The organism is Tabrizicola sp. TH137, from assembly GCF_002855575.1.
Classification (GTDB): domain Bacteria; phylum Pseudomonadota; class Alphaproteobacteria; order Rhodobacterales; family Rhodobacteraceae; genus Paragemmobacter.
Genome location: NZ_PKRQ01000004.1, coordinates 161,008 through 215,774, shown reverse-complemented (window position 1 = coordinate 215,774; position 54,767 = coordinate 161,008). Strand labels below are relative to the sequence as shown.

At 66.9% G+C, this 54,767-nt stretch carries 54 protein-coding genes and 1 pseudogene (1 of these 55 running past the window's edge); 30 read left to right on the top strand and 25 right to left on the bottom strand.

Translation table 11 applies throughout. The features are described 5' to 3' along the window. The 3 genes from C0V75_RS13755 to C0V75_RS13745 form a co-directional block, all read left to right on the top strand. On the top strand, positions 1-397 hold the 3' portion of the coding sequence (locus tag C0V75_RS13755; protein WP_101921771.1) for a VOC family protein. The gene continues 23 nt to the left of window position 1, outside the view; 397 of the gene's 420 nt are visible here — the last part of the coding sequence; the start codon falls outside the window, past its left edge; the stop codon is at positions 395-397. A 75-nt stretch (positions 398-472) separates the two neighbouring features. Beyond that, entirely contained in the window at positions 473-1,120 is a 648-nt protein-coding gene (locus C0V75_RS13750) for a DUF2268 domain-containing putative Zn-dependent protease (RefSeq protein WP_101921529.1), read from the top strand. A 38-nt stretch (positions 1,121-1,158) separates the two neighbouring features. Continuing rightward, positions 1,159-1,617 carry a DUF2267 domain-containing protein gene (locus tag C0V75_RS13745; RefSeq protein ID WP_101921528.1) on the top strand — a complete coding sequence of 153 codons (459 nt, stop codon included), beginning with the start codon at positions 1,159-1,161 and terminating at the stop codon, positions 1,615-1,617. A gap of 47 nt (positions 1,618-1,664) precedes the next feature. Here the strand turns inward: C0V75_RS13745 and C0V75_RS13740 are convergent, their stop codons facing one another. Both C0V75_RS13740 and C0V75_RS13735 read right to left on the bottom strand, forming a co-directional pair. Further along, entirely contained in the window at positions 1,665-2,807 is a 1,143-nt protein-coding gene (locus tag C0V75_RS13740) for a lytic murein transglycosylase (protein ID WP_101921527.1), read from the bottom strand. A 273-nt stretch (positions 2,808-3,080) separates the two neighbouring features. Next, positions 3,081-3,569 (bottom strand): peroxiredoxin, encoded by a 489-nt coding sequence (locus C0V75_RS13735; RefSeq protein WP_101921526.1) that lies wholly within the window; start codon positions 3,567-3,569, stop codon positions 3,081-3,083. Between the two features lie 88 nt (positions 3,570-3,657). Here C0V75_RS13735 and C0V75_RS13730 point away from each other — a divergent pair, with 88 nt between their 5' ends. From C0V75_RS13730 to C0V75_RS13720, 3 genes and pseudogenes are all read left to right on the top strand, one after another. Then, positions 3,658-4,866 (top strand): NAD(P)/FAD-dependent oxidoreductase, encoded by a 1,209-nt coding sequence (locus C0V75_RS13730; protein WP_101921525.1) that lies wholly within the window; start codon positions 3,658-3,660, stop codon positions 4,864-4,866. Between the two features lie 10 nt (positions 4,867-4,876). Then, positions 4,877-5,443 (top strand): annotated as a pseudogene (gene rsmD, locus C0V75_RS13725) (16S rRNA (guanine(966)-N(2))-methyltransferase RsmD); the annotation flags it as partial. Continuing rightward, positions 5,440-6,084: an HAD family phosphatase gene (locus C0V75_RS13720; RefSeq protein WP_101921523.1), complete on the top strand. Its 645-nt coding sequence runs from the start codon at positions 5,440-5,442 to the stop codon at positions 6,082-6,084. The pseudogene rsmD and the gene C0V75_RS13720, both read left to right, overlap by 4 nt. 255 nt (positions 6,085-6,339) lie before the next feature. Here C0V75_RS13720 and C0V75_RS13715 read toward each other — a convergent pair whose 3' ends face one another. Continuing rightward, on the bottom strand, positions 6,340-7,044 hold the full coding sequence (locus tag C0V75_RS13715) for a nitroreductase family protein (protein ID WP_101921522.1): 705 nt from the start codon (positions 7,042-7,044) through the stop codon (positions 6,340-6,342). A gap of 1 nt (position 7,045) precedes the next feature. After that, positions 7,046-8,023, bottom strand: a complete 978-nt coding sequence (gene mbfA, locus C0V75_RS13710; protein WP_101921521.1) for an iron exporter MbfA — start codon at positions 8,021-8,023, stop codon at positions 7,046-7,048. 160 nt (positions 8,024-8,183) lie between these two features. Between mbfA and C0V75_RS13705 the strand changes: the two genes are divergently transcribed. Then, positions 8,184-8,369 carry a hypothetical protein gene (locus C0V75_RS13705; RefSeq protein ID WP_101921520.1) on the top strand — a complete coding sequence of 62 codons (186 nt, stop codon included), beginning with the start codon at positions 8,184-8,186 and terminating at the stop codon, positions 8,367-8,369. Between the two features lie 18 nt (positions 8,370-8,387). On the opposite strand, the gene C0V75_RS13700 is transcribed toward C0V75_RS13705, so the two are convergent. Both C0V75_RS13700 and C0V75_RS13695 read right to left on the bottom strand, forming a co-directional pair. Next, positions 8,388-8,735: a DUF2794 domain-containing protein gene (locus tag C0V75_RS13700; protein WP_101921519.1), complete on the bottom strand. Its 348-nt coding sequence runs from the start codon at positions 8,733-8,735 to the stop codon at positions 8,388-8,390. Positions 8,736-9,008: 273 nt separating this feature from the next. Then, on the bottom strand, positions 9,009-10,031 hold the full coding sequence (locus C0V75_RS13695; RefSeq protein ID WP_371410688.1) for an asparaginase: 1,023 nt from the start codon (positions 10,029-10,031) through the stop codon (positions 9,009-9,011). A 181-nt stretch (positions 10,032-10,212) separates the two neighbouring features. Here C0V75_RS13695 and C0V75_RS13690 point away from each other — a divergent pair, with 181 nt between their 5' ends. After that, positions 10,213-10,746 carry an invasion associated locus B family protein gene (locus tag C0V75_RS13690; RefSeq protein WP_101921518.1) on the top strand — a complete coding sequence of 178 codons (534 nt, stop codon included), beginning with the start codon at positions 10,213-10,215 and terminating at the stop codon, positions 10,744-10,746. 52 nt (positions 10,747-10,798) lie between these two features. Here the strand turns inward: C0V75_RS13690 and C0V75_RS13685 are convergent, their stop codons facing one another. After that, on the bottom strand, positions 10,799-11,035 hold the full coding sequence (locus C0V75_RS13685; protein WP_216821459.1) for a hypothetical protein: 237 nt from the start codon (positions 11,033-11,035) through the stop codon (positions 10,799-10,801). Between the two features lie 97 nt (positions 11,036-11,132). Beyond that, positions 11,133-11,396 carry a type II toxin-antitoxin system ParD family antitoxin gene (locus tag C0V75_RS13680; RefSeq protein ID WP_101921517.1) on the bottom strand — a complete coding sequence of 88 codons (264 nt, stop codon included), beginning with the start codon at positions 11,394-11,396 and terminating at the stop codon, positions 11,133-11,135. A gap of 140 nt (positions 11,397-11,536) precedes the next feature. Between C0V75_RS13680 and rlmN the strand changes: the two genes are divergently transcribed. The 4 genes from rlmN (at position 11,537) to iolG (ending at position 15,501) form a co-directional block, all read left to right on the top strand. Next, positions 11,537-12,721 carry a 23S rRNA (adenine(2503)-C(2))-methyltransferase RlmN gene (gene rlmN / locus C0V75_RS13675; RefSeq protein ID WP_101921516.1) on the top strand — a complete coding sequence of 395 codons (1,185 nt, stop codon included), beginning with the start codon at positions 11,537-11,539 and terminating at the stop codon, positions 12,719-12,721. 57 nt (positions 12,722-12,778) lie between these two features. After that, positions 12,779-13,573 carry a glutathione S-transferase family protein gene (locus C0V75_RS13670; protein ID WP_101921515.1) on the top strand — a complete coding sequence of 265 codons (795 nt, stop codon included), beginning with the start codon at positions 12,779-12,781 and terminating at the stop codon, positions 13,571-13,573. 106 nt (positions 13,574-13,679) lie between these two features. Next, entirely contained in the window at positions 13,680-14,462 is a 783-nt protein-coding gene (locus C0V75_RS13665) for an SDR family oxidoreductase (RefSeq protein WP_101921514.1), read from the top strand. Between the two features lie 37 nt (positions 14,463-14,499). Then, a complete protein-coding gene (iolG, locus tag C0V75_RS13660; RefSeq protein ID WP_101921513.1) occupies positions 14,500-15,501 on the top strand; it encodes an inositol 2-dehydrogenase in 1,002 nt (333 codons plus the stop codon). A 233-nt stretch (positions 15,502-15,734) separates the two neighbouring features. Here the strand turns inward: iolG and dapD are convergent, their stop codons facing one another. After that, positions 15,735-16,562, bottom strand: coding sequence for a 2,3,4,5-tetrahydropyridine-2,6-dicarboxylate N-succinyltransferase (gene dapD, locus C0V75_RS13655; RefSeq protein ID WP_101921512.1), 828 nt, complete (start codon positions 16,560-16,562; stop codon positions 15,735-15,737). An 82-nt stretch (positions 16,563-16,644) separates the two neighbouring features. Between dapD and C0V75_RS13650 the strand changes: the two genes are divergently transcribed. From C0V75_RS13650 to C0V75_RS13635, 4 genes are all read left to right on the top strand, one after another. Continuing rightward, on the top strand, positions 16,645-17,448 hold the full coding sequence (locus tag C0V75_RS13650; protein ID WP_101921511.1) for a TIGR00730 family Rossman fold protein: 804 nt from the start codon (positions 16,645-16,647) through the stop codon (positions 17,446-17,448). 290 nt (positions 17,449-17,738) lie between these two features. Then, entirely contained in the window at positions 17,739-20,561 is a 2,823-nt protein-coding gene (locus tag C0V75_RS13645) for an error-prone DNA polymerase (protein ID WP_101921510.1), read from the top strand. Positions 20,562-20,612: 51 nt separating this feature from the next. Beyond that, positions 20,613-21,095, top strand: a complete 483-nt coding sequence (locus C0V75_RS13640) for a RidA family protein (RefSeq protein ID WP_101921509.1) — start codon at positions 20,613-20,615, stop codon at positions 21,093-21,095. Positions 21,096-21,099: 4 nt separating this feature from the next. Further along, positions 21,100-21,588: a hypothetical protein gene (locus tag C0V75_RS13635; RefSeq protein ID WP_101921508.1), complete on the top strand. Its 489-nt coding sequence runs from the start codon at positions 21,100-21,102 to the stop codon at positions 21,586-21,588. Here C0V75_RS13635 and C0V75_RS13630 read toward each other — a convergent pair. From C0V75_RS13630 to C0V75_RS13605, 6 genes are all read right to left on the bottom strand, one after another. After that, positions 21,579-21,881, bottom strand: coding sequence for a 4a-hydroxytetrahydrobiopterin dehydratase (locus tag C0V75_RS13630; RefSeq protein WP_101921507.1), 303 nt, complete (start codon positions 21,879-21,881; stop codon positions 21,579-21,581). The two genes, C0V75_RS13635 and C0V75_RS13630, sit on opposite strands and share 10 nt — an antisense overlap. Positions 21,882-21,941: 60 nt before the next feature. Then, positions 21,942-23,117 (bottom strand): GNAT family N-acetyltransferase, encoded by a 1,176-nt coding sequence (locus C0V75_RS13625; protein ID WP_101921506.1) that lies wholly within the window; start codon positions 23,115-23,117, stop codon positions 21,942-21,944. Positions 23,118-23,218: 101 nt separating this feature from the next. Further along, positions 23,219-23,989: a glycerophosphodiester phosphodiesterase family protein gene (locus C0V75_RS13620; RefSeq protein ID WP_101921505.1), complete on the bottom strand. Its 771-nt coding sequence runs from the start codon at positions 23,987-23,989 to the stop codon at positions 23,219-23,221. 6 nt (positions 23,990-23,995) lie between these two features. Then, entirely contained in the window at positions 23,996-24,454 is a 459-nt protein-coding gene (locus C0V75_RS13615; RefSeq protein ID WP_101921504.1) for a RidA family protein, read from the bottom strand. Positions 24,455-24,520: 66 nt separating this feature from the next. Continuing rightward, positions 24,521-25,810: an HlyD family type I secretion periplasmic adaptor subunit gene (locus tag C0V75_RS13610; RefSeq protein WP_101921503.1), complete on the bottom strand. Its 1,290-nt coding sequence runs from the start codon at positions 25,808-25,810 to the stop codon at positions 24,521-24,523. Continuing rightward, entirely contained in the window at positions 25,807-27,570 is a 1,764-nt protein-coding gene (locus tag C0V75_RS13605; RefSeq protein WP_101921502.1) for a type I secretion system permease/ATPase, read from the bottom strand. The genes C0V75_RS13610 and C0V75_RS13605 overlap by 4 nt, the downstream gene beginning before the upstream one ends. A gap of 295 nt (positions 27,571-27,865) precedes the next feature. On the opposite strand from C0V75_RS13605, the gene C0V75_RS13600 reads away from it, so the two are divergent. Both C0V75_RS13600 and C0V75_RS13595 read left to right on the top strand, forming a co-directional pair. Then, the gene (locus C0V75_RS13600) at positions 27,866-28,642 is read left to right on the top strand and encodes a VacJ family lipoprotein (protein ID WP_101921768.1); all 777 of its coding nucleotides are present in this window, start codon (positions 27,866-27,868) and stop codon (positions 28,640-28,642) included. Then, positions 28,632-29,261, top strand: a complete 630-nt coding sequence (locus C0V75_RS13595) for a phospholipid-binding protein MlaC (RefSeq protein ID WP_101921501.1) — start codon at positions 28,632-28,634, stop codon at positions 29,259-29,261. Before C0V75_RS13600 ends, C0V75_RS13595 begins: the two co-directional genes overlap by 11 nt. Positions 29,262-29,321: 60 nt before the next feature. Here the strand turns inward: C0V75_RS13595 and C0V75_RS13590 are convergent, their stop codons facing one another. After that, positions 29,322-31,535 (bottom strand): transglycosylase domain-containing protein, encoded by a 2,214-nt coding sequence (locus C0V75_RS13590; protein ID WP_101921500.1) that lies wholly within the window; start codon positions 31,533-31,535, stop codon positions 29,322-29,324. A gap of 276 nt (positions 31,536-31,811) precedes the next feature. On the opposite strand from C0V75_RS13590, the gene C0V75_RS13585 reads away from it, so the two are divergent. After that, a complete protein-coding gene (locus C0V75_RS13585) occupies positions 31,812-32,150 on the top strand; it encodes a P-II family nitrogen regulator (RefSeq protein ID WP_101921499.1) in 339 nt (112 codons plus the stop codon). A gap of 28 nt (positions 32,151-32,178) precedes the next feature. Then, complete coding sequence (locus tag C0V75_RS13580) at positions 32,179-33,657, top strand: ammonium transporter (protein ID WP_216821458.1); 1,479 nt, start codon at positions 32,179-32,181, stop codon at positions 33,655-33,657. 122 nt (positions 33,658-33,779) lie between these two features. Here C0V75_RS13580 and C0V75_RS24115 read toward each other — a convergent pair whose 3' ends face one another. The 6 genes from C0V75_RS24115 to dapA form a co-directional block, all read right to left on the bottom strand. Then, a complete protein-coding gene (locus C0V75_RS24115) occupies positions 33,780-35,126 on the bottom strand; it encodes a calcium-binding protein (protein WP_101921497.1) in 1,347 nt (448 codons plus the stop codon). Positions 35,127-35,225: 99 nt separating this feature from the next. Then, the gene (locus C0V75_RS13570; RefSeq protein ID WP_101921496.1) at positions 35,226-36,407 is read right to left on the bottom strand and encodes an amino acid aminotransferase; all 1,182 of its coding nucleotides are present in this window, start codon (positions 36,405-36,407) and stop codon (positions 35,226-35,228) included. A 3-nt stretch (positions 36,408-36,410) separates the two neighbouring features. After that, complete coding sequence (gene sseA, locus C0V75_RS13565) at positions 36,411-37,274, bottom strand: 3-mercaptopyruvate sulfurtransferase (RefSeq protein WP_101921495.1); 864 nt, start codon at positions 37,272-37,274, stop codon at positions 36,411-36,413. Positions 37,275-37,470: 196 nt separating this feature from the next. Continuing rightward, positions 37,471-37,950: an SsrA-binding protein SmpB gene (gene smpB, locus C0V75_RS13560; protein ID WP_101921494.1), complete on the bottom strand. Its 480-nt coding sequence runs from the start codon at positions 37,948-37,950 to the stop codon at positions 37,471-37,473. A 39-nt stretch (positions 37,951-37,989) separates the two neighbouring features. Further along, positions 37,990-38,805, bottom strand: a complete 816-nt coding sequence (locus C0V75_RS13555) for an EamA family transporter (protein ID WP_254216489.1) — start codon at positions 38,803-38,805, stop codon at positions 37,990-37,992. A 56-nt stretch (positions 38,806-38,861) separates the two neighbouring features. After that, entirely contained in the window at positions 38,862-39,734 is an 873-nt protein-coding gene (gene dapA, locus C0V75_RS13550; protein WP_101921493.1) for a 4-hydroxy-tetrahydrodipicolinate synthase, read from the bottom strand. A gap of 230 nt (positions 39,735-39,964) precedes the next feature. Between dapA and C0V75_RS24110 the strand changes: the two genes are divergently transcribed. Together C0V75_RS24110 and C0V75_RS13540 are read left to right on the top strand one after the other, a co-directional pair. Further along, a complete protein-coding gene (locus tag C0V75_RS24110; protein ID WP_305791147.1) occupies positions 39,965-41,860 on the top strand; it encodes a lytic transglycosylase domain-containing protein in 1,896 nt (631 codons plus the stop codon). An 86-nt stretch (positions 41,861-41,946) separates the two neighbouring features. Further along, on the top strand, positions 41,947-43,182 hold the full coding sequence (locus C0V75_RS13540) for an MFS transporter (RefSeq protein ID WP_101921491.1): 1,236 nt from the start codon (positions 41,947-41,949) through the stop codon (positions 43,180-43,182). Between the two features lie 228 nt (positions 43,183-43,410). On the opposite strand, the gene C0V75_RS13535 is transcribed toward C0V75_RS13540, so the two are convergent. After that, entirely contained in the window at positions 43,411-45,078 is a 1,668-nt protein-coding gene (locus tag C0V75_RS13535; RefSeq protein WP_101921490.1) for an acyl-CoA dehydrogenase family protein, read from the bottom strand. A 411-nt stretch (positions 45,079-45,489) separates the two neighbouring features. On the opposite strand from C0V75_RS13535, the gene C0V75_RS13530 reads away from it, so the two are divergent. Continuing rightward, on the top strand, positions 45,490-46,257 hold the full coding sequence (locus C0V75_RS13530; protein ID WP_254216472.1) for a sulfite exporter TauE/SafE family protein: 768 nt from the start codon (positions 45,490-45,492) through the stop codon (positions 46,255-46,257). 207 nt (positions 46,258-46,464) lie between these two features. Here C0V75_RS13530 and C0V75_RS13525 read toward each other — a convergent pair whose 3' ends face one another. After that, positions 46,465-48,063 carry a phosphoenolpyruvate carboxykinase gene (locus C0V75_RS13525; protein ID WP_101921489.1) on the bottom strand — a complete coding sequence of 533 codons (1,599 nt, stop codon included), beginning with the start codon at positions 48,061-48,063 and terminating at the stop codon, positions 46,465-46,467. A gap of 370 nt (positions 48,064-48,433) precedes the next feature. On the opposite strand from C0V75_RS13525, the gene C0V75_RS13520 reads away from it, so the two are divergent. From C0V75_RS13520 to C0V75_RS13490, 7 genes are read left to right on the top strand one after another with little or no spacing between them, the layout of a single operon-like run. After that, the gene (locus tag C0V75_RS13520; protein ID WP_101921488.1) at positions 48,434-49,135 is read left to right on the top strand and encodes a response regulator transcription factor; all 702 of its coding nucleotides are present in this window, start codon (positions 48,434-48,436) and stop codon (positions 49,133-49,135) included. Next, positions 49,136-50,833: an ATP-binding protein gene (locus C0V75_RS13515; protein ID WP_101921487.1), complete on the top strand. Its 1,698-nt coding sequence runs from the start codon at positions 49,136-49,138 to the stop codon at positions 50,831-50,833. Between the two features lie 35 nt (positions 50,834-50,868). Continuing rightward, complete coding sequence (locus tag C0V75_RS13510; protein ID WP_254216487.1) at positions 50,869-51,252, top strand: HPr kinase/phosphorylase; 384 nt, start codon at positions 50,869-50,871, stop codon at positions 51,250-51,252. 14 nt (positions 51,253-51,266) lie between these two features. After that, positions 51,267-52,184: an RNase adapter RapZ gene (gene rapZ, locus C0V75_RS13505; protein ID WP_101921765.1), complete on the top strand. Its 918-nt coding sequence runs from the start codon at positions 51,267-51,269 to the stop codon at positions 52,182-52,184. Beyond that, on the top strand, positions 52,181-52,576 hold the full coding sequence (locus C0V75_RS13500; protein ID WP_101921485.1) for a PTS sugar transporter subunit IIA: 396 nt from the start codon (positions 52,181-52,183) through the stop codon (positions 52,574-52,576). The genes rapZ and C0V75_RS13500 overlap by 4 nt, the downstream gene beginning before the upstream one ends. Before the next feature lie 10 nt (positions 52,577-52,586). Further along, on the top strand, positions 52,587-52,856 hold the full coding sequence (locus C0V75_RS13495) for an HPr family phosphocarrier protein (RefSeq protein WP_101921484.1): 270 nt from the start codon (positions 52,587-52,589) through the stop codon (positions 52,854-52,856). A 30-nt stretch (positions 52,857-52,886) separates the two neighbouring features. After that, positions 52,887-53,792 carry a lysophospholipid acyltransferase family protein gene (locus tag C0V75_RS13490; RefSeq protein ID WP_254216471.1) on the top strand — a complete coding sequence of 302 codons (906 nt, stop codon included), beginning with the start codon at positions 52,887-52,889 and terminating at the stop codon, positions 53,790-53,792. Between the two features lie 240 nt (positions 53,793-54,032). On the opposite strand, the gene C0V75_RS13485 is transcribed toward C0V75_RS13490, so the two are convergent. Next, positions 54,033-54,767: a pseudouridine synthase gene (locus tag C0V75_RS13485; RefSeq protein ID WP_101921483.1), complete on the bottom strand. Its 735-nt coding sequence runs from the start codon at positions 54,765-54,767 to the stop codon at positions 54,033-54,035.

Genomic DNA, 54,767 nt, shown 5'->3' with positions numbered 1-54,767 from the left:
CATAAATCATGTCACGCTTGCCGTGGCTGACCTTGATCGGTCGGTCTCTTTCTATCGGGATGTTCTGGGGCTGGAACTGCGCGCCATCTGGAGCGAGGGGGCGTATCTGGAGGCGGGTGCCTTGTGGCTCTGCCTGTCGGTCGATCCGAAGGCGGAACATGCGAGACGGGACGACTACACGCATCTGGCCTTGGACGTGCCGGTGGATGATTTCCAAAGGCTGTCCGCCGAGGTCAAGGCGCGGGCCGAAGTTTGGAAGGAAAACCGTTCGGAGGGCGCATCGCTTTATTTCCTTGATCCGGATGGGCACAAGCTTGAACTGCATGTCGGTTCGTTGGCGTCCCGCTTGCAGCATTACCGGACCCATCCTTCGCCCGATCGACGCTTGTTCGACTGAGCGCGAAAGGCGGTGGCTTGACGGGCGCAGACACCTTGCCGACATGAGGGTCGGGATGACGTGAGGGAGGCGCGCATGGGTTGGACCTTGCATCTGTTGAACGCGCGGGGGCGTCTGTCGGGCATCGAGGCGGAGTTGCGCGCCGCTTTGGCCGAGGCGGAGGCGCGGTTGGACGCGGTGGCGCCTGCCGTGGCGCTGGATGTCGTCATCCGGGCGATGGATCATCCGATGCCGCCTGCGCTGCGCGTGACGGGGGCCTCTTACGGGCCGGGGCGGATGGAGTTGGGGATCGACCTGACGCAGGGGGGCGCGGAGGGGCTGCGGCACGAGCTGCTGAAGGCGGTCTATCATGAGTTTCATCATGTCCTGCGCTGGGATGGGCCGGGATATGGCGACAGGCTGGGCGAGGCGCTGGTGTCGGAAGGGCTGGCGCAGGTTTTCGTGCATGAGATGATGGACTGCCCGCCGGAGCCATGGGAGGTGATGCCGCCGGGGGTTGACTTTGCGGCGCTGTGCCAGCGGGCGCATGCGGAGTTTGACGCGACCGGCTATGACCATGAGGCGTGGTTCTTCGGCGCGGGCGATCTGCCGGATGGGACGGGTTACGCGCTGGGCCGGATGCTGGTGGCGCGGGTTCTGGCGGAGCGGCCGGGGCAGACCGCGCTGGGCATGGCGTGGGAAGCTGCGGCGGGGTTTCGTGAGGCGTTGCTGCGGCTGCGCTGATGCGGGCCTGCGGAGCGACAAAGGAAAGGGGGCAGAGAATGCCGATGCCGTGGACCTATCGCCATGCGTCGAAGGAATGGCGGGCCATTCTGGATGATCTGAAGGATCGCATGGCGCTGGACTCCGACAACATGGCCTATACGGCGATGGATGGGGTGTTGCAGGTGTTCCGGCGGCGGTTGACGGCGCAGCAAGGGCTGGATTTCGCATCGGTCCTGCCCGCGATCCCGCGCGCCGTCTTTGTTGCGGGATGGGTGGTGCAGGACCCGCCCCTGCCCTTTGCCGAACGGGCCGCGCTGACGCGGGAGGTGAAGCAGGTCCGTCCGCATCACAACCTGACGCCCGACACTGCGATCGAGGCCACGGCATGGACTCTGCGGCGCTATTGCGACCGCGACGATCTGGAGCGGGTCCTGGCCCGTCTGCCTGAGGGCGCGGTGGCGTTCTGGCATGTCGAGGTGGCCGATCCGCTGGAGTTGGCGCCGCGGATCTTGTGAAGGCTGGACCTTCTGCGGGGGGCGGGGAGACCCCCGCCCTACGGGACCTAGCGCAGCGCTTGCAGCAGGGCCTGTGACGGCTGGCCGGTGACGGGCAGGCCCTGGGCGGCCTGGAAGGCGCGGATGGCGGTTTCGGTGTTCTTGCCGATCACGCCATCGGTTCCCTGCGTGTCGTAGCCGCGCGCCGTGAGGCGCTGTTGCAGGGTGATGCGGTCGGCCTTGGTCAGGCCGTTGGCATCGGGCGGGAAGCTGCCGCGCAGGGGGCCTGCGCCTGCGATCCGGTCTGACAGATGGCCCACGCCGATGGCATAGGCATCGGAGTTGTTGTAGCGCTTGATGACGCGGAAATTGGCGGTGGTGGCGAATTGCGGGCCGCCCGCCTGCGGCTGGATGATCGCGCCTGCGGGCGCGTTGCCGCCCACCTCGCCGCCCCAGCGCAGGCCGGGGGTCCAGCCGTTGCGTTGCAGATAGGCTGCGGCGGAGGCGAGCGCATCGGAGGGATCGTCGGACCAGATGTCGCGCCTGCCATCGCCGGTGTAATCCACCGCGAAGTCCAGATAGGAGGTGGGAATGAACTGGGTATGGCCCATGGCCCCCGCCCAGCTTCCTGTCATGCGGTCGGCGGGGATGTCGCCGTTCTGGAGGATGCGCAGCGCGGCGGTCAGTTGCTGTTCGAAGAAGGCGCCGCGGCGGCCATCGAAGGCGAGGGTGGAGGTGGCCGAGATCACCGAAACCTCGCCGCGCCTTTCGCCATAGAAGCTTTCGAGGCCCCAGATGGCGGTGATGACCTCTGCCTCGACCCCATAGCGGGATTGCAGGTCGGCCAGCAGGCCGCGATGGCGGGCAAAGGCGGCGCGGCCTTTGCTGACGCGCTCCTCCGAGACGGCGATGGAGAGGTAGTCTTCGAGGCTGCGGGAGGTTTCGGTCTGGTTTCGGTCGCGGGTGATGACGCCGGGCAGGAAGCCCGCGTTGCGGAAGGCCAGCGAGAGCGTGGGCTGCGCAATGCCACGGTCGGCGGCGCGGTCGCGGAAGGCGGCGACCCAGGCGTCATAGGCGGGGTTCGGGACCGGGCGCAGGTCGGCGGGAAGGGGCGAGGGGACGCTGACACCGCCGCGCGGCAGGCTGGGTGTGCAGGCGGAGAGGCCGAGGCCGATGAGGCCCAGTCCGAAGGCGCGACGGTCGATCTGCATGGGTTGCTCGTTCCAGTCCGGTTTTCGGGGAAGTGTGACGCCGGAGCGGGCGGCAGACAAGGAGGCCAGAGGGCGGGCCCGGTGCGGTGGCGGAAGCGCGCCGGGCGGCATTGGGGGATGGGCCGGATGGCCCATCCTACGGCTATGTGCCCGGTTTCCTGCCCGCCGCTATGGGAATGGCCGGGAAGATGAGTATTTGGGCCAAGGTGAAAGGGCAGGGTTCATCCCGCCATGCGGCCCGGGGAAGGGTGGGGGTCGACCCCACCCGATCCGTCAGATTGCCTTCAGCAAGGCCTCGCCGCCCGAGATTTCGCAGGTGCCGGGGCTTTCCTCGAGATGCAGCGCCTTGACCACGCCGTCTTCGGCATAGAGCGCGTAACGCTTGGACCGGGCCAGCAGGCCGACCGGGGGCGCGTCGAAGGCGAGGCCCATCGCCTTGGTGAAGCTGCTATCGGCATCGGCCAGCAGGGTGAGGCCGGCGGCGGTGGCGCCGGTGGCTTCGCCCCAGGCCTTCATCACGAAGGGATCGTTGACCGAGACGCAGATGATTTCATCCACGCCCTTGGCGGCGAAGCCATCCTTGGTGCGGATGAAGCTGGGGACATGGGCGGAATGGCAGGTGGGAGTGAAGGCGCCGGGGACGGCGAAGATCACGACCTTGCGGCCCTTGGTGCGGTCGGCCACGGAAATGGCTTCGGCCCCGCCTTCGCCCATGCGGATGAGCGTGGCTTCGGGCAGCGGCTGGCCTACGGAAATCGTCATTCTTCGTCCCTCGCGTCGTTGCGTTTCACTGAGGCAGGGATATAGGGTCCGGCCCGGGCTTCGGCCAGATGGAAACGGGGGACGGGCGATGGCGCATGTGGTGATCGTGGGGGCAGGGCAGGCGGGGGCCGCCTGTGCGGCGAAGCTGCGGGCGCTGGGTTTTGCGGGTGACGTCACGATCATCGGCGAGGAGCCCGCGCCGCCCTATCAGCGGCCGCCTTTGTCCAAGGCCTATCTTCTGGGCGAGATGGAGGAGGAGCGGCTCTGGCTGCGGTCGGCGGAATTCTATGCAGAACAAGGGATTGCGCTGCGGCTGGGGGCGAAGGTCGAGCGGATCGACACGGGCGCGCGGACGGTGACGGTGGGCGGCGAGGTTCTGGGATATGACGAGCTGGTGCTGACCACGGGGTCGGTGCCGCGGCGGTTGCCTGCGGCGGTGGGGGGCGATCTGGGCGGGGTCTATACCGTGCGGACACTGGCCGATGTGGATGCGATGCGGGGGGAGTTCGCGCCGGGGCGGCGGCTGGTGATCGTGGGGGGCGGTTATATCGGGCTGGAAGCGGCGGCAGTGGGGGCCAAGCTGGGCCTTGACGTGACGGTGCTGGAGATGGCGCCGCGCATCCTGCAACGTGTGGCGGCGCCGGAGACATCGGATTACTTCCGCGCGCTGCACGGGGCGCGGGGGGTGAAAATCCTTGAATCCACGGGGCTTGAGCGCCTTTTGGGCGAGGGCCGGGTGACGGGGGTGCGCCTGTCGGATGGGCGGGAGCTGCCGGCCGATTTCGTGATCGCGGGGGTGGGGATCGTGCCGGCGACGGCTTTGGCCGAGGCGGCGGGGATCGCGGTGGAGAACGGGATTGCCTGCGATGACCAGGGGCGGACCTCGGCCCCGCATGTCTGGGCGGCGGGGGATTGCGCGTCCTTTCCGTGGAAGGGCGGGCGGCTGCGGCTGGAATCGGTGGGGAATGCCATCGACATGGCCGAGGCGGTGGCGGAAAATATCTGCGGTGCGGCAAGGCCTTACGAGGCGCGTCCGTGGTTCTGGTCGGATCAGTACGATTGCAAGTTGCAGATCGCGGGGCTGAATACGGGCTATGACCGGATCGTCACGCGGCCCGGCGAGGGGGGCGCTGTGTCCTTCTGGTATTACCGCGGGGAGGCGCTGCTGGCGGTGGATGCGATGAATGACAGCCGCGCCTATATGGTGGGCAAGCGGTTGATCGAGATGGGGAAATCGCCGAAGCCCGAGGTGGTGGCGGACCCGGCGACGGACATGAAGGCGCTGCTGAAGGCATGACGAAGGCGGGCGCATGAGGATCATCGGCGGCCAGTTCCGGGGGCTGCATCTGGCGCCGGTGGGCGAAGGGGATGCCAAGGCGCATCTGCGGCCCACCTCCGACCGGGTGCGGGAGGCGATCTTCAACCTGTTGATAAATGGCGGTTATGGCGATCCTGTCACGGGCGCGCGGGTGCTGGACCTGTTTGCCGGGACGGGGGCGCTGGGGTTGGAGGCGATCTCGCGCGGGGCGGCGCGGGCGGCCTTTGTCGATGACGGGGCGGCGGCGCGGGCGCTGCTCAGGCGGAACATCGAACTGATGCGGGCGATGGGCGTGACGGATGTCTGGCGGCGGGATGCGACGCGGATGGGGCCGAACCGGGGGGAGGGTTATGCGCTGGTTTTCCTGGACCCGCCCTATGGCAAGGGGCTGGGGGAGAAGGCGCTGGCCTCCTGTGCCGAGGGGGGGTGGATCGGGCCCGGCGGGCTGGTCGTCTGGGAAGATGGGGCGGCGCCGGTGATCCCGCAAGGCTTTGAAATGCTGGACCAAAGACGGTATGGCGATACGCTGGTGACGCTGCTGAGGGCGGGGGAATGAAACCGGGTGCGGTGATCTTCGATTGTGACGGTGTGGTGGTGGACAGCGAGCATCCGACGCTTGTGATGATCCGCGACGATCTGGAGCGATATGGCCTGCCGATGACGCTGGAGGCTTTGGAGGCGGGCTATATCGGCGGCACGGTGGAGACGGTGGCCGAGAAGGCCCGGGCCAATGGGGCGCGGCTGCCGGAGGACTGGGTCGCGGAGTTCTACGAGCGGATGTATGCGATGCTGCGGGCGTCGGTGCCGTTGATTTCGGGCATCGTGGATGTGCTGGATGCCCTTGATTCCGCAGGGATTCCCTTTGCGATGGGGTCGAACGGGACGCCCGAGAAGATGCAGATCACGCTGGGCCAGCATGGGCTGATCGGGCGGTTCCGGGGGCATCTGTATTCCGGGCAGGCGCTGGGGCGGCCGAAGCCCGCGCCCGATCTGTTCCTGCATGCGGCGGAGCGGTTGGGGGTTCCGGCGGCGGACTGCGTGGTGGTGGAGGACAGCCCGGCAGGGGCGCGGGCGGCGCGGGCGGCGGGGATGCGCTGTTTCGGCTATGCGCCGAGAGGGGCGCATCCGGCGCTGGCGGCGGAGGGGGCCGTGTTGTTTAACGACATGGCGGAATTGCCGGGGATTCTGGGGGTTTAGCCGTCAGAGGCTGTGCCGGATCCTGTGCCGCATTCTGTGCAGCAAAGTGTACATACAAATCCGGGCAGGGTGGCGGGCGGATTCGTGGTTAAGGGTGCGCAGCCGCACAGGTTGGATGGGCGGGTGCGCGGTGGGGGCGAAATCTGACGCGGATTTCGCGGCGATTTCTGGCGCAGAAATCGCTGGGAAGCGGCAGGCTGGGAAGCGGCAGGCCGGGGGGCGGAATTTGCGTCAAATTCCGCTTCGGTTTGTGCGTCACAAACCGCCTTCCGGGAAAACCGTCAGGATCGCGGCGAGGGGCTTTTTCCGCTTGGCCACGGCGGGGACTGTCGCATCCGCGGCGGGCCAGCCGACGGGCAGGATCATCACCGGTTTCTCGTGATCGGGACGGCCGAGCAGGGGGCCGAGGAATTTCATCGGATTGGGCGTGTGTTCGAGGCAGACGAGCCCGGCGTGATGCAGCGCAGCGATGAGGAAGCCGGTGGCGAGCCCCACGCTTTCGGGGACGTAGTAGTTCTTGTAGCGGGTGCCGTCTTCGGTGAGGCCATAGCGCTGGGCGAAGACCACGATCAGCCAGGGCGCATCGGTGAGATGGGGTTTCGAGACGCCGGTGCCGATCGGTTCCAGCGCGGCGAGCCATTCATCGCCCGCCGCGCCGGAATAGAAGGCGCGTTCCTCTTCCTCGGCCCCGTCCCGGATGCGGGCCTTCAGCGCGGGGTCGGAGACGGCCACGAAGTGCCAGGGCTGGTGGTTCGCGCCCGAGGGCGCGGTGCCGGCGGTGGCGATGCAGGTTTCGATCACGGCCTGCGGGACGGGGCGGGTGGAGAACTGGCGGACGGAATGGCGTTTCTTCATGTAGTCGAGGAAGGACTGCGCATCGGCCAGCGCCCGGTCATCGGGTTTCTGCACGCGGTCGGGCAGGGGGAGCGGTTCATATCTCACCTCGCCCTTGCGATACATGTCAGCCCCCCCCGATCAATGCCCCTGCGGCGAAGACCAGAGCACCGCCGAGGACAACCTGCAAGGCCGCGCGGAGGAAGGGGGTTTCCATGAAGCGGTTCTGGATCCAGGCGATGGCCCAGAGTTCGACGAAGACGACGAGGATGGCGATGGTGGTCGCCGTCCAGAAATCGGGGATGAGATAGGGCAGGGCATGGCCCATGCCGCCCAGCGTCGTCATCACGCCCGAGGCGAGGCCGCGTTTCCAGGGGCTGCCGCGCCCGGAAAGGACGCCGTCATCATGTGCGGCCTCGGTGAAGCCCATGGAGATGCCCGCGCCGACGGAGGCGGCGGTGCCGACGAGGAAGGTCGTCCAGGTGTCCTGGGTGGCGAAGGCGGTGGCGAAGATCGGGGCGAGGGTGGAGACGGAGCCATCCATCAGCCCGGCAAGGCCCGGCTGCACCCAGGTCAGGATGAACTGGCGGCGGGCGGTGAAATCCTCTTCGGATTTCGCCTCGTCCGTCAGGTGTTTGTCGGCCAGTTCGCCCGCCTTGCGTTCATGGCCCGCCTCGGCGGCGGCGAGGTCGCCCAGAAGCTTGCGCGTGGCGGCATCGGTCGTGGATTGGGCGGCGCGGGTGTAGAAGCGCTGCGCCTCTTGCTCCATCGCTGCCGCTTCGCCCCGGATCGTGTCGAGGGGCAGGTTATGGGTGAGCCAGACGGGTTTGCGCGCGTAATGGCCTGCCACATGTTCGCGGCGGATCAGGGGGATGACCTCGCCGAAGCGGCTGCGGTGGAGGTCGATCAGGCGCTGGCGGTGCTGGTCTTCCTCGGCCGCCATGCCATCGAAGATGGCGGCGGAGGCGGGGAATTCGCCGCGCAGCCTTTCGGCATAGGAGCGGTAGATGCGGCTGTCATCTTCCTCGGAGGAGATGGCGAGGGCGAGGATTTCCTGTTCGGAGAGATCGGAAAAGCGGCGACGGGTGGAGAGGCCGGGGATCATGGGGGCACCGTTTAGAATTAGAATGATTCTAGATTAGCGTGAGCCGCCGGGGGCGCAAGGCGAAAAAGTGAACAGAACGGTTCAGAATGGGGTTGAAATCGGAGGGCAGATGGCCATATTGGAGAAGTGAACGAAACAGTTCATTTCAGGAGTGAGCCAAATGAAACCGATGCTTCCCCTTGCCCTGATCGCGTCGCTTGCGGCGCTGCCGATGCTGTCCGGTCCGGCGCTGGCCGGGGGCGGGATCGTCTTTGATCTGCCGAACCTGACCTGGCCCGATGCCGGGACCCCGCCGCAACCCGGCCCGGCGACGGTGATGGGCACGAAATCGGTGGCGAAGCCCTGATTGCGGGGCTGATGCGGGTCAGTCGATCGGGCGGATCAGGCGCTTTTCCAGCACCTTGAGCACGGCGGACAGGTCATGGCCGCGCCTCAGGATCTGCCCGTCCATCCCGACCACGGCATACATGCCCTGACGGGCGCGGAGCTTGGGGCGTTTCTCGATCCGGTAGAGCGGATGTTCCGCCGTGCGGCGGAAGACCGAGAAGACGGCGAGATCGCGCAGCGAGGCGATGCCGTAGTCGCGCCATTCACCCAGGGCGACCATGCGGCCATAGAGGGTGAGGATGGTCGAAAGCTCATGCCGGTCGAAGCTGACCTGTTCGGACAGCCGGTCGGATATGGGGAAAGGGGTTGGCGGGGTCACCGACATGGGGGGCCAGATTACCCCCTTGGCGCGGCAAATCAAGACGCTGGGCAGGGGTGTGTGATGCGAGGCTGTGGGTAGCCTTGGACCTGCCGCGAAGACACCGCGAAGATTCCTTGATCCGATCCGATTTCCGCCCGTTTGTTTGGCGAGAACAGGGTCAGACGACGCGACGGGGTCGGTATCACAGCCCCCACCAAGCACCGGGTCCGGAGCGTCTGTCACAATCGGAGGCCCCCGTCGAAGCGCGGCGGGGGCCTTTCGGCTTTTGTGCCGTGGTCAGCCGGGAAACCCCGCTGCGGCGCGGAGGATGCCGGTTTCGCGGCCGCGCCAGTTCTTTTGCACCGCATCCAGCCTTTTCTTCGCGGCGGGGTGGTTGGGGTCGAGGACGCCCAGACGGGCAAGGAGGGCGGTGATGGCGCCTTCGGCGCCGCGGGTGCCGCCATCGGTGATTTTCAGGGCGATGCCCATCTTCCGTTCGGGGATGATGGCGATGAAGACGGCCTCGGCGCCGGTCTTGATGGCCACGCGCCCCTCCATCGCGCGCATGAGTTCGGTGCAGGCGCGGCCTTCGCCGGCGACCATTTCCGGGTATTGCCCCATGGCGCGGGTCAGGCGGTGCATGGCGCGGTCGCGGGCGTCGCCCGTGCCGGTGGCGGCGGCGAAGCGGGCCATGGCGCGGGCAAGGCCGTGGACGGAGGTGGCGAAATTGGGGGCGGAGCAGCCGTCGATGCCATGGCCGGGGGAGGTTTCGCCCGTCACCTCTTCATGCGCCTGTTTCGAGGCGCGCTGGACGGGGTGGTCCAGCTCGACATATTCGGGGTCGGCCTTGAGGTGGCGGTTCAAGGTGAGGAAGCCCGCATGTTTGCCGGAGCAGTTGTTGTGGCACTGGCAGGGCTTTTCATCCGCCTTGATGAGGCGGTTCCTCTCGGCCGTGTCATAGGGTTCATGCGCGCCGCAGCGCAGATCGGCGTCGGAGAGGCCGAGATCGGCAAGCCAGCGGGTGACGGCCTCGGTATGGATGGCCGCCCCTTGATGGCTTGCGCAGGCCAGCGCGACCTGGCGGTCGGTGAGGCCATGCGCCTCGGCCGCGCCGGATTCGAGCAGGGGCAGGGCCTGGATCATCTTGCAGGAGGAGCGGGGAAAGATGACGGCGGCGGGATCGCCCCAGCTTTCGACGATGGCACCGCTTTCATCGCAGATGACGGCATGGCCGGAATGGGTGCTTTCGAGAAGGCCGCCGCGCCAAAGCTCGATCATCGGATGGGGCATCGGATGGGGCATCGGATGGGGGGCGGCCATGATGGGGACTCCTCGCTCACAGATGCGCGAATTGTCGCCCATGGGGCTTTCGCGCAATGGTCTTCATCGGTTACAAGGGGATATCGAGTTGGCAAGGTCCGCGCCACAGGAAAAGGCCCGTCTATCCGCAGGGTAGCGAGGGCGGTGGGCGGATGAGAGGCATAAGCGGAGGCCCGACCCCATGACCACCCTGTTCGGCCGCGTCGCTGGCGCTGCTTTGATTGCGTCAACGTTTGCTTTTGTGGCCCCTTTTGCGGCTGTGGCGCAGGAATCCGACAACCGCGTGGCGGTGACGTCGGACTGGAACGTCTTCACCGAAGAGGAACCGAAGGAATGCTGGGGGGTGACCGTCCCGAAGGAAACGGTCAACACCCGCGACGGGCAGCCGGTTTCGGTGCGGCGGGGGGATATCCTGCTGTTCGTGACCTTCCGCCCCGGTCGGCCGGGCGAGATTTCCTTCACCGGCGGCTATCCCTTTGCCAATGGTTCGACGGTGCAGATCGACGTGGACGGCAATTCCTATGACCTGTTCACCGATGGCGAATGGGCCTGGCCTGCCACGCCCGAGGCCGATGCGCAGCTTCTGGCGGCGATGAAGGCGGGGACGACGGCGGTGCTGTCGGCGCGGTCGGATCGCGGGACGCAGACGCGCGACACGTTCAGCCTGCGGGGCTTTACCGCCGCGATGACGGAAGCCGAGACGCGCTGCCAGTAAGGCCTTGCAAGAATTGAATGGATTTGGCCCCCGGTTCGGGGGCCTTTTCGTTTCAGTCGGGGGTGAGCAGTCGGGCGAGGATGCGGGCATCATGGTCCTGCCCGCCGAAGAAGATGGCGAGGAGGCGGATCACCTGCCGGTCTTCGTTCAGGTCGAAGTAGAAGACGGCGCGGTCCTTGGTGACGCGGCGGGTATTCTGGCCGAGTTCGGGGCAGCGGGTGCCCTGGTAGGGGGCGCGGGTCAGGGTGCCGAGGTCGATAAGGATCGTCCGGATGCGGCGATCTGCCATTTCGGATGCCCGTGCCTTCGGTTCACCAAGCGAAGTGGCGCTGTGAAAGACGAAGTCCTCGATACTGCTGAGGTCACTGGCAATGACGTCAGAAAGTTCAATCTGCCAGACCACGGTCTCGCCTTTTGTCGGAAAGCATCTTGTCAACCTTCGCCACCATTTCCTGCTGGCTGATGAAGGTGCCTTGACGACGTTGGTCCAGAAGCGCGCGGAGGGCGTCCGAGCCTTCCGACTCGCGTTGGACCAGTTCCAGCCCGTGCTGGATCACCGCGCTGAGGCTGCTGAAGCGGCCTTCGGCGACGAGGCGGCGGGCGAAGGCATCCTGCTGGTCGGTCAGGGAGATGGAGGATTTGACGGTCATCTTGAGGCCCTCGGTCGGTGCTACTGGGTAGTATGTGGGGCGTGCGGGGGGTGGTCAAGGCGCGGGCGTGGGGGGTGGCTTTCGTTTTTCGGGCGAATCCCCTATATGAACGCCTTCCCGGCCTTTCTGGACACGCAGCCATGACCGCAAATGCGCCCATCACGCAGGACGTTCTGACCCTTCCGCGCAAGCTGCCGGAGGGGGGGAAGACCAATATCGTCGGCCTGACGCGCGAGCAGTTGAGGGAGGCGCTGGTTGCGGCGGGGACGCCCGAGAAACAGGCCAAGATGCGGCTGGGGCAGATCTGGCAATGGGTCTATCACTTCGGCATCCGCGATTTCGCGGCGATGACCAATCTGGCGAAGGATTACCGCGCCCTGCTGGCGGAGCATTTCGTGATCGAGGTGCCGGAGGTGGTGAGCCGCCAGATCTCTGCCGATGGGACGCGGAAATATCTGGTGCGGATCGCGGGCGGGCATGAGGTGGAGACGGTCTATATTCCGGAGGAGAACCGGGGGACATTGTGCATCTCTTCCCAGGTCGGTTGCACGCTGACCTGTTCCTTCTGCCATACGGGGACGCAGAAGCTGGTGCGGAACCTGACGGCGGGGGAGATTGTCGGGCAGGTGATGCTGGCGCGCGACGATCTGGGGGAATGGCCGAAGCCGGGAGAGCCGAAGGATGAGACGCGGCTTGTGTCCAACGTCGTCCTGATGGGGATGGGCGAGCCGCTGTACAATTTCGAGAATGTCCGGGATGCCATGAAGGTGGTGATGGACAATGAGGGGCTGACGCTGTCGCGGCGGCGGATCACCTTGTCCACCTCGGGCATCGTGCCGGAGATCGCGCGGACGGCGGAGGAGATCGGCTGCCTGCTGGCGGTGTCCTTCCATGCGACGACGGACGAGGTGCGGGATCGGCTGGTGCCGGTGAACAAGAAGTGGAACATCGCCACGCTGCTGGAGGCGCTGCGGGACTATCCGCGCCTGTCGAACAGCGAGCGGATCACGTTTGAATACGTGATGCTGAAGGGCGTGAATGACAGCGATGCGGATGCGCGGCGGCTGGTGAAGCTGATTGCGGGGATTCCGGCGAAGATCAACCTGATCCCCTTCAACGAATGGCCCGGCGCGCCCTATGAGCGGTCGGATTGGGAGCGGATCGAGGCTTTTGCCGACATCATCTACAAGGCGGGCTATGCGAGCCCCATCCGCACCCCGCGCGGCGAGGATATCATGGCGGCTTGCGGGCAGTTGAAATCGGCCACGGAGCGGGCGCGGAAATCGGCGCGGGAGATCGCGGCGGAGGCCGGGCTTTCGGGTTGATCTGCGTCGGGCGCGCGGGGCAGGATGCGGGCCAGCATCCGGCCAGAGGAGGCGTCCATGGGCAAGCCGATCATCCATCACATCCCCGTCTGCCCGTTTTCGCAACGGGTGGAGATCCTGCTGGCGCTGAAGGGGTTGCGCGAGGCGGTGGAGTTCCGCGTGGTGGACATCACGCGGCCGCGTGACCCCGACTTGCTGGCCAAGACGCGGGGGACGACGGCGCTGCCGGTGCTGGAACTGGAGGATGGGCGCATCCTGAAGGAAAGCCTTGTGTTGATGCGCTATTTCGAGGAGCGGTTTCCGGAGGTTCCGGTGGCGCGGGCCGATCCCTATGAGCGGGCGGTGGAGCGGTTGTTTGTCACGCGCGAGGGGCCGTTCGGCAACGCGGGCTATCTCTACGTGATGAACCGGGATCGGGCGCAGGCGGGGGCAAAGCGGCAGGCGCTTTTGGACCAATACGCCTGGCTGGATGACATGCTGCGGCATCACAACCCTGACGGCGTGTTCCTCTTCGACCGGTTCGGTTGGGCGGAGGCTGTCTATACGCCCTTGATGATGCGGTTCTGGTTTCTGGACTATTATGAGGGGTTCGCCCTGCCCGACGATCCGGCCTTTGCCCGCGTGGCGCGGTGGCGGGAGGCCTGTCTGGCCCATCCGGCGGCGCAGCAGGTGACGGCAGAAGAGATCGTGAAGCTTTATTACGACTATGCTGTCGGCAAGGGGAACGGGGCGCTGCCCGAGGGGCGGGCGCGGTCTTCCTTCGTGTTCGAGCCGGATTGGCGGGGGCGGCCGATGCCGCCGAAGGACAAGTATGACCGGATCGCGTCTGATGCCGAGCTGGGGCTGGTCTGACGATCTTCGTCAGGATGGCCGGGGATCGTGGAACATTCGGGTTGAATCGACGTAAAAATGGAATAGAAGTTCCGTTAATCGGATTTCGGGTTCCTGAGGGGGGATCATGCCGGATCATGCGGGGACGGTTGCCGTCATCACCGGGGGGGCGCAGGGACTTGGTCTGGCCATTGCCGAGAGGTTGGTGGCCGAGGGCTGCCGCAAGCTGGTGATTTCGGGGCGGAATGTGCTGAAGGGCGAGGCGGCGGCGGAAGGACTGCGCGCGGGCGGGGCGGATGTACGCTTCCTGCCGGCGGATATGGCCGATGCGGGACAGGCGGCGGAACTGGTGGAGCGGGCGCTGATGCGGTTCGGGCCGGTCAATGCGCTGGTGAATGCGGCGGCCTCGACGGCGCGGGGGTCCATTCTGGACACGACGCCCGAGGGGTGGGACGAGTTGATGGACACCAATGCCAAGGGGCCGTTCTTCGCCTTGCAGCGCTTTGCGCAGGCGGCGGTGGCGGCGGGGCATCCGGCCTCGGCGGTGAATATCGTGACGATGAGCAGCCATTGCGGGCAGCCCTTCCTGGCGGGCTATTCGGCCAGCAAGGCGGCGCTGGCCAATATCACGAAGAATGCGGCCCATGCGCTGCGGTCGCATCGCATCCGGGTGAACGGGGTGAATGTGGGCTGGATGGACACGCCGGGGGAGGATGCGATCCAGCGGGCCTTCCACGGGGCGGGTGATGGCTGGCTGGCCGAGGCGGAGGCGAAGCAGCCCTTCGGGATGCTGGTGAAGCCGGGCCATGTGGCGGGGCTGGTGTCCTATCTGCTGTCCGCGGAGTCGGGCGTGATGACCGGGGCCGTGGTGGATTTCGACCAGAATGTGAACGGGGCCTACGGGGCCTGATGGAAACGCCCCCGAGACGGGGCAGAGGAGACGTGAAATGGCGATCAGGTTCGGGCTTCTGGGCGCGGGGCGCATCGGCAAGGTGCATGCGAAGGCGGTGACGGGGGATGCGCAGGCGAAGCTTGTGGCGGTGGCGGATGCCATGCCTGCCGCCGCGCAGGCGATTGCCGATCAATATGGCTGCGAGGTGCGGACGATCGAGGCGATCGAGGCGGCGGGGGATATCGACGCGGTGGTGATCTGCACGCCGACCGATACCCATGCCGATCTGATCGAGCGTTTCGTGAAGGCGGGGAAAGCGGTCTTCTGCGAAAAGCCCATCGACCTGTCGCTGGCCCGCGTGAAGGCCTGTCTGGAGGTGGTGCGGGCCCATAAGGGGACGTTGATGGTGGGCTTCAACCGCCGCTTCGACCCGCATTTCCGCGCGGTGCGGGCGGAGATCGACAAGGGGACGGTGGGCGAAGTGGAGATGGTGGTGATCACCAGCCGCGACCCCGGCGCGCCGCCGGTGGACTATATCAAGCGGTCGGGCGGCATCTTCCGCGACATGACGATCCATGATTTCGACATGGCGCGGTTCCTCTTGGGCGAGGAGATTTCCGAGGTCGTCGCCACGGCGGCGGTGCTGGTCGATCCGGCCATCGGCGTGGCGGGGGATTTCGATTCTGTTCAGGTGCTGCTGAAGACGGCCTCGGGCAAGCAGGCGATGATTTCGAACTCGCGCCGCGCGACCTATGGCTATGACCAGCGGATCGAGGTGCATGGGTCGAAGGGGGCCGTGTCGGCGGAAAACCAGCGCCCGGTTTCCATCGAGGTGGCGACGGGGGCGGGCTATACCCGGCCGCCGCTGCATGACTTCTTCATGACCCGCTATACCGAGGCCTATGCGGCGGAGATTGCCACCTTCATCGCGGCGATGGCCGGGACGGGCAAGGCGGAGCCGACGGGCGAGGACGGGCTGGTCGCGCTGGCCCTGGCCGATGCGGCGGTGAAGTCGGTGGCCGAAGGGCGCGTGGTGAAGCTTTCGGAAGTGATGTGAGGTTAGGGGTGATGGCGGGGTGAACCCCGCCCTACGGGCGCCGCGCGGTTTGCGCGGCGTTTTCCTTGGGCAGGATGGGCCGATGGCCCATCCTACGGGGGCGGGTTCTGAACTGGCAGCGTTGCGTGGGGGGCAGGCGTTGCGGTTGAGTATTTGGGCCAAGATGAAGGGGCGGAGGATGCGCCCTGCCCCTGCCCCCTCTGCCCCTGCCTTTTCTGCCGTCGGGGCGCCGGTCAGTCGCGCAGAAGCTCGTTGATCGAGGTCTTGGAGCGGGTCTGGGCGTCCACCTTTTTCACGATCACGGCGCAGTAGAGGTTGATGCCGTTCTTCGAGGGAAGGGAGCCCGCGACGACGACGGACCCTGCGGGCACCTCGCCATAGGTGACGTTGCCGGTTTCGCGATCGACGATCTTGGTCGATTTGCCGATGAAGACGCCCATGCCGAGGACGGAGCCTTCGCGGACGATGCAGCCTTCGACGACTTCGGACCGTGCGCCGATGAAGCAGTTGTCTTCGATGATGGTGGGGCCGGCCTGCATCGGTTCCAGCACGCCGCCGATGCCGACGCCGCCCGAGAGATGGACGTTCTTGCCGATCTGGGCGCAGGAGCCGACGGTGGCCCAGGTATCGACCATGGTGCCTTCATCGACGAAGGCGCCGAGATTGACAAAGGAGGGCATGAGGACCACGCCCTTGGCGATATAGGCCGAGCGGCGGACGACGCAGTTCGGGACGGCGCGGAAGCCGGCGGCCTTCCACTGGTCGGGACCCCAGCCGTGGAACTTGCTGTCCACCTTGTCCCACCAGCCGCCGCCCTGGGGGCCGCCGGCGTGATGTTCCATATCCTTGATGCGGAAGCCGAGGAGGACGGCCTTCTTGGCCCATTGGTTGACATGCCAATGCCCATCGGCCTGCCGTTCGGCGACGCGGAGTTTGCCGCTGTCGAGCGCGGTCAGCGTGGACTCAATGGCATCGCGCGCCTCGCCCCTGGTGGCGGGGGTGATGCTGTCGCGGGCGTCCCACGCGGATTCGATGGCGGCTTCGAGCGCGGCGTAGGACATCGGCAATTCCCCCGTTTTGATTGGTCTGGTCCGGTGCGACCCTATAGAGAGGGCGGAAAGCCCATGCAACAAGAGGAACGGCATGACCCCCAAGGAGGATGGACGCGCGCACCCTTTCCGCGACAGCACCGAGGATGCGGCGGCGGCGGAGCGGTTGCCGGATACGGCGCAGACGCGGGCGCCGGCCTATCGGCTGGCCTTCACCGATACGGATTTCCTGATGCGCGAGGAGTTGCGGCCGGTGCGGTTGCAACTGGAGCTGCTGAAGCCGCAGATGGTGCTGGATGAGCGGGGGATACGGTCCACGGTCGTGGTGATGGGATCGGCGCGGGTCAGGGCGGATGGCACAGGGCCTGCGGGGGGATTGGCGCGGTGGTATGAGGAGGCGCGGAAGCTGTCTTTCCGGATCACGGAGGAGAGCCTTAAAAGCTATGGGCGCGAGCTGGTGGTGGTGACCGGGGGCGGACCCGGCATCATGGAGGCGGGCAACCTTGGGGCGGCGGAGGCGGGGGGGCAGTCGATCGGGCTGAACATCGTGCTGCCGCATGAGCAGGCGCCGAATGCCCATGTGACGCCGGACCTCTGTTTCAACTTCCACTACTTTGCGATCCGGAAGATGCATTTCCTGATGCGGGCGCGGGCGATCTGCATTTTCCCCGGCGGGTTCGGCACGCTGGACGAGATGTTCGAGGCGCTGACCCTGATCCAGACGGGGCGGATGAAGCGGGTGCCCTTCCTGCTGTTTGGGCGGGCGTTCTGGGAAGGGGTGGTGAACTGGCAGGCGCTGGCGGAGCAGGGGCTGATCAACGCGGCCGATCTGGGGTTGTTCCGCTTCGTGGAGACGGCGGAAGAGGCGGTGGAGGCGATCTTGGGGGACGTAGGGTGATGGAGCGGTGCGGTCATGCGTGAGGCGGAGCATGGGATGGCACGGGTTGAGGTGACGGGGCCTTTGGATGCGAAGGCTGCGAAGGCGGACCGCAATCGTCTTTGGCGCGAGGGGTTGCCGCAGGCGGCGTTCCGCAGGTTCTGAGGCTTGGGTCGCAGAGGCCGGAGTGAGCGGTGGATATCCTGTCTGACGGTGTCTGATCCGGCTTGGGGGGCTGGTTTGGGGACTCGTCCTTTATGCGAATGTTCCTATAATGTTCCTGTCGGAACATCTGCGAATCCCTGCTGCCCATGGCTTTTGTCGAATTGTCGGCCCTGTCGAATTTCACCTTCCTTCACGGGGCGTCGCATCCCGAGGAGGTGATGGCGCGTGCCGCCGCGATGGGGATGGCGGGGGTGGCGGTGGCGGATGTGAATTCCGTGGCGGGGATCGTGCGCGCCCATGCCCATGCGCGGGAACTGGCGCGGCTGGCGGCGGAGGAGGGGCGGGACTGGCCGGGGACGCGGCTGATCCCGGCGGCGCGGATCGTGTTGCGGGACGGGTTCACGGTGACCTGCCTGCCGGAGGATCGGGCGGGGTGGGGGCGGCTGTGCCGGCTGATCTCAACGGGTCGGTTGCGGGCGGTGAAGGGGGAGTGTGACCTTTCGCTGGAGGATCTGCTGGACTGGGGGGCGGGGATGGGAATGCTGATCCATCCGCCTGCGCGGGGGCAGATGGAGGCGTGGCGGGGTGCGGTGGCGCGGCTGGTTTCGCGCTTTGCCGGGGCCTGCTTCCTGCTGATGGCGCCGCGCTATGACGGGCAGGATCGGGCGCGGTTCGCGCGGTTGGTGCGGTTGGCGGAGGGGGTTGGGGTGCTGCCCGTGGCGAGCGCGCTGCCCCTGATGCATCACGGATCGCGGCGGCGGATGGCGGATGTGCTGACGGCGATCCGGCTGGGGGTGCGGGTGGATGCGCTGGGCCGCCGTGCGCTGCCCCATGCCGAGCAGCGGTTGCGGTCGGAGGCCGAGATGCTGCGGCTGTTTGCCGGCCATGAGGAGGCGGTGCATCGGGCGGGGGAGGTGGCGGCAGGCTTACGGTTTTCGCTGGACGAGTTGCGGTATGAATATCCGTCGGAGGTGACGGGGGGCGAGACGGCGGCGGAGCGGCTGGCGCGGCTGGCCTGGGCGGGGCTGGACTGGCGATACCCCGATGGCGCGCCGGAGCGGGTGCGGGCGCAGATGGCGCATGAACTCAGCCTCATCGGGAAGCTGAAGTATGAGCCCTATTTCCTGACGGTGCATGACATCGTGGATTTCGCGCGGGGGCGGGGGATCCTGTGCCAGGGGCGGGGGTCGGCGGCGAATTCGGTGGTGTGCTATGCGCTTGGGGTGACGAGCGTTTCCCCGGAGATCGGGACGATGGTCTTTGAGCGCTTCGTTTCCGAGGCGCGGAACGAGCCGCCGGATATCGACGTGGATTTCGAGCATGAGCGGCGCGAGGAGGTGATCCAGCATATCTATGCGCGCTATGGGCGGCATCGGGCTGGCCTGTGCGCGACGGTGATCCATTACCGGGGCAAGCGGGCGGTGCGTGAGGTGGGGCGCGCGATGGGCCTGACCGAGGATACGCTGGCGGCGATGTCGAGCCAGATCTGGGGCTGGGGCGGACCCGGCCAGATCACCGAGACGCGGTTGAGGGAGATCGGGCTGGACCCGACCGACCGGCGGCTGGCGCTGACCATGCAGCTTATTGACGAGATACAGGGGTTTCCCCGGCATCTGAGCCAGCATGTCGGTGGGTTCATCATCACCGAGGGGCGGCTGGATGAATTGGTGCCCATCGAGAATGCGACGATGGAGGATCGGACCGTCATCTGCTGGGACAAGGATGATATCGACACGCTGGGGATATTGAAGGTGGATGTGCTGGCGCTGGGGATGCTGACCTGCATCCGCAAGGCGTTCGACCTGATGGAGCGGCATCACCAGTTGCGGCATTCGCTGGCGAGCCTGCCGGCCGAGGACCCGGCGACCTATGAGATGCTGTGCCGGGCGGACAGTCTGGGCGTGTTTCAGGTGGAAAGCCGGGCGCAGATGAATTTCCTGCCGCGGATGCGGCCGCGGACCTTTTATGACCTTGTGATTCAGGTGGCGATCATCCGGCCCGGGCCGATTCAGGGGGATATGGTGCATCCCTTCCTGCGGCGGCGGAACGGGCAGGAGGTGGTGAGTTTTCCGTCCGATGAGTTGGGGCGCGTGCTGGGCAAGACGCTGGGCGTGCCGCTGTTTCAGGAACAGGCGATGCAGATCGCCATCATCGGGGCGGGGTTCACGCCGACGGAGGCCGACCGTCTGCGGCGGTCGCTGGCGACGTTCAAGAAACATGGGAATGTGAGCGAGTTCCGCGACCGGTTCATGGCGGGGATGGCCGCGAATGGGTATGAGGAGGCGTTCGCCGCGCGCTGTTTCGCGCAGATCGAGGGGTTCGGGAGTTACGGCTTTCCCGAAAGCCATGCGGCGTCTTTCGCGCTGCTTGTTTATGCCAGTGCGTGGTTGAAGCGGCATCATCCGGGGATCTTTGCCTGCGCTTTGCTGAACAGCCAGCCGATGGGGTTCTATGCGCCGGCGCAGATCGTGCGGGATGCGCGGGAACATGGGGTGGTGGTGCGCCCGCCCTGCATCAATGCCAGCCATTGGGACAATGTGATGGAGCCTGACGGGCGGGGGGGATTGGCGCTGCGGCTGGGGTTCCGGCAGATCAAGGGGATGGTGGAGGAAGAGGCGCAGTGGATCGTGGCGGCGCGGGGCAATGGCTATGCGGTGGTGGAGGATGTCTGGCGCCGCGCGGGGGTGAGCGCGCGGATGCTGGCGCGGCTGGCCGAGGCGGATGCCTTTGCCGCGCTGGGCGTGACGCGGCGCGAGGCGCTCTGGGCGGCGAAGGCGCTGGTCGAGGGGGCGCCCCTGCCGCTGTTTGCCGGGGATATCGACGGCGAGGGGATCGTGGAGCCCGGCGTCATGTTGCGCGAGATGACGATGGGCGAGCAGGTGGTGGAGGATTACGTGTCGCTGCGCCTGACGCTGCGGGCGCATCCGATGGCGCTGTTGCGGCCCTGGCTGACGCCGGAAGCGGCTTGATCCGGATGGGGGCTGCGGGGCAGGCTGGTGCTGTCTGGATGGGGGTATGCGATGACACCGGAGCGGCTGGCGATCGAGATGGGGCTGGATATCCCCGACTTTGACCGGATCGGATACTATGGGGCGGATTACGGGACGATGAAGCCCTATCACCGGGTGGGGAACCTTCTGTTCCTGTCCGGCCATGTGGCGCAGGTGGGGACCGAGATCACGCATAAGGGGCGGCTGGGCGCGGACCTGACGACGGAGCAGGGCTATGACGCGGCGCGGCGGACGGGGTTGAACGTGCTGGGCGGCATAAGGCAGGCGGTCGGGTCGCTGGACCGCGTGCGCGGCATCGTGCGGACGTTGAATTTCGTGGTCTGCGCGCCGGACTATGAGGAGGTTCACAAGGTGTCTTCCGGCCTGTCGGACCTGTTCGTCGAGGTGTTCGGGCGCGAGCGGGGGCTTGGGGGACGGGCGACCATCGGGGTGATGGCGCTGGCGGGCGGGGTCTGTTTCGAGACCTGGGCCACGGTGGAGGTGGAGGATTGAGGGCATGGACCTGCTGCGGTCGCTGCTGATGCCCTGTGCGCTGGTCCTGCTGGGGTTGGCGGTCGCGGCGGGGTGGTATGGGCGCAGCCTTGGCGCGGAGGTGCGGCTGTTGCAGCGCGAGGGGGTGGAGGTGCAGGCCACGATCACCCGCAAATGGGAGCAGGTGCCAAGCCGCAGCGATGGCGACGGGACGGAGCGGGCGGGGATACCGACCTATTGGCTTTATCTCCGGTTCACCGATCCCGGAGACGGCGCCGAGGTGGAGGTGCGCAGCGCCGTGGCGCGGGACGCATGGGAGGCGGCGGCGGTGGGCGAGCGGCGGGGGCTGCTGGTGGTGCCGGGGCGGCCCGAGGTGCATTCCCTGTTCGGGGTGGCCGGGCTTGGCCGGGCGGCGGGGCAGCTTGACCGGCTGGCGACATGGATGGGGTTTGCGGCGCTGGTCTGTCTGGCGCTGGACTTTGCGTTGCGGCGGCGGGCGCGGCGTCAGTCGTAGGCGAGCGCGTCCATCTTGGTGGCGAGGCGGAGGTCGAGGTCGGTCAGTCCGCCGGTGTCATGGGTGGTCAGGGTCACCGTGACGGTCTTGTAGACATTGGACCAGTCGGGGTGGTGGTTCCACTTTTCCGCCCAGAGGGCGGCACGGGTCATGAAGCCGAACGCCTCGATGAAGTTCGTGAAGGTGAAGACCTTGGCGATGGCGCGGCCGCCTTCGATTACCATCCAGCCTGACGCGGTGAGGGGTGCGAGGTCCGTGTCGGCGATGGGCTGGTAGGGGGGGCGGTCTGTCATGGGAACCTCTGCTTGGGCCTTGCAGAATGCACCCGGGGGGCGCGGCGTCAACGGCTGTGATCACGCCTCGGCGTCGATGCGCCGGAAGGGGCCGTAGGCGGTGAGGACCTCGATCTCTTCGTCCACGGCGCGGCGTTCGGCGCGGAGATATTGGGCGACCGCCTCGCGGAAGCCGGGATCGGCGATCCAGTGCAGGGAATGGACAGGGGTGGGCAGATAGCCGCGGGCGAGTTTGTGTTCGCCCTGCGCGCCCGCCTCGACCCGCGACAGGCGGTGGGCGATGGCCCAGTCGATGGCCTGATAGTAGCAGAGTTCGAAATGCAGGCAGGGGTGATCTTCGAGGCAGCCCCAGTAGCGGCCGAAGAGCGTGTCGCGCCCGATGAAGTTGAGCGCGCCGGCAACGGGGGTGCCGTCGGGGCGTTCGGCAAGGACGAGGAGCATGTCGTCGCGCATCGTGTCATGCGCCAGGGTGAAGAAGGGGCGGGTGAGGTAGGGGGTGCCCCATTTGCGGGCGCCGGTGTCCTGGTAGAAGGCCCAGAAGGCATCCCAGTGATGGGGTTCGATCTGGTCCCCGGTCAGCGCGCGGATGGTGAGGCCCGAGGCGCGGGCGGTATCGCGTTCCTTGCGGATCATCTTGCGCTTGCGCGAGGAGAGGTCGTTCAGGAAATCGTCGAAGGTGGAATAGCCCCGGTTTTCCCAGTGGAATTGCTGGGTGACACGGTGAAGGAGGCCGTGGCGGGGGGCGAGGGTTTCCGCCTCTTCCCCGGTGCAGAAGGTGATGTGGAGCGAGGAGAGGCGGTTGGAACGGGCAAGGTGGATCGCCGCCTCGACCAGATCGTCGCGGGCATGGGGGGCGTCGGGCGCGGCGAGGAAGCGGCGGCCGGTGGCGGGGGTGAAGGGAACGGCGATCTGGAGTTTGGGGTAGTAGCGCCCGCCCGCGCGTTCGAGTGCCTGCGCCCAGCCGTGATCGAAGATGTATTCGCCCTGGGAATGGGATTTCACGTAGAGCGGCGTTCCGGCGAGGAGGCGGGTGTCATCGCGCAGGACGAGGGGGCGGGGCGACCAGCCGGTGCCGGTGCCGGTGGAGCCGGAGGCATCGAGGGCCGCGAGGAAGCGGTGGGTGGTGAAGGGGTCGATGGGGCGGGTGCCGGTTCTGGTTTCCGGGCAGGCGAGGGCGTCCCAGTCGGCGGCGGGGAGATCGGCGAAGCGGTCGAGGAGGTCGGTTTTCAGGGTCACTTGGCCTTGCCGGTCGCTTGGGGACGGGCGGGGGGCTGTCTGCCCCCCGAGCCCCCCGAGAGTATTTCCGCCAAGAGGAAGTGGCTTGGCAGGACGGGCCGTCAAGCGGGCAGGGCTGCGGCGTAGCCTTCGAAGGTGATGTTCTGCGCGATGCGGCGGGCGGCGGTTTCCTGTTCGGGCGACTTGATCGTCCAGCAGAGGATGGCGGCGCCCTGGGCGGCAAGCTCGGCCACGCGGGGGCGGGCGAGATCGGTATGTTCGTGGGAGATGAAGGAGGACAGGGTGCGGTCGTAATCCGGAATGGGGCGGAGGCGGTCGCAGATTTCGGGGGCGAGGGGGTGCCAGTCTTCCGGATCGTAGGCCGAGGTGGTGAGGCCGCGGGGCAGGGTGGGGGCGAGGGTGGCCATGCGGGCGATGCAATGCGGGTTGAAGGACATGACGGCGACGGGGCCATCATAGGCGGCCAGAAGGGCGGCGGTGGCCTCTTCAAGCCGGCCGTTGGTTTCGGCCATGCGGAGGGTCTGATCCTTGAGTTCGATCAGCAGGGGGGTGCGGCCGGCGACGAGGGCGAGGATTTCGGCGAGCCGGGGGATGGTTTCATCGCCGCCTTTCAGCGGGATTTCCGCCAGTTGCGCGGCGGTGAGGTCTGAGAGCCAGCCGTCGCGGGGGGTGAGGCGTTCGAGGGTTTCGTCATGGAAGACCATCGGGACGCCGTCGCGGGACAGTTGCAGGTCGATCTCGATCGCGTAGCCGGCGGCGATGGCCGCGCGGATGGCCGCGCGGCTGTTTTCGGGGCGGCCCTGCGCCAGGTCGTGATAGGCCCGGTGGGCGATGGGCGTGGTCAGGAAGGCGGGGGGCAGGGGCGCGCGCATCGGGTGTCAGCGGATTTCGAAGAGGCCTTCGATTTCCACCGCCACGCCCAGGGGCAGGGAGGCCGCGGAGACGGCGGAGCGGGCGTGGCGGCCCGCATCCCCGAGGGCGGCAACGAGGAAATCGGAGGCGCCGTTGATGACCTTGGGCTGATCGGTGAAATCGGGGGTGGAATTGACGAAGCCCACCAGTTTCACCACGCGGACGAGGCGCGAGAGATCGCCGCCGCAGGCCTTTTTCACCTGTGCGAGCAGCGAGATGGCGCAGCATTTCGCAGCCTCGGCCCCCTGTTCGATGGCGAGGTCGTCGCCAAGCCGGCCCTTGATGAGACCCGCGGCGTTCTGGCTGATCTGGCCCGAGACGTGGACGAGGTTTCCGACCACGACGAAGGGGACGTAATTCGCCGCAGGGGCGGGGGCGTCGGGCAGGGTGACGCCGAGTTCGGCGAGGCGGGCTTCGATGGACATGGGAACCTCCGGTTGCTTGGCGCGGAGGCTAGCCGCCGGGGCGGGGCGGGGCAAGGGCGGGCGCGGTCAGCTTTCGCGGAAGGCCTGGCGGAAATAGGTGGCGACGGGCTGGAAGAGATAGGCCAATGGCGTGCGCGGGGTGGTGAGGAGGTAGGCATCGACCGGCATGCCGGGCAGAAGCGCGCGGTCACCCAGCAGGGCAAGCTGATCGGGGGGCAGGGTGATTTCGGCGCGGTAATAGGGGATGCCGGTATTGGGATCGGCCAGGGCATCGGCGGAGATCACCGAGAGCGTACCGGTGAGGTCTGGCGCATCGGCATGGGGGAAGGCGGAGAGCATCAGGCGCACGGGCTGGCCGGGATGCACCTCGTCGATATGGAGGGGCGGGATGCGGGCGGCGATGACCAGCGGGCGATCCTGCGGGACGAGGAAGAGGATCGGGTCGGCGGGGCGGATCACGGCGCGCGGCGTGGTGACGGCAAGGCCGAGGACGAGGCCCGAGACGGGGGCGCGGATCTCCAGCCGGGCGATGCGTTCGGCCAGCGTCGCGGCGCGTTCGGTGGCCTCGCGTTCCAGGGGGGCGATGTCGCGCAGTTCGGCCAGCGCCTCTTCGCGGCGGAGCGCGGCGAGGCGGAGGATTTCGAGATCGACTTCGGTGATGCGGCCTTCGGCCTGGGCGCGGGCGGCGGCGAGTTCGCCAAGGCGGCCTTGCAGCCCGGCCTCTTCGCGTTCGAGGGAGAGGACGCGGGCGGATTGGGCGAGGCCCTTTTCCAGAAGGTCCTGCTGGGCGGTCAGTTCGCGGCGGATCAGCGCAAGCTGGCGGGTGAGCGCGGCAGTCTGGGCGTCGATCCCTTCGATCTGCGCGGTGATCTGGCTGCTGCGGCGGGCAAGCTGTTCCGTCTGCTGGGCGAGGGTGTCGCGGCGGGCGAGGAAGAGGCGGCGCTGGCCTTCGATCAGGTCGGCGACCTGCGGATCGGTCATGTCGAGATCGGCGGGGAAGGTGGGGGCGGGGGCATCGTCCCGTTCAGCCTCCAGCCGCGCGCGGCGGGTGCGCAGGTCGAGGAGTTGGGACGTGACGATGCGGTGTTCGGCGGTGATGGCGGTGCCGTCGAGGGTGAGGAGGAGGTCGCCCGCCGCAACGGGCTGGCCTTCGCGGATGGCGACGGAGGCGACGACGCCGCCATCGGGGTGCTGCACCACTTGCCGGTTCTGCGCGACCTCTACCTGACCGGGGGCGATGACGGCGCCGTCAAGGGTGGTGAGGCCGCCCCAGAGGCCGAGGGTGCCGACAAGCGTGGCAAGGGCGGCGAGGCCGAGCAGCGCGTGGCGGCGGGCCGGGAAGGGGGAGGGGGTCACCTGAGGCCTCCCGGAGCGGTGTTGCGGACGATGTCGGAGGCGTTCTGGATGCGGTCGCGTAGCACCTGATCGCGGGGGCCATAGGCGGTGGGCTGGCCGTTTTCGAGGATGAGGAGCGTTTCACATTCCTGGATCGCGGCGGGGCGGTGCGCCATGATGAGCGCCGCGCCACCGGCGGCCTTGTGGGCGCGCAGCGCAGAGTTGAGGGCGTTCGATCCGTCATTGTCGAGTTGCGAATTGGGTTCGTCGAGGATCAGGAGCGGCGGATCGCCATAGAGGGCGCGGGCCAGCGCCACGCGCTGCATCTGGCCGCCGGAGAGGCGGCCGCCACTGGCGTCGATGCGGGTGTCATAGCCATCGGGGAGGCGCAGGATCATGTCATGGGCGGCGGCCTTCCGGGCGGCGGCGATGACGGCGGCATCGTCGGGCGGCGCGAGACGGGCGATGTTTTCGGCGATGGTGCCGTCGAAAAGCGTGATGCGCTGCGGCAGGTAGCCGATCCAGCGGCCGAGCTGATCGGGGTCGTATTGGTCGAGCGTCGCGCCGTTGAGGCGGAGACTGCCTACGGCGGTGGGCCAGAGGCCGATGAGGGCGCGGGCGAGGGTGGATTTGCCGGCGCCGGAGGGGCCGATCACGCCAAGCGCCTGCCCCGGTTCGAGGGTGAAGGAGACGCCGCGCAGGGTGGGAAGCGGCTGCCCCGGCGGGCGGATGGCGAGGTTGGCGGCGGCGAGGCGGGCGGCCGGGCGGGGCAGGGCGGTACGCTGCGGGCTGGCCGGAACCTGGGCGAGCAGGTCGGCGAGGCGGCGGCGCGCCTCTGTCGCGCGCTGGAGGGTGGACCAATGCGCCACGGCCTGTTCCACGGGTTGCAGGGCGCGGCCCATCAGGATGGAGGCGGCGATCATCGCGCCGGGGGAAAGCTCGCCCTTCAGCACCACCCAGGCGGCAAGACCGAGCATGGCGGATTGCAGGAAGAGGCGGAAGGTGCGCGAGGCGGTGGCATTGGCCCCGGCGATGTCGGAGGCGAGGAGGCCTTCGGTCAGGGCGAGGCCGCGCGTCCTTTGCCAACGGTCGAAGGCGGCGCCGGTCATGCCGAGGGCGCGGATCGTCTCGGCCTCGGCGACCATGCGGTCGGCGCTGCGGTCGGCTTGCAGGCTGGCGGCGGTGGTGCGGGCGACGGCGCGGCGGGTGGCGATCTGGTTGAGGAGGGCCAGCGCCACGACGATGGCGCCGCCCGCGATGGCCAGCCAGCCGAGGATCGGGTGGAAGAGGAAGATGGCCGCGAGGAAGATCGGGGTCCAGGGCATGTCGATCAGCGCGGTGACCGCGGGGGAGGCCCAGACCTGGCGCAGCGCGTCGAGATCGCGCGGGGCGGAGGTGGCGGAGGGGTCGTCGGGATCGGCGCTGCCTGCCTCGAGCGCGGCGGCGAAGACGCGGCGGTCGAGCCCGGCCTGAAGGCGGGCACCGATGCGGGCGAGCAGGCGGCTGCGGGCATGGTCGAGCAGGCCCATCAGCAGGAAGAGCAGCGTGACGAGGAGGGATAGGGCGAGCAGCGTCGCCTCGGAGCGGCTGGTCAGCACGCGGTCATAGACTTGCAGCATGTAGAGCGGGCTGGCGAGCATCAGGAGATTGGCCGCGACCGAGAAGAGGATGGCCAGCACCAGAAGGCGGGGCTGCCGGTGGCGGGCGAGTTCGGCGAGGCCGGGATGATGGGCGGCGCGGAGGGGAAGACGCGATGCGGGCGTCGTCTGCGGGGGGTTCACGGGCAATCCTGACACGGGTTACAGGGCCCGCCCCCGGAGACGGGACAGGGATGGACCGGGGAAAAAGGTAGCATGGCGGGGATTGGGTGACAATCGCGGGCAGGGCGGCATCCGATGCGGCCTGTCTTGCGTATTGATCGCGGTGGCGGCCCGGATCTGCGGGCGCAGAGTGGCGGGTTTCCGCGAGACGTGATCGCAAGGACACGGGGTTGCGGTTGTCTTGGCGGGCGTGGCGGCATATGGCTGGAACAGGTTCGGGGCCTTTGCCCGGGCCGCGCAGGACCGGATGAGGGCGATGGAGAAGCGTTCAGTTCTTGGTGGGATGGGTCGTCCGGCGGGCGCGGTGGCAATGCTGGCGCTGCTTTTGTCGGCCTGCGGGCCTGCGGCCATTCCTTCGGGGGTCGATGATCCGAACGAGGTGCAGAACCGGCAGGTGCATGAGTTCAACCGGGGTCTGGACCGCTATCTTCTGCGCCCGACGGCGACGACCTATAGCCGTGTCCTGCCGGAGCCGGTGGAGACGGGGATTTCCAATTTCGCCACCAATCTGGATGCGCCCGGCGATGTGGTGAACAACCTTTTGCAGTTCCGCATCGGCAAGGCGGCGGAGAACACGCTGCGTTTCGCGATCAATTCCACGGTGGGCATCGGCGGGCTGTTCGATCCGGCGACGGCGCTGGGCGTGGCGGGCGATCCGACCGATTTCGGCGAGACGCTGCATGTCTGGGGCGCGCCGGAGGGGCAATATGTCGAGGCGCCTTTCGTGGGGCCTGCGACGAGCCGTGACATGGTGGGGATCGTGGTCGATGTGGCGCTGAACCCGGTGCGGCTGGCCTTGCCGAACCCGGAGGCGGGTTATGCGACGGCGACCAAGGTCGCGTCGGGGCTGAGCAACCGGGCGCGTTACACCAATACGGTGGATTCCATCCTTTACGAGAGCGCCGACAGCTATGCGCAGGCGCGTCTGCTTTACCTCCAGAACCGCCGGTTCGAACTTGGGCAGGATGCTGCCGCAGGCGAGGCCGGTTTCGAAGACCCCTATGCTGATTTCGAGGATCCCTATGCCGAATGATCCCTCATCCGACCGTCTGTCGGGCCGGCTGTCACGCCGGAGTTTCACATCCATCGCACTGGCGGCGACGGCGGCCTTCGCGGTGCCCCTGCCTGCGCTGGCCCTGACGGTGGAGGATGCGCGGTCGCTGATCGACAAGGCGGTGGCCGATGTGAATGGCATCATCGCCTCGGGCCGGTCGGAGGGCCAGATGTTCGGCGATTTCGAGCGGGTCTTCGTGAAATATGCCGATGTGCCGGTGATCGCGCGGTCGGCGCTGGGCCCGGCGGCGCGGCAGGCGAGCGGGGGGCAGTTGTCGGCCTTCACCAAGGCCTATCAGGGCTATATCAGCCGGAAATATGGCCGCCGTTTCCGCGAGTTCATCGGCGGGCGGATCGAGGTCGTGGATGCGCGGCCGATCAAGAGCTATTTCGAGGTGATCTCGGTCGCCCATTTGCAGGGCGAGGCGCCTTTCGATCTGCGCTGGCATGTGTCGGACAAGTCGGGGCGGAGCCTGTTCTTCAACATCATCATCGAAGGGGTCAACATGCTGGCCTCGGAGCGGACGGAGATCGGCGCGCTCCTGGACAAGAACCGGGGCGATATCGACGCGCTGGTGGCGGAGCTGAAGACGCTCTGAGCCTGCGGCGCGCGGCGTCTGGAACCCGCCGGAGCGATCCGGCGGGTTTTTTCATGCGCGTCAGTAGATGCCGAGCAGATCCTTGAGCAGGGACTCCACCGGGTCTTCCTGCGACCGGTCGCGGGTGCTGGGCTGCTGGGCGACCTGGCCCGGGTCCTGGTATTGCGGCTGCGGCGGGCTGCGGGGTTCGGGAATGTCCATCGGCAGGGGCTTGGGCGCGACGCCTTCATGGACGCGGACCATCACCTCGTGCCAGATTTCGGCCGGAAGGCCGCCGCCGGTGACGCCGGTGAGGGGTGTGTTGTCGTCATAGCCCATCCAGACCCCCGCCACGTAATCGGCGGTATAGCCCACGAACCAGGCATCGCGGGCGGCCTGGGTGGTGCCGGTCTTGCCCGCCGCCTGGCGGTCGTCCAGCCGGGCGCGGCCGCCGGTGCCGTTTTCGATGACCTTGGTCATCATATAGGTCAGATAGCGCGCGGCCTGTTCCGGGATCACCCGTTCGCCCATGCCGCCTGCCGCGCCGATGAGCGGTTCCTCTTCGCCCTGAAGGCGCAGTTCCACGAGGCCGTAAGGGGTGACGGCGGAGCCGCCGTTGAGGATGCCGGCATAGGCCCCGGTCATTTCCAGCAGCGTGGATTCGGAGGCGCCGAGGGCGAGGGCGGGACCTGCGGCAAGGTCGCTGCGGATGCCGAAGCCGGCGGCGATTTCGCGCACCCTTTCGCGACCCACCGCTTCGGACACCTTGACGGCGGGGATGTTGCGGCTTTCGGCGAGGGCCTGGGTGAGGGTGATCAGTCCCTTGAATTCCTCATCGTAATTCTTCGGGGTCCAGGGGCCGGAGCCGGGAATGTTGATGGTGTAGGGCGTGTCTTCGACATAGTCCTCGGGGCTCCAGCCGAAATCGAGCGCGGCGGCATAGACGAAGGGCTTGAAGGCCGAACCCGTCTGGCGCAGGGCCTGCGTGGCGCGGTTGAAGCTGCCCGCCGCTTCGATCTTGCGACCGCCGACCATGGCGCGGACGGCGCCGTCGGCGGACATCACCACGATGGCGGCCTGGGCATTGGAGCCCTGCTTGATCTTCGTTTCGAAGACATAGGCGAGCGCCTCTTCCGACGCCTTCTGAAGGCGCTGGTCGAGCGTGGTGCGGATGATGACATCCTCGGTCGTCTGGGTGGTGAGGAAGGCGGGGGCGGTTTCCATGACCCAATCGGCGAAGAAACCGCCGGAGCGGGAGGCGGCAGCCTCGGACAGGCGGGCGGGGTTGGTGCGGGCGTCATTGGCCTGTTCGGCGGTGAGATAGCCCTGTTCCTCCATCAGGCCAATGATGACATTGGCGCGGGCGCGGGCGCGATCCATGTTGTTCGTCGGCGCGAAATAGGAGGGGGCCTTGAGAAGGCCCGCGAGCATCGCCGCCTCGGCCGCGTTCACCTGATTGGCGGATTTGCCGAAATAGCGCTGGGCGGCGGCCTCGAATCCGCGGGCGCCGGCGCCGAGATAGGCGCGGTTGAAGTAGATCGTGAGGATCTCTTCCTTGGAGTATTTCAACTCCATCGCAATGGAGTAGGGGACTTCCTTGATCTTGCGCCACATGCTGCCGCGCCGGCAATCGGCTTCGTATTCGGCTTCGGATTTCCACTGGGTCTGATCGTAGGGGACGCCGAGGCAGAGGAGTTTCGCCACCTGCTGGGTGATGGTGGAGCCGCCATTGCCTTCGAAGGGGCCACGCCCTTCGGCGAGGTTGATGCGGATGGCCGAGGCGATGCCGCGCGGCGAGATGCCGAGATGGCGGTAGAAGCGGCGGTCTTCGGTGGCGACTACGGCATCGTGCAGGAAGGGCGAGACGGTTTCGGCGGTGATCATGCCGCCGAAGGTTTCGCCGCGCCAGGCGAAGACCTTGTTCTCGTGATCGAGGAAGGTGACGGAGCCGCGCGAGCGGGCATCGGCCAGATCGGTCACCGGGGGAAGCTGGGCGTAGAAGTAGAAGACGACGGCGGCGAGGATGGTGGCGCTGATGAAGCCGACCGTCTTGGTCAGGCCCCAGATGATGCGCCAGAAGAAGCCGAGGATGCCGAAGACGAAGCGGCCGATCGGGCCGCGGCGGCGCGGTTGGCGGCCGGAGGGGGAGGCACCGCGGCGGGGCGGCTTGCCGCCGCCCGTGCCGCCGGAGCGCGTGCCGGAGGGGCCGCGCGATGCGGCCGGTCGCGACGCCGTGACGCGCCTGTCCGCCACAAGGGGGGCGCGGGGTCCGCGCCCGTTACCGGATACTGCCATGCCTTCTACTGCCCGTCTTTCGCGCGCTGATTTTTCTGCACTGTAGCGTGACAGAGGCGGAATGTGGAGACGCCATTGTGTTTACGGATCGGCAACGATTCGCTTACGTGATCCGCCTAAGATTTAATCATCCATCACAAAAAGTGCAAAAATTGTGCAAATTGCCGGTTTCGAACCCCTGTCTGCGGGGTCGTTTCCTTGTGCAGGCGCGGCGCGGTCCTCCTTCATGAGGCGCAAGGGTTCGGCAAGAGCCCTCGCCAATGGAAGGGGAACGACGTGAAACTCATCATTGCAGCAATCAAGCCGTTCAAGCTGGAGGAGGTGCGCGAGGCGCTGACCACCATCGGCGTGCGGGGCATGATGGTGACCGAGATCAAGGGCTTCGGCTCGCAGTCCGGACACACAGAAATCTACCGTGGTGCCGAATACGCCGTGAACTTCGTGCCGAAGGTCCGGCTGGAGATCGTGGTCACCGACAGTCTGGCGGATCAGGTCGTCGAGACGATCCGCAGCACCGCGAAGACAGACAAGATCGGCGACGGGAAGATCTTCGTGCTGGACGTCCAGCATGCGGTGCGCGTGCGCACCGGCGAAACCAATGACGATGCGCTCTGACAGCATCAGGGAAGGGGAAACCGTAACAATGAAGAGCTTTTTGAAACTCTCGGGCCTGTCCGCGATCGCCGCGGGCCTGTCGGCCCTGCCCGCGATGGCGCAGGAGCTGACGCCCTATGTCTATGAAAAGGTCGTGGACAAGGGCGACGTGGCCTGGATGAGCGTGGCCACGATCGTTGTCCTTCTCATGACGATTCCGGGGCTTGCCCTGTTCTACGGCGGCCTCGTGCGGACGAAGAACATGCTGTCGCTGCTGACGCAGGTCTTTGCCATCACCGCCATCGTCTGCCTGATCTGGGTGACCTATGGCTATTCGCTCGCCTTCTCGTATGGCGGGGCGATGGATACCTATGTGGGCGGCTTCTCGAAGATGTTCCTGGCGGGCGTGGATTACACGACGCTGGTTCCGACCTTCTCGAACGGAATCTGGATGCCGGAATATACCTTCATCGCCTTCCAGATGACCTTTGCCTGCATCACGCCGGCGCTGATCGTCGGCGCCTTTGCGGAGCGGGTGAAGTTTTCGGCCATCATCGTCTTTGTGGTGCTGTGGGTGACCTTCATCTACTTCCCGATGGCGCATATGGTCTGGTGGTGGGGTGGTCCGGACTTCCTGGCCGAACAGCAGACGGCGCTTCTGATCGCCGAAGCTGCGGGTGACACGGCTGCCGCCGAAGCCGCCGCTGCCAATCTGGCCGCGAACGGGCTGATCTGGAACTGGGGCGCGCTGGACTTTGCCGGTGGCACCGTCGTTCACATCAACTCGGGCATCACGGCCCTGGTGGGTGCGATCGTGGTCGGCAAGCGGATCGGCTATGGCAAGGAGTCGATGGCGCCGCATTCGCTCACCATGACGATGATCGGCGGGGCGCTGCTGTGGGTTGGCTGGTTCGGCTTCAACGCCGGGTCCAACCTGGAAGCCAATGCGATCACCTCGCTGGCCATCGTGAACACCTTCGTGGCGGCTGCTGCGGGTGGCGTGGCCTGGATGTTCGCGGAATGGGCGACCAAGGGTCATCCGTCGCTGCTGGGCCTTGTGTCCGGTGTGGTGGCAGGTCTGGTTGCGGTCACGCCGGCGGCAGGTTTTGCCGGGCCGATGGGCGCGATCGTGCTGGGTCTGGTGACGGGCGTGATCTGCTTTACCTTCGTGGGCTTCATCAAGAACAAGTTCCAGCTTGACGACTCGCTGGACGTGTTCGGGATCCATGGTCTGGGCGGCATCATCGGCGCGCTGGGCACGGGCATCCTGGTGAACCCGGCGCTGGGTGGTGCGGGCATCCCCGACTACATCTCGCAGCCCGGCACGTTGCAGGTGGCCGAGTATGTCTTCTCCACCGCCTTCATGGCGCAGGTGAAGGCTGTCTGCTTCACGGTGGTCTTCGTGGGCATCGGGTCCTTCATCCTCTTCAAGCTGGTGGACCTGACCATCGGTCTGCGGGTGAAGCCGGAAGTGGAGCGCGAAGGTCTGGACGTCGCGGAACACGGCGAGCGCGCCTACAACATGTGAGATCGGCGGGGCCGCCTGCGGGTGGCCCCTTCCTTCGGCGCGGGGCGGGGTCCTCCCCCCTGCCTTGCGAAACTGAAGCGGCCCGCGGGATCCTCCCCCCGCGGGCCGTTTTTCTGTTCGGGTCAGAGGATGAAGCTGTCCGCGCCGGGTTCGGGGAAGGGCTGGCCGTTGAGGTAGCTGAGGGCGATGCCGTAGTAGCCAGACAGGCCATCGAAGCGGGCGGTGATGAGGAGGAGGCCGTTGCTGATGAAGACCTCGCCCGGCGCGCCGTTGACGAAGTAGCGCAGACCGAGACCCGAAAGGTCGATCCGGTCGGCGCCGGGCTGGAAATCCATGATCTTTCTTTCGATCAGGTTGAACACGCCGGGGATGTAGACGAAGAAATCATCCAGCGAGTCGAAGCGGAAGATGTCGGCGCCGCGGCCGCCCCAGAGGCTATCTCTGCCGCCATTGCCATCGAGCGTGTCATTGCCGGTGCCGCCATAGAGCAGGTCTTCCGTCTGCGAACCGGTCAGGCTGTCATGGCCGGCATCGCCATGGCCGGTGAAGCGGGCGAAGGGGTTGTTGTTGCCGGGGGCCACGGTGATGATGTCCTGACCGTCGCCGCCGAAGGCCGTCATGCTCGCCCCGGCGGTGAGGGTGTCGTTGCCGGTGCCGCCGTCCAGCGTGGCGGTGTTGTCATGGATGTGGAAGCCGCCCGAGAGCCGGTCATGACCGGAGCCGCCATAGAGGGTGCCATAGAAAAAGCTGCCTTCTGCGCGGTCGTCGCCGCCGATCAGCGTGTCATTGCCGGAGCCGCCCCAAAGCTGGTTCACGCCACTGCCGCCGCGCAGGATATCGTTCCCGTCGCCGCCATAGAGCAGGTCGTTGCCGGTGCCGCCATCGAGGCTGTCATTCCCGGTGCCGCCGTCGAGACTGTCATTTCCGGCGCCGCCATCGAGAAGGTCGCGGCCAGCGCCGCCGAAGATGCGGTCATCGCCGGTGCCGGATTCGATCCGGTCGGCGGCGCTGCGCAGGGTAAGGACCGTGTCGCCCGTGGTTTGCATCAGGACCCCGTCCGTCCCGAGGCTACGGAGCAGGCGGAAGGGGCTGTCGGCGGTGGCGGTGATCTGCCAGTCGATGCCGAGGAGCAGCGTTTCCAGCGCCGCCGGATCGGTTCCCGCGCGGTCGGCGCGTGTCGCGGTGAGGAGCTGGCTGCCGCGCAGGGAGAGGCCGTGGAGTTCGGCGATGCGGGTGCCCTCCTGCATCCAGTCGATGGCAGTGACGCTGCCCGCGATGAGGGTGGGGAGACCGTCACGCAGCCCGAGCCGCAGGCCGGTGCCGGAAAGTTCGAAGGAGTCTGACCCGGTGCCGAGGATCACCCGCCCGTCGGCGGAAAGGCTGGCCGGGCCTTTCAGGGCGCTTGCCAGCCGGTCGAAGAGGGCGGTGATGTCGAAGGAGGGGCCGGACAGGAAGAGGATGCGGGACATGGACAGGGCTCACTCGTGAACACAGCGGCCCGGAGCGTAACAGTGCGGGTCTTGACCCGGAAGCCACCTTGGCGGGGGCTTCCGGGGGATCGGTGTGGGTCAGCCCGCGACCTGCGCGATGGCAGCGGCGAGGATCGGGACGGTGCGGGTGTTGAGGCCCGCGATGTTGATGCGGCTATCGCCCACCATGTAGATGCCGTGATCTTCGCGGAGTGTGTTCACCTGCGCCTCGGTCAGGCCGAGGCGGCTGAACATGCCGCGATGGGTGGCGACGAAGTCGAAACGGTCGGAGTTGGTGGCTTTGCGCAACTCATCCGCCAGCGATTGGCGGAGGGTGAGCATGTTCCGGCGCACCTCTTCCAGTTCGGCCATCCAGTCGGCGCGGAGTGCGGCGTCTTCGAGGATCATCGTCACCAGCCGCGCGCCGTGATCGGGCGGGAAGCTGTAGTTCTGGCGGTTGAGGAAGTTGAGGTTGCCTTGCAGCACGCCCTTGCCTGCGGCCGCGCCGATGCCGATGAGGATGCCGGTGCGTTCGCGGTAGATCCCGAAATTCTTGGAGCAGGAGGCGGCGATCAGCACTTCGGGGAAGGCGGCGGCGATGCGCCGGGTGGCGGCGGCATCTTCTTCCAGCCCGTCCCCGAAGCCCTGATAGGCCAGGTCCACGAGGGGGATGGCCCCCTTGGCGGACAGCAGGGTGATGACCCCGTCCCATTGCGCGGAATCGAGGTTCGCGCCGGTGGGGTTGTGGCAGCAGCCATGCAGCAGGACGACATCGCCCGCCTTGACGGTGGCGAGGTCGGCCATCAACCCGGTGAAATCGACACCGCGGGTGGCGGCGTCGAAATAGCGGTATTCGGCCATGTTCATGCCGAGATAGCGGATGATCGAGGGGTGGTTCGGCCAGGTCGGGTTGGAAATCCAGACCGTGGCCCCCGGCGTGGCGAGGCGGATGAGTTCCAGCGCCTGGCGGATGGCACCCGTGCCGCCCGGCGTGGCGACGGAGGCGATGCGGGAGGCATCGACGGCGTCGCCGAGGATCATGGAGGCAAGCGCGGCGTTATAGGCGGGTTCGCCTGCAAGGCCGGTATAGGTCTTGGTCGTTTCCGTCTCCCACAGCTTTTTCTCGGCGGCCTTGACGGCGCGCATGACGGGGGTGAGGCCGGTTGCATCCTTGTAGACGCCGACACCGAGGTCGATCTTGGTGGTGCGGGGGTCGTCGCGATACATGGCGATGAGTTGCAGGATCTTGTCCTGCGGCTGCGCCTTCAGCTTGTCGAACATGGATTATCCCTTTGTTGCGGGGCCGGTTTCCACCGGCAGGTCGTCATACATGCCCCATTCCGCCCAGGACCCGTCATAGAGGCTGTGGTTCCTGTGGCCGATGCGTTCCAGCGCCAGTGACAGGATGGCCGCCGTCACGCCCGAGCCGCAGGTGGTGATGGCGGGTTTCGAGAGGTCCACCCCGGCGGATTCGAAGCTGGCGCGCAGGTCGGGGACCGGTTTCATCGTGCCATCCGCGTTCAGCAGCGTGGCATAGGGGATGTTCTTCGCGCCGGGAATATGGCCTGCGCGCAGACCGGGGCGGGGTTCCGGCGCCTCACCCGCGAAGCGCGCGGCGGGGCGGGCGTCGATGATTTCGGCCTCGCGCAGCTTGGAGCTGTGGGCGACTTGCGTGACATCCTTCACCAGATGGTTCTGGCGGCTGACGGTCATGTGGCGGTCCTTGACGACGGGGGGGAGGTCTTCGACCTCGCGCCCCTCGGCCCGCCATTTGGGGAAACCGCCGTCGAGGACGGCGACATCGGTCTTGCCCATGAGGCGGAAGGTCCACCAGACGCGGGCGGCGGAGAAGAGCCCCGACCCGTCATAGATGACGACCTGATGCCCGTCGCCCACGCCCATGGCGCGGAGGCGGGACATGAATTTCTCGACCGGCGGGGCCATGTGCGGCAGGGTGCTGCGCTGGTCGGAAATCTCGTCGATATCAAAGAAGCGCGCGCCGGGGATATGGGCGGCGGTGTATTCGGCGCGGGCATTGCGGCCGGCATCGGGAAGATACCAGGAGGCATCGAGGATGCGCAGGTCGGGATCGCGCAGATGGGCGGCGAGCCAGTCGGTGGAAACGAGGGTCTTGGGATCGTCGGTCACGGGTGGGCCTCCGGCCATGCGGTCTGGGGGCAAGTAGCGGGATCGGGCCTTTGTGGCAAGGGTGGCTTGGCGTTGGGGGCGATTTCTGACGCAGAAATCGTGACGTTTTCTGCACGCAGAAAACGGGGGGTGGCGCCACGCATGGGGTCCGATTTCTGCGTCAGAAATCGGTGCATTTTTTGCGTCAAAAAATGCTTCAGTCCCGCTTGGACATCTTCAGGAGCCGCGCCTTTTCGCGGTCCCAGTCGCGTTTCGCCGATGTCTCGCGCTTGTCGGCCAGTTTCTTGCCCTTGGCGATGCCGAGCTTGACCTTCACGATGCCGCGGTCGTTGAAATACATCTTGATCGGGACGATGGTCATGCCTTCGCGCGCGGTGGCGTTCCAGAGGCGCGAGAGTTCCTTCTTTGACACCAAGAGCTTGCGGCGGCGGCGTTCCTCATGCCCCCAGGTCTTGGCCTGAAGATAGGGGGCGATGTAGCCGTTGATGAGCCAAAGCTCCCCCCCTTCGACGGAGGCATAGCTTTCGCCCAGGTTCGATCCGCCCTGGCGGAGGCTTTTGACCTCGGACCCTTGCAGGATGATGCCCGCCTCCAGATCGCTTTCGATATGGTAGTCGAAGCGGGCGCGGCGGTTTTCCGCGATCAGTTTGGAATTTGGGTCGGATTTCGTGGCCATGATCGCCCCGAGATAGGCGATGGGGGGCGCGGAGTCCAGTTATGCCCGGCGCGCGCGGGTGAGGGTGTAGAGACCCGAGGCCACGATCAGGGCGGAGCCAGCCAGTGTGAGGGCGTCGGGGCGTTCGTGAAAGACGAGGATGCCGAGGATCATCGCGAAGACGAGGCGGGTGTAGCGGAAGGGGGTGACGACGGAAACCTCGCCTGTCCGCATGGCGATGGTCAGGGCGTTGTAGCCGAAGATGCCGAAGATCGTCATGCCCGCGAGGAGGGCGAGCGCCGGGACGTCGGGCATCCGTGCGCCGCCCGTGACGGCGAGGATGAGGGCACCTGCGAGGGCGAGCATGGCCATCCCGATCAGCCCAAGCTGGCGGTTGGAGAGGGCGGGGGGCGCGGCACGGGTGGCAAGGTCGCGGCCTGCAAAGCCCAGCATCCCTGCCACAGTGACGAGGGAGAGGAGGGTGAAGCCTTCGACGCCGGGGCGCAGGATCAGGAGGACGCCTGCGAAGCCGATGGCGATGGCGGTCCAGCGCCGCCAGCCGACCCTTTCGCCGAAGAGGAGCGCCGCGCCCGCGACGACGACGAGGGGGGTGGCCTGAAGGATGGCGGAGGCGGTGGAGAGAGGGGTGAGGGCGATGGCGAGGGAATAGAAGAGGCGACCCGCCACCTCGAAAGAGGAGCGGAGGAGGAGGGGGCGGGAGAGAAGGGCGGGGTGGAGCAGGGCTTCGCCTGCCCTAAGGGTGAGGAGGGCGAAGAGGGCGGCGCCGGTCAGGCCGAAGATGAGAAGGGCCTGGCCGAGCGGGATATGGGCTGTGACGGATTTGAGGAACATGTCCTCGACCGCGAAGCCCGCCATGGCGGCGACCATCCAGAGCGACCCGCGCAGGTTGGCGCTGCGCGGGGAGTGATCTGTCACAGCAGCCCTGCGTGTTCCATCGCGGCCTTGATGCGGGCCTTGGTGGCGTCTGTGAGGCCCACCAGCGGCAGGCGCACCTCTTCGGTGCAGCGGCCAAGGAGGGAGAGGCCGTATTTCGCGCCGGCGAGGCCGGGTTCGAGGAAGATCGCCTCGTGCAGGGGCATGAGGCGGTCTTGATACTCCAGCGCCTTGCGGTAGTCGCCTGCGAGGGTGGCGGCCTGGAATTCGGCGCAGAGTTCGGGGGCGACATTGGCGGTGACCGAAATGCAGCCCGTGCCGCCATGGGCGTTGAAGCCAAGCGCGGTGGCGTCTTCACCCGAAAGCTGAATGAAGTCCGGGCCGCAGGAGGCGCGCTGCATGGAGACGCGTTCGATCTTTCCGGTGGCGTCCTTGACCCCGATGATGCGGGGGAGTTGGGCGAGTTTGCCCATGGTTTCCGGCGTCATGTCCACGACCGAGCGGCCGGGGATGTTGTAGATGATGATGGGCAGGGTGCAGCAGTCATGCAGCGCGGTGTAATGCGCGACGAGCCCGGCCTGCGTCGGCTTGTTGTAATAGGGCGTGACGACGAGGGCGGCATCGGCCCCCACCCGTTCGGCATGCTGGATGAGGCGGATGCCTTCCACGGTGTTGTTGGAGCCTGCGCCTGCGATGACGGGCACGCGACCGGCGGCGAATTTCACCACCGCCTCGACCACCGCCTCATGTTCTTCGTGGCTGAGGGTGGGGCTTTCGCCCGTGGTGCCGACGGGGACGAGGCCGGTGGAGCCCTGTTCGATCTGCCAGTCGACGAGTTTCTTCAGCGTGTCCAGATCAAGGTCGCCGTTCTTGAACGGCGTAACCAGGGCGGGAATGGACCCTTGGATCATGGCACGCGTCTCCTGTTCGGGGCGTCTGGGCGCCCGGTTGCAAACGCGCCCTTCCTAGCCCTGTGGCAAGGCCTTGCCAAGTGGGGCAGGCGTTGACGTGGTTGTGGGTTGCGGGGGGCGGCGGGGTGCGGCAGAGTCCGGTCCAAGGATCACGAAAACCTACAAGAACGATGATCGGGCAGATGATGGCAAGGACGCGCCGCCTCGGGTGGCTATTTTCGGCATTTTTGATGGTGGTGCCCGTTGGGGCGATGGCCGATGCGGCGGATGCGCTGCGCGCCGGACTGGACCGGGCGGCGGCGGGCGACTGGGCCGGTGCGGTGGCGGCGGCGCAAGGGGGCGGGCAGGTGGCCGCCGACATCATCGAATGGCAGCGCCTGCGCGCGGGCGAGGGGCGGCTGGGGGAATATGAGGATTTCCTCGCGCGGCGGGCGGATTGGCCGGGGCTGCCGCTTCTGAAGGAGAAGGGCGAGGAGGCGGTGGCGCGGTCCACCGATCCAAACCGGGTGGTGGCCTATTTCGGGGCCGGTCTGCCGGAGACGGCGGAAGGGTCGCTGGCGCTGATCAAGGCGCTGCGGGCCTTGGGGCGGGCGCAGGAGGCGGAGGCAGAGGCCTTTCGGGGCTGGACGGAACTGGCCTTTTCTGCCGAGGAAGAGGCGGAAATCCTTGGGCTTTATGGCGATGCCCTGAAGGTGGCGCATGAGGTGCGGCTGGACCGTCTGCTGTGGCAGGACCGGGTGGCCGAGGCGAAGCGGATGCTGCCGCGGGTGAGCGCGGGGTGGCAGGCGCTGGCACAGGCGCGGATGGCGCTGCGGGCGGATGCGGATGGGGTGAATGCGCTGATCGAGCGGGTGCCTGCGGAGTTGCAGGGCGATCCGGGGCTGGCCTATGAGAGGGCCGATTGGCGGTTCCGGCGCGACCGGGATGCGGATGCGGCGGAACTGGTGATCGCGCAATCGACCAGTGCTGCGGCCCTGGGTGACCCGGCGGTCTGGGGCGACCGGCGCGGGGCGCTGGCGCGGGCCTTGCTGCGGGCGGATCAGCCCAAGGCGGCCTATCGGGTGGCGGCGAGCCATTTCCTGACCGAGGGCAGCGATTACGCCGATCTGGAGTTCCTGTCGGGCTTCATCGCGCTGCGCAAGCTGGGCGATGCGGAAACGGCGCTGCGGCATTTCCGGAACCTGCGGGAAGGGGTGGCGACGCCCATCTCGGTGGCCCGCGCGCATTACTGGGCGGGGCGGGCGCTGCTGGCGGCGGGGGATCGCGCGGGCGGGACGGCGGAGTTGCAGGAGGCGGCGCGGCATCACACGGCCTATTACGGGCTCTTGGCGGCCGAGGCGCTGGGCCAGTCGCTGGACCCGTCGCTTCTGTCGCAGGCGCGGCCGGCGGATTGGCGGGGGGCGGGCTTTGCCTCTTCGTCGGTGCTGGAGGCGGCGATGTTGCTGAGCCGTGCCGGGGACCGGACGCTGGCCAAGCGGTTCTTCCTGCATCTGGCCGAGGGGCTTGGCGGGCCGGAGCTGGACCAGTTGGCCGATCTGGCGCTGCGGATGGACGAGCCGCATATCGCGCTGGTCATCGCCAAGCAGGCGGCGGAACAGGGGGTGATCCTGCCGCGCGCCTATTATCCGGTGCCGGATTTCGTGCCGGGTGAGGGGATTGCGGTGAGCCGCGCGCTGGCGCTGGCGATTTCGCGGCGGGAGTCGGAGTTCGACCCGGCGGCGCGGTCGGCGGCGGATGCGCGGGGGTTGATGCAGGTGCTGCCTTCGACGGCAAAGCTGGTGGCGCCGCGGGTGGGGCTGACCTATGACGCGCGCCGGTTGAACGATCCGGCCTATAATGTGCGGATCGGGACGGGCTATCTGGCGCAACTGGTTGAACAATTTGGAACTTCGGTGGCGTTGATCGCCTCGGGCTACAATGCCGGGCCGGGGCGGCCGAAGCGGTGGATGGGGATGTTCGGCGATCCGCGCGATCCGGATGTCGATGTGGTGGATTGGGTGGAGATGATCCCCTTCACCGAGACGCGGACCTATGTGATGCGGGTGACCGAAAGCCTTGTCATCTATCGCGCGATCCTGCGCGGATCGGTGGGGCCGGTGGATGTGACGGGCGAGTTGCGGGGATAGGAGTCTGTTCCCGACCCGCTCTGTCGCGCCTGATGCAGACGGGGACGGCCATCCGATGCGCAGATTGCACAAATTTGTGACAGATCATGGCCACCCGATACCTTCCCCTCTTCCTGCGCCACAGCCCCACGCCGAGGGTGGAGAATTTCGCCCTGCTGGCGGGCATCGAGGCGACGGTGCGGGGGACGCTGATTTCGGCCATGCCTCTGGTCGTCTATGAGGGGTTGGGAAGTGCCGAGGCCACGTCGAGCGCCTATTTCTGGGCGGGGATCGTGGCGCTGGTCTGGGGCCTGCTGGTGCCGTGGTTCACGCGGCATGTGCCGCGGCGGTGGATGTATACCTCGGGCTGCCTGCTTTACCTTGTGGGGATGACGCTGGCGGTGATGGGCACGCCGGTGACGGTGCCGCTGGCCCTGATGTGCCTGGCCAGCGCGACGGCGACGACCTTCGTCTGCTTCAACGCCTATGTGCTTGATTACATTGATCGCACCGATCTGGGGCGGAGCCAATCCACCCAGATGGTCTATGCGGCGGGGCCTTGGGCGATTGGCCCGATGACCGGGGTCTGGCTGCATGACTGGTGGGCGCCGGCGCCGTTTCTGCTGGCCGGATCGGTGGCGGTGCTGCTGCTGGTGGTGTTCTGGGTGCTGCGGTTGGGAAACGGGAAGCAGATCCAGCGGGCGAAGGGGCCGGCGCTGAACCCCTTGGCCTATCTGGGCCGGTTCTTCCGCCAGCCCCGCCTGATCGCGGGATGGATGTTCGCGGTGATGCGGTCCTGCGGGTGGTGGGTCTATGTCGTCTATCTGCCGATCTTCTGTATCGAGAGCGGGCTGGGCGACAAGGTGGGGGGCGTGGCACTGTCGATTTCCAATGCGCTCTTGTTCATCTCGCCGGTGATGCTGCGCTATGCGCGGCGGACATCGGTGCGGCGGGCGGTGCGGATGGCCTTTGGCCTGTGCGGGCTGTTCTTCGTGGCGAGCGCGGTGTTTGCGCCGCTGCCCTGGGTGGCGGTGCTGGCGATGATGGGGGCGTCGGTATTCCTCGTGCTGCTGGACGTGGTGGGGGGGTTGCCCTTCCTGATGGCGGTGAAGCCGTCGGAGCGGACGGAAATGTCGGCGGTTTACAGCAGCTTCCGCGATGTGAGCGGCATCCTGACACCGGCGGCGGCCTGGGTTGTGCTGGTGCCCTTTGGTGCGCCGCTGGCGGCGTTTTTCGCGGTGACGGGGGCCGGGATGGTGGGGGCCTATGCGGTGGCGTCGCGGCTGCATCCGCGGCTGGGGGTGCTGCGGCCTTCGCATGGGCGGCCCTTTGCGGGCGAGTGAGGGGGGCGAAATCTGACGCAGATTTCGCGGCGATTTCTGCACGCAGAAATCGGGTGGAGCGCGATGGTTGGGGGGCCGTTTTCTGCGGGCAGAAAACGCGACGATGTCTGCGTCAGACATCGTGTTCCTTAAGGTGGGGTTAATGCAGCGAGCGGTCTTCGCGATGAAAAAACGCGGGCCGGGAGACCGGTCCGCGTTTGATCTGCCATCCTGAAGGGGACGGGTTAATCAATCCAGAAGGCGACGGGCGATGACCTGCGCCTGAATTTCGGCGGCGCCTTCAAAGATGTTCAGGATGCGTGCATCGCAGAGGATGCGGCTGATCTGGTATTCCAGCGCGAAGCCGTTGCCGCCATGGATTTGCAGCGCATTGTCGGCAGAGGCCCAGGCCACGCGGGCGCCGAGGAGTTTGGCCATGCCTGCCTCCAGGTCGCAGCGCTTGTCATGGTCCTTCTGCCAGGCGGAGAAATAGGTGAGCTGGCGCGCGACCATGATTTCCACCGCCATCATGGCGAGCTTGCCCGCCACACGGGGAAATTGGATCAGCGATTTGCCGAATTGCTTGCGATCCTCGGCATATTTCATGCCGACCTCAAGCGCCGACTGGGCCACGCCGACGGCGCGGGCGGCGGTCTGGATGCGGGCGGATTCGAAGGTCTGCATCAGTTGCTTGAAGCCCTGACCTTCGACCCCGCCGAGAAGGTTTTCGCCCTTCACGCGGAAATCGTCGAAATTGACGGTGTATTCCTTCATGCCGCGATAACCGAGCACCTCGATCTCGCCACCCGAAAGGCCCTGATCCACGAAGGGGGTTTCGTCGGTGCCGGGGGTCTTTTCGGCGAGGAACATGGAGAGGCCGCGATAATCGGTCGTGCCGTCGATGGTGCGGGCGAGGACCGTCATGACATGGGTGCGGGCGGCGTGGGTGATCCAGGTCTTGTTGCCGTTCACCACCCAGTCGTCGCCCTCGCGCCGGGCGCGGGTGCGCAGGGAGCCGAGGTCGGAGCCGGTATTGGGTTCGGTGAAGACGGCGGTGGGGAGGATCTCGCCCGAGGCGAGTTTCGGCAGCCACTTGGCCTTCTGTTCGGCCGTGCCGCCGCAGAGGATGAGTTCGGCGGCGATCTCGCTGCGCGTGCCGAGGGAGCCCACGCCGATATAGCCGCGCGAGAGTTCTTCGGACACGACGACCATGCTGGCCTTGGAGAGGCCGAAGCCGCCGAACTCTTCGGGGATGGTCAGGCCGAAGACGCCCATTTCGGCGAGGGAGTCGATGATCTCCATCGGGATCAACTCATCCTTCAGGTGCCATTCATGGGCGTGGGGGACGACCTTGTCATCGGCGAAGCGGCGGAACTGGTCGCGGATCATTTCCAGTTCTTCATCCAGCCCGGTGGCGCCGAAGGTGGCGCGACCGTGATTATCGCGCATGAGCGCCACAAGGCGGGTGCGGGCGGCGGCGGTGTTGCCCCGGGCCATGAGGGCAGCCGCCGCCGCGCCGGGATGGGCCGGGGTGAGGCCAAGGTCCTGCAAGCGCGCGACCTCCCCCTGGCTCATGGAAATGCCGCCGTGGATCTGGTTGAGATATTCGCCATAGGCGATCTGGAGGAGGAGCGCCTCCATTTCCGAGAACTGGCCTGCCGTATCGAGGCGCAGCGCCCAGGCCTGCATCTGGCGCAGGGATTCGGTATAGGTGGCCAGCCATGCCAGCGCATGGGCGGCGTATTGGTGTTCCTCCAGCGCCTGGGCCGAGACCTTGCCCGCCACGGTGACCATGCCGCGCAGGTTTTCGCGGGCGTCGTGGAAGATCGCCTCCACCTCGGGCAGGGCTGCGGCGGTAAGGCCGAGAAGATCGGCGAGGAGGGGCGAGGCGGTCATCGGCTGGCCATCGTGCGGCATGGTGGGCACCTTCCGGACATCATTCTGCGGTTGCGAGAGAGGTAGGATGTTTGCAGTCGCAGAGCAACTTAATTTCGCGCGGAAAAGATCAAGTGAAGGAAAATGTCGCAGCGGAATTTCGTGGCCATGCGGGGGGGCGGTTTGGGGGGTGTGGGGGCGGAGGCGGTGGCGGAGCGGCGCGGTTCGGGGCAAGTGGTTGCGGGCGCTGGGTTAATTCGGGTCCGGACGCTGTGCGGACCGTGCCGCGTTCTGTGCCGGGACCTGTGCCGCAAACTGTGGCCACGGGGCGAGCGGTGACGCGGCGTTAACCGGTCTGTGCCGTGGCGTCGCTTGGGTGAGTCGGGGAGGGGGCGGGGGCTTGGCTTCGGGCGGGGGGCGGGGCATGGTCTGGCGCGCAGTATGGGGGGCGGCATGGACTGGGCGATGGCGGGGATGGAGCCTGCCGCCTTCTGGGCGGCGGTGGCGGTGACGCTCTTCGCCGGGTTCGTGAAGGGGGCGGTGGGTTTTGCCATGCCCCTGATCATGGTGTCGGCCTTCAGCGCCTTTCTGCTGCCGGAGATGGCGGTGGCCGGGCTGATCCTGCCGACGCTGGTGACCAATCTGAGCCAGGCGACACGGCAGGGGATCGGGGCGGCCTGGGCTTCGGTGAAGACTTATCGGCGGTTCCTGATCGGGACGGTGGTGTTCATCCTTGTCTCGGCCCCTTTCCTGACGGTGATTCCGCGGATGGCCTATCTGCTTTTGCTGGGGGTGCCGGTGACGGCCTTTGCGGCGGCGCAACTGATGGGGGTGCCGCTGGCGCTGCCGCTGCGGCATCGGGCGCGGGCGGAATGGGGGCTGGGGATCGTCGGCGGGCTGTTCGGGGGGGTGTCGGGCATCTGGGGGCCGCCGCTTCTGGTCTATCTGCTGTCGATCGGGGCGCAGAAGGCGGAGACCGTGCGGGTGCAGGGGGTGGTCTTCCTGATCGGGGCGGTGGCGCTGCTGGCGGCGCATTTGCGGACGGGGGTGGCGGATGGGGCGTCCTTGGGCTTTTCGGCGGCGCTGGTGGTGCCGGCGATGGCGGGGATGGTGGTGGGGTATCGGGTGCAGGACCGGCTGGATCAGGCGCGGTTCCGGCGGTGGACGCAGGGCCTGCTGGTGCTGACGGGGTTGAACCTCGTGCGGCAGGCGGTGATGTGAGGGCGGCGGCGGGGGGAACCCCGCCTTGCGGGTTGGGTTATGTGGCGCGGGTGGCGGGGGGAACCCCGCCCTACGGGTCGGGTTATGTGGCGCGGGTGGCGGGGTGAACCCCGCCCTACGGGTTGGGGAGAGGTGCGGGTTGGTGGCGGGGTGAACCTCGCCGTAGGGGGGGTGTGGCGATGGGGGCGGGGGGAACCCCGCCCTGATTCACCCGATGGCGGCGGCCTTCACGTCTTCGTCGATGAAGGGGACGTATTGTTCGAAGTTCTTCGAGAACATCTCGACCAGTTTCATCGCCTGCGCGTCATAACCGCCCTTGTCGGCCCAGGTGGTGCGGGGGTCGAGGAGGGCGGTGTCCACCCCCGGCACGGCCACGGGCACGTCGAAGCCGAAATTCGGGTCGCGGCGGAAGTCTGCCGTGGCGAGCGAGCCGTCGAGCGCCGCCGACAGCAGCGCGCGGGTGGCCTTGATCGGCATCCGCTTGCCCGTGCCATAGGCGCCGCCGGTCCAGCCGGTATTGACCAGCCAGCAGGTGGCGCCGTGCTTGGCGATCTTGGCTTGCAGCAGCTTGCCATAGACTTCGGGCCGGCGCGGCATGAAGGGCGCGCCGAAGCAGGTGGAGAAGGTCGGGGTCGGCTCGGTCACGCCGCGCTCGGTTCCGGCCACCTTGGAGGTGAAGCCGGAGAGGAAGTGATACATGGCCTGCGCGGGTGTCAGCCGGGCGATGGGCGGCAGCACGCCGAAGGCATCGCAGGTGAGCATGATGATGTTCTTCGGATGCCCGCCCAGCCCGGTGGCCGAGGCATTGGAGATATAGTCGAGTGGATAGGCGCAGCGGGTGTTGGCGGTGAGGCTGTCATCCTCGAAATCGAGGTCGAGCGTTTCGGGATCATAGACCATGTTTTCCACCACGGTCGCGAAGCGGTGGGTGGTGGCGTAGATCTCGGGCTCTGCCTCGGGGTCGAGGTTGATGGTCTTGGCGTAGCAGCCGCCTTCGAAGTTGAAGGAGCCGCGGTCGGACCAGCCATGTTCGTCATCGCCGATCAGGATGCGGTCGGGCGCGGCGGAGAGGGTGGTCTTGCCGGTGCCGGAAAGGCCGAAGAAGACGGCAGTATCGACCGGGTTGCCGATGGCGTGGTTGGCCGAGCAATGCATCGGCATCACGCCTTTTTCGGGCAGGAGGTAGTTCAGCAGGGTGAAGACCGATTTCTTGTTTTCGCCGGCATAGGCGGTGTTGGCGATCAGGATGAGCTTCTTGTCGAAGTTCATCGTGATGACGGTTTCGCTGCGGCAGCCGTGGCGCGCGGGATCGGCCTTGAAGCCGGGGCAGTTGATGATGGTCCATTCGGGGACGAAGCTGTCAAGCTCGGCCCGGTCGGGGCGGCGCAGGAGGTGGCGGATGAAGAGGCCGTGCCAGGCGAGTTCCGTCACCACGCGGACATCGAGGCGGTGGACCGGGTCGGCCCCGGCATAGAGATCCTGCACGAAGTAATCGCGCCCCTGCATATGGGCGAGCATGTCGGCATGGAGCCGGTCGAAGCCTTCGGGGGACATGGCGGCGTTGTTTTCCCACCAGATCGTCTTTTCGACGGAGGCGGTGCGGACGACATGCTTGTCCTTGGGGGAGCGGCCGGTGAACTGGCCGGTGGAGACGAGGAAGGCCCCGCCCTTGCCGAGGCGGCCTTCGCCGCGCTTGACCGCCTCTTCGACGAGGCTGTGTTCGGGGAGATTGTAATAGACGTTCCCGAGACCGGTGATGCCTTGATGTGCCAATTCCTGCGCGGGGTTCACGCGACCGTTCGTCATACTGCAAGCTCCTCCGGCCGGGATGCGCCCGGCCCTGTCCGTTCCCGAAATTGCCAACCCGGGCCAAGGGGTTGGATGGCGGCCTCCGGGCCAAGGGAGGTGCCATGATTTGCCTATAGCATGTCGGTCGCGGATGGGAACAGGACGCTTTTGCTTCGTTAGCGCAACCACCCGAGGTTTAGCGCAACCATTCGTCCAGGTTGTGCAATCTGGCGGCAAAACGGTGATCCTGTGGGTTTTCCGCGACGGTTTCGCCCCGCTCGTGCCCTGATTCGCACATATCAGTTGATTCCGTCGGTGGAAAAATGATCATGCCCGGCAAAACAAAAGTCATCATGACTTGGGATACGGGCAGCAAGGGATAACCAATATGGCAAGGATCGCACTTGTCGACGATGACAGGAACATCCTGACTTCGGTCGCTATGACGCTTGAGGCCGAGGGGTTCGAGGTCGAGACCTACAATGACGGGCAGTCGGCCCTGGACGCCTTCAACCGGCGCCTGCCGGATATGGCGGTGCTGGACATCAAGATGCCGCGCATGGACGGGATGGACCTGTTGCAGCGGCTGCGCCAGAAGACGACGATGCCGGTGATCTTCCTTACCTCGAAGGATGACGAGATCGACGAGGTTCTGGGCCTGAGGATGGGCGCGGACGATTACGTGAAGAAGCCCTTCAGCCAGCGTCTGCTGGTGGAGCGCATTAGGGCGCTGCTGCGGCGGCAGGACGCCATTGCCACGGGCGAGGTGGCGACCACGGAAGAGACCAAGATCATGGAGCGGGGCAACCTGCGCATGGACCCGCTGCGCCATTCGGTGACCTGGAAGGGCATGGATGTGGCGCTGACGGTGACGGAGTTCATGCTGTTGCAGGCGCTGGCCCAGCGGCCGGGCTTCGTCAAGAGCCGGGATCAGCTTATGGATGTGGCCTATGACGACCAGGTCTATGTCGATGACCGGACCATCGACAGCCATATCAAGCGGCTGCGGAAGAAAATGCGTGCGGTGGACGAAAACTTTTCGGCCATCGAGACGTTGTATGGAATCGGCTATCGTTACAACGAAGAGTAAATGACCGCAGTGCCGCGCATCGGGAAAGAGGGACGGCGGGACCGTTCGGACGACGTTGTCCTGGGAGAGGACTGGACGTCGGGCGAGGGAGTCGTCGATCCGGCCCTGCGGGCAAGCCGCGACCGGCGCGGGGTGGTGTCGCTGAACCGGTCTCCCTTGGCGCGGAAGATCATCCTGTTCAACCTGCTGGCGCTTCTGGTGCTGGCGGGCGGCGTGCTGTTCCTGAATCCGTTCCGGGAGAGCCTTGTCGGCCTGCGGCAGGAGGCGATGATCAACGAAACGCTGCTGATGGCGGATGTCTTCGAGGCGGTGGCGGGCGAAGTCGAGGGGCCGCTGGAGGCGGACCGGGCGGCGCGGGTGATGGAGTCGGTGCAGATCGGGCCGGGGGCCGAGGGCTTTGTCCTTCTGCCGGACGGCACGCTGGCGGCGCGGAAGACAGGGCAGGAGCGGATCGAGGGTGGCATCCAGGTGCGCGCCACGCCGATCGTGGATGCGCTGACCGGGGCCTGGACTGCGGTGGCGGGGCTGTTGCAGGGCGGCGGCAGCGAGGCGGAGCCGGTGGACCGGCTGTCGCTTGCGGAATCGCTGTTCCCGGCGGCGGTGAAGGGCGAGGGCGTGCAGATATCCGGGCGCACGCCGGATGGCGGGCGGCTGTTCGCGGTGGCCGAGCCGGTGCTGCGCGGGAGCGAGATCGTCGCCGTCGTGGTGCTGACCGGGGATCAGGGGATGATCGATGCGCTGGCCCGGGCGGAGCGGGAGCAGGTGCTGCTGATCTTCATCGCCTCGCTGATGGTGTCTTTCGGGTTGAGCCTGATGCTGGCCTCGACCATCGCCAATCCGCTGTCCGATCTGGCGGCGGCGGCGGAACTGGGCCGGGATCGGGACGCGCGGAAGATGGCGCCGGGCCGGGTGCGCATTCCCGACCTTCAGGCGCGTCCGGACGAGATCGGGCGGCTGTCGGTGGCCATGCGGGGCATGGTGGCGGCGCTGTATGACCGGATCGACGCGAACGAGCAGTTCGCCGCCGATGTGGCGCATGAGATCAAGAACCCGCTGGCAAGCCTGCGGTCCGCCGTCGGCACGATGCGGCTGGCCAAGCGGGAGGACCAGAAGGAGAAGTTGCTGGACGTCATCGAGCATGACGTGCGGCGGCTGGACCGTCTGGTGAGCGACATTTCCAACGCCTCGCGGCTGGACAGCGAATTGGTGAAGGAGGAGGAGGAGGAGTTCAACCTTGTCCGCACCCTGACCAACCTGTCGGAATATCTGGGCCAGCAGGCGAATGAGAAGGGGGTGGAGTTCATCACCGACTTCCCCGGCGAGCCGATCCTGATCCGGGGGCTGGAGGCGCGGCTGGCGCAGGTCTTCGTGAACCTGATCACCAATGCGATCAGCTTTTGCGAGGATGGCGATGCGGTGCGCATCTGGGCGCGGCGGCGCGAGAACCGGGTGCTGATCGTGGTGGAGGATACCGGGCCGGGCATCCCCGAACAGGCGCTGACCAAGGTGTTCAAGCGGTTCTACAGCGAGCGTCCGCAGGGCCAGTTCGGCGAGCATTCGGGGCTTGGCCTTGCGATTTCCAAGCAGATTGTCGAGGCGCATGGCGGGGTGATCTGGGCCGAGAACATCCGCCCGACCCATGCCGATGTGACCTCTGATCCCCTTGGCGCCCGGTTCGTGGTCGGTCTGCCGGTGTGACCGAGAGCCTGACGCTGCACGCGACCTGTGTCGCGATGGAGGGGCGCGGGGTTCTGATCATCGGCCCTTCCGGAAGCGGGAAGTCGGAGCTGGCGCTGGCGCTGATGGCGCATGGCGCGCGGCTGGTGGCGGATGACCGGGTGACGCTTTCGCTGCGCGAGGAGGCGCTTCGCGCCACCTGCCCGGCGGCGATACGGGGAATGATCGAGGCGCGGGGTCTGGGGCTTCTGGAGGCCGATCCGCTGGAGGAGGCCGAGGTGACGGTGGTGGTCGATCTGGGAGAGCCCGAGACGGAGCGACTGCCGCCGCGACGCGTGGTCACCTACCTCGGACGGACAGTGGCCCTTGTGCGCGGCGGCAATGGGCCCCATTTCCCGGCGGCGTTGCTGCACTATGTCAGGGCAGGGCGCAGAGAGTGACGGAAAGTCCCGCGATGCAGGACGACTTACAGGCGATCGGGCACCGGCTCTTGCTGGTCACCGGCCCTTCGGGTGCCGGGCGGAGCACGTCGATCGACGCGCTGGAAGACCTTGGCTATGAGGTGATCGACAATCTGCCGCTGCGCCTTGTGCCGCGGCTGATCGAGGGGGCGCCGCTGGAGCGGCCCATCGCCCTTGGCCTTGACGTGCGCAACCGGGATTTCAACGTGACGGCGGTGATCGAGCTGATCGACACGCTGACGCGCGATCCGAAGGTGGCGCTGGAGGTGCTGTATGTCGATTGCGCGCCGTCGGAACTGATCCGGCGCTACAGCCAGACGCGGCGGCGGCATCCGCTGGCCCCGGCAGAGGCGCCGGCGGAGGGGATCGCGCGGGAGATCGACCTGCTGGCCCCGATCCGGGTGCGGGCGGATCATCTGATCGAGACGACGGAGATGAGCCCGCATGACCTGAAGGCGGAGCTGGCGCAGTGGTTCGGGCAGGGGGTGGCGTCGCGGATGGCGGTGTCCTTGCAGAGCTTCAGCTACAAGCGGGGATTGCCGCGGGGCGTGGACATGGTCTTCGACTGCCGCTTCCTGCGGAATCCCTATTGGGAGGCCGGCTTGCGCGATCTGGACGGGCGCGATGCGGCGGTGGCCGAGCATGTGGCGGGGGACCCGCGTTTCGCGGAATTCTTCGAGAGGTTGAGCGGGCTGGTCCAGTTTCTGCTTCCGGCGACGGTGGCGGAGGGCAAGGCCCATCTGTCCATCGGATTCGGTTGCACGGGCGGGCAGCATCGCAGCGTCGCGGTGGCCGAAATGCTGGGCAAGGTGCTTGCAGAGGCTGGCTGGGCGGTGTCAAAACGGCACCGGGAACTGGAACGCCGGGCGGCTGTGACGCCTGCCGGTGCAAACGGGGTGATTGGCGCGTGATCGGTATCGTGATCGTGGCACATGGCGGGCTGGCGCGGGAATATCTTTCCGCGGTCGAGCATGTCGTGGGCAAGCAGGATGCGATGCGGGCCATCGCCATCGAGGATGACCATGACCGCAAGGCCAAGCAGGCGGAAATCTGCGCCGCCGCCGATGCGGTGGATACGGGGGCGGGCGTGGTGGTGGTGACGGACATGTTCGGGGGATCGCCGTCGAACCTGTCGCTGATGGCTTGCGTGGGCGCGGACCGGCGCATCGTCTATGGGGCGAACCTGCCGATGCTGATCAAGCTGGCCAAGTCGCGCGACCTGACGGTGCCGGAGGCGGTGGCGGCGGCGCTTGACGCCGGGCGCAAGTATATCAACAGTCTGGACCTCGGCGGAGGGGCGTGAGCTTGGGATCATGACGGGACGGGTGTTGCGGATCATAAACGAGAAGGGGCTGCATGCGCGGGCCTCGGCCAAGTTCGTGGAAGTGGTCGAGGGGCATGACGCGCAGGCGCAGGTGACGAAGGACGGGATGACCGTGTCGGGGGATTCGATCATGGGTCTTCTGATGCTGGCGGCGTCGCGCGGGACGGAGATCGCGGTGGCGACCCATGGCGCTGAGGCGGAGAAGCTTGCCGATGCGCTGGAGGCGCTGGTTGCAAACCGCTTCGGCGAGGACTACTGAGGCCCGTCAGACGCGAAAGGCAGATCCCGCGTGACCGGAACGTCGCAGAGCGAAGAGGTGCGCACCCTTGAGGTGAGCGAGGAGGAGCTGGCGCGGCGCAGGGCGGCGCGGGCGGAGCGCCCCTATGACATGCGGCGGCTGTCCTATGCCGGGACGTTCAAGAACCCGTTCAAGGCCAACACCATCCGCGCCATCGAATGGCTGACGGCGAAGGTGACGCTGCTGCGGCTGATCCGGGATTTCGAGCGGACGGGGGCACCGGTGGGCGCGCCCTTCTGGCCCAAGGCGATCCGGCAGATGGGGATCACGATCCAGACGCCGCCGGAAGAGATTGCGCTGATCCCGAAGGAGGGGCCGCTGGTGGTGGTATCGAACCATCCGTCGGGCCTTGTGGATGGGATGATCCTGGCCGAGATGGTCAACCGCGTGCGGTCGGATTTCAAGATCCTGACGCGGTCGCTGCTGACGGGGATTCCGGAGGTCGAGGAATTCATGATCCCGGTGCCCTTTCCGCATGAGGACAATGCGCGGGAACTGGGCCTGCAGATGCGGGACGAGACGATGAAGCATCTGAAGGCGGGGGGGGTGATCATCCTGTTCCCGGCCGGCAAGGTGGCGATGAGCGAGGATTGGTGGGGGCCCGCCGTGGAGGCGGAGTGGAACGTCTTCACCCACAAGATCGTGCGGTCCTCGGGGGCGACGATCCTGCCGGTCTTTTTCCCCGGCCAGAACAGCCGGGCCTTTCTGATTGCGAACAAGATCAGCGACACGCTGCGGCAGGGGCTCTTGCTTTACGAGATCAAGCGCTGCCTGTTCAAGCCGACGCGCCCGGTGATCGGCGCGCCAATCCCGGCGGAGGAATTGAAGAAATGGGAGGGGAACCCGCGCGGGTTCCTGGCCTGGCTGCGCGAGCATGTGCTTTCGTTGAAGAAGTAGGGCGGGGTTTGACCCCGCCGCGCCGGGAAGGCGGGGAGACCCCCGCCCTACCGGCCATGCGAATTCCGGCCTACACGCCCGGTGATCGGCGCGCCGATCCCGGCGGAGGAATTGAAGAAATGGGAGGGGAACCCGCGCGGGTTCTTGGCCTGGCTGCGGGAGCATGTGCTTTCGTTGAAGAAGTAGGGCGGGGTTTGACCCCGCCGCGCCGGGAAGGCGGGGAGACCCCCGCCCTACGGATCATCCGAAAACGGATGCGATCCCTGCCGGATCGAGCAGTCGCCACTTTCCGGGCGCGAGGTCCGCAGGCAGCGACAGCCCGCCAAGGCTGATCCGGTGCAGCGCCTCGACGTGGTTTCCTGTGGCCGCGAACATGCGGCGGACCTGGTGGTAGCGGCCTTCGGTTACGGTGAGCAGGGCCTCGGTGGCGGAGATCACGTCCAGGTCGGCGGGGGCGAGGGGTTTGGTTTCGCCCTCCAGCATCAGGGTGCCGGAGGCGAAGAGGGCGGCCTCGGTCCCTTTCAAGGGGCGGGCGAGCGTGGCGCGGTAGGTTTTGCGGATGTGGCGGCGGGGGCTGATGATGCGGTGGAGGAGATCGCCGTCATCGGTGAGGAGGAGGAGGCCGGAGGTCTGCTTGTCCAGCCGCCCGACGGTGGAGATGGCAGGGTCGCGTGCGCGCCAGCGCCGGGGGAGTAGATCGTGGACGAGCGGCCCGTCTTCCTTGTGCGAGCAGGTCATGCCGAGGGGTTTGTTCAGGAGGATCACGAGGCCCTGAAGCGGGTCGAGCGGGTCACCGTCGATCACCATGCGGGCGGGCAGGTCGGGCGTCAGGGCGATGCGCTGGCTGACATCGGTGATATCCGCGCCGTCCAGCGTGATGCCGCCCGCCTTGGCCATGCGCGCCATTTCGGCGCGTGAGCCGTAGCCCATGGATGACAGCAGCTTGTCGATGCGCGAGGTGGCGGCCTTGGGCAT

What these genes read in the sequence shown, in the direction of transcription:
- C0V75_RS13750 (WP_101921529.1), top strand. Translation starts at nt 473, where the DNA reads ATGGGTTGGACCTTGCATCTGTTGAACGCGCGGGGGCGTCTGTCGGGC.
- C0V75_RS13745 (WP_101921528.1), top strand. Translation starts at nt 1,159, where the DNA reads ATGCCGATGCCGTGGACCTATCGCCATGCGTCGAAGGAATGGCGGGCC.
- C0V75_RS13740 (WP_101921527.1), bottom strand. Translation starts at nt 2,807, where the DNA reads ATGCAGATCGACCGTCGCGCCTTCGGACTGGGCCTCATCGGCCTCGGC.
- C0V75_RS13735 (WP_101921526.1), bottom strand. Translation starts at nt 3,569, where the DNA reads ATGACGATTTCCGTAGGCCAGCCGCTGCCCGAAGCCACGCTCATCCGC.
- C0V75_RS13730 (WP_101921525.1), top strand. Translation starts at nt 3,658, where the DNA reads ATGGCGCATGTGGTGATCGTGGGGGCAGGGCAGGCGGGGGCCGCCTGT.
- C0V75_RS13720 (WP_101921523.1), top strand. Translation starts at nt 5,440, where the DNA reads ATGAAACCGGGTGCGGTGATCTTCGATTGTGACGGTGTGGTGGTGGAC.
- C0V75_RS13715 (WP_101921522.1), bottom strand. Translation starts at nt 7,044, where the DNA reads ATGTATCGCAAGGGCGAGGTGAGATATGAACCGCTCCCCCTGCCCGAC.
- mbfA (WP_101921521.1), bottom strand. Translation starts at nt 8,023, where the DNA reads ATGATCCCCGGCCTCTCCACCCGTCGCCGCTTTTCCGATCTCTCCGAA.
- C0V75_RS13705 (WP_101921520.1), top strand. Translation starts at nt 8,184, where the DNA reads ATGAAACCGATGCTTCCCCTTGCCCTGATCGCGTCGCTTGCGGCGCTG.
- C0V75_RS13700 (WP_101921519.1), bottom strand. Translation starts at nt 8,735, where the DNA reads ATGTCGGTGACCCCGCCAACCCCTTTCCCCATATCCGACCGGCTGTCC.
- C0V75_RS13695 (WP_371410688.1), bottom strand. Translation starts at nt 10,031, where the DNA reads ATGGCCGCCCCCCATCCGATGCCCCATCCGATGCCCCATCCGATGATC.
- C0V75_RS13690 (WP_101921518.1), top strand. Translation starts at nt 10,213, where the DNA reads ATGACCACCCTGTTCGGCCGCGTCGCTGGCGCTGCTTTGATTGCGTCA.
- C0V75_RS13685 (WP_216821459.1), bottom strand. Translation starts at nt 11,035, where the DNA reads ATGGCAGATCGCCGCATCCGGACGATCCTTATCGACCTCGGCACCCTG.
- C0V75_RS13680 (WP_101921517.1), bottom strand. Translation starts at nt 11,396, where the DNA reads ATGACCGTCAAATCCTCCATCTCCCTGACCGACCAGCAGGATGCCTTC.
- rlmN (WP_101921516.1), top strand. Translation starts at nt 11,537, where the DNA reads ATGACCGCAAATGCGCCCATCACGCAGGACGTTCTGACCCTTCCGCGC.
- C0V75_RS13670 (WP_101921515.1), top strand. Translation starts at nt 12,779, where the DNA reads ATGGGCAAGCCGATCATCCATCACATCCCCGTCTGCCCGTTTTCGCAA.
- C0V75_RS13665 (WP_101921514.1), top strand. Translation starts at nt 13,680, where the DNA reads ATGCCGGATCATGCGGGGACGGTTGCCGTCATCACCGGGGGGGCGCAG.
- iolG (WP_101921513.1), top strand. Translation starts at nt 14,500, where the DNA reads ATGGCGATCAGGTTCGGGCTTCTGGGCGCGGGGCGCATCGGCAAGGTG.
- dapD (WP_101921512.1), bottom strand. Translation starts at nt 16,562, where the DNA reads ATGTCCTACGCCGCGCTCGAAGCCGCCATCGAATCCGCGTGGGACGCC.
- C0V75_RS13650 (WP_101921511.1), top strand. Translation starts at nt 16,645, where the DNA reads ATGACCCCCAAGGAGGATGGACGCGCGCACCCTTTCCGCGACAGCACC.
- C0V75_RS13645 (WP_101921510.1), top strand. Translation starts at nt 17,739, where the DNA reads ATGGCTTTTGTCGAATTGTCGGCCCTGTCGAATTTCACCTTCCTTCAC.
- C0V75_RS13640 (WP_101921509.1), top strand. Translation starts at nt 20,613, where the DNA reads ATGACACCGGAGCGGCTGGCGATCGAGATGGGGCTGGATATCCCCGAC.
- C0V75_RS13635 (WP_101921508.1), top strand. Translation starts at nt 21,100, where the DNA reads ATGGACCTGCTGCGGTCGCTGCTGATGCCCTGTGCGCTGGTCCTGCTG.
- C0V75_RS13630 (WP_101921507.1), bottom strand. Translation starts at nt 21,881, where the DNA reads ATGACAGACCGCCCCCCCTACCAGCCCATCGCCGACACGGACCTCGCA.
- C0V75_RS13620 (WP_101921505.1), bottom strand. Translation starts at nt 23,989, where the DNA reads ATGCGCGCGCCCCTGCCCCCCGCCTTCCTGACCACGCCCATCGCCCAC.
- C0V75_RS13615 (WP_101921504.1), bottom strand. Translation starts at nt 24,454, where the DNA reads ATGTCCATCGAAGCCCGCCTCGCCGAACTCGGCGTCACCCTGCCCGAC.
- C0V75_RS13600 (WP_101921768.1), top strand. Translation starts at nt 27,866, where the DNA reads ATGGAGAAGCGTTCAGTTCTTGGTGGGATGGGTCGTCCGGCGGGCGCG.
- C0V75_RS13595 (WP_101921501.1), top strand. Translation starts at nt 28,632, where the DNA reads ATGCCGAATGATCCCTCATCCGACCGTCTGTCGGGCCGGCTGTCACGC.
- C0V75_RS13590 (WP_101921500.1), bottom strand. Translation starts at nt 31,535, where the DNA reads ATGGCAGTATCCGGTAACGGGCGCGGACCCCGCGCCCCCCTTGTGGCG.
- C0V75_RS13580 (WP_216821458.1), top strand. Translation starts at nt 32,179, where the DNA reads ATGAAGAGCTTTTTGAAACTCTCGGGCCTGTCCGCGATCGCCGCGGGC.
- C0V75_RS24115 (WP_101921497.1), bottom strand. Translation starts at nt 35,126, where the DNA reads ATGTCCCGCATCCTCTTCCTGTCCGGCCCCTCCTTCGACATCACCGCC.
- C0V75_RS13570 (WP_101921496.1), bottom strand. Translation starts at nt 36,407, where the DNA reads ATGTTCGACAAGCTGAAGGCGCAGCCGCAGGACAAGATCCTGCAACTC.
- smpB (WP_101921494.1), bottom strand. Translation starts at nt 37,950, where the DNA reads ATGGCCACGAAATCCGACCCAAATTCCAAACTGATCGCGGAAAACCGC.
- C0V75_RS13555 (WP_254216489.1), bottom strand. Translation starts at nt 38,805, where the DNA reads ATGGCGGGCTTCGCGGTCGAGGACATGTTCCTCAAATCCGTCACAGCC.
- dapA (WP_101921493.1), bottom strand. Translation starts at nt 39,734, where the DNA reads ATGATCCAAGGGTCCATTCCCGCCCTGGTTACGCCGTTCAAGAACGGC.
- C0V75_RS24110 (WP_305791147.1), top strand. Translation starts at nt 39,965, where the DNA reads ATGGTGGTGCCCGTTGGGGCGATGGCCGATGCGGCGGATGCGCTGCGC.
- C0V75_RS13540 (WP_101921491.1), top strand. Translation starts at nt 41,947, where the DNA reads ATGGCCACCCGATACCTTCCCCTCTTCCTGCGCCACAGCCCCACGCCG.
- C0V75_RS13535 (WP_101921490.1), bottom strand. Translation starts at nt 45,078, where the DNA reads ATGCCGCACGATGGCCAGCCGATGACCGCCTCGCCCCTCCTCGCCGAT.
- C0V75_RS13530 (WP_254216472.1), top strand. Translation starts at nt 45,490, where the DNA reads ATGGACTGGGCGATGGCGGGGATGGAGCCTGCCGCCTTCTGGGCGGCG.
- C0V75_RS13525 (WP_101921489.1), bottom strand. Translation starts at nt 48,063, where the DNA reads ATGACGAACGGTCGCGTGAACCCCGCGCAGGAATTGGCACATCAAGGC.
- C0V75_RS13520 (WP_101921488.1), top strand. Translation starts at nt 48,434, where the DNA reads ATGGCAAGGATCGCACTTGTCGACGATGACAGGAACATCCTGACTTCG.
- C0V75_RS13515 (WP_101921487.1), top strand. Translation starts at nt 49,136, where the DNA reads ATGACCGCAGTGCCGCGCATCGGGAAAGAGGGACGGCGGGACCGTTCG.
- C0V75_RS13510 (WP_254216487.1), top strand. Translation starts at nt 50,869, where the DNA reads ATGGAGGGGCGCGGGGTTCTGATCATCGGCCCTTCCGGAAGCGGGAAG.
- rapZ (WP_101921765.1), top strand. Translation starts at nt 51,267, where the DNA reads ATGCAGGACGACTTACAGGCGATCGGGCACCGGCTCTTGCTGGTCACC.
- C0V75_RS13495 (WP_101921484.1), top strand. Translation starts at nt 52,587, where the DNA reads ATGACGGGACGGGTGTTGCGGATCATAAACGAGAAGGGGCTGCATGCG.
- C0V75_RS13485 (WP_101921483.1), bottom strand. Translation starts at nt 54,767, where the DNA reads ATGCCCAAGGCCGCCACCTCGCGCATCGACAAGCTGCTGTCATCCATG.